At 47.0% G+C, this 57671-nt stretch carries 52 protein-coding genes and 1 pseudogene (2 of these 53 cut by a window edge); 17 read left to right on the plus strand and 36 right to left on the minus strand.

Annotated features, from left to right (window positions below):
- On the minus strand, positions 1-571 hold the 5' portion of the coding sequence (locus AC3RCI_RS17325; RefSeq protein WP_336781924.1) for a 3-ketoacyl-ACP reductase. Its footprint begins 146 nt before the window's first position; only the first 571 of its 717 coding nucleotides appear in the window; it begins with the start codon at positions 569-571; its stop codon lies off the left edge, out of view.
- A 164-nt stretch (positions 572-735) separates the two neighbouring features.
- Positions 736-1107 (minus strand): winged helix-turn-helix transcriptional regulator, encoded by a 372-nt coding sequence (locus AC3RCI_RS17330; protein ID WP_127536781.1) that lies wholly within the window; start codon positions 1105-1107, stop codon positions 736-738.
- Between the two features lie 255 nt (positions 1108-1362).
- On the opposite strand from AC3RCI_RS17330, the pseudogene AC3RCI_RS17335 reads away from it, so the two are divergent.
- Positions 1363-2937: pseudogene (locus tag AC3RCI_RS17335) on the plus strand (glycosyl hydrolase); the annotation flags it as partial.
- A 304-nt stretch (positions 2938-3241) separates the two neighbouring features.
- Positions 3242-3769 (plus strand): DinB family protein, encoded by a 528-nt coding sequence (locus AC3RCI_RS17340; RefSeq protein ID WP_154893873.1) that lies wholly within the window; start codon positions 3242-3244, stop codon positions 3767-3769.
- A 131-nt stretch (positions 3770-3900) separates the two neighbouring features.
- Here AC3RCI_RS17340 and AC3RCI_RS17345 read toward each other — a convergent pair whose 3' ends face one another.
- The 5 genes from AC3RCI_RS17345 to AC3RCI_RS17365 all read right to left on the minus strand — a co-directional run bounded on the left by AC3RCI_RS17345 (position 3901) and on the right by AC3RCI_RS17365 (position 10203).
- Positions 3901-4875 carry a family 43 glycosylhydrolase gene (locus AC3RCI_RS17345; RefSeq protein ID WP_186811992.1) on the minus strand — a complete coding sequence of 325 codons (975 nt, stop codon included), beginning with the start codon at positions 4873-4875 and terminating at the stop codon, positions 3901-3903.
- Positions 4876-4888: 13 nt separating this feature from the next.
- Positions 4889-6604: a discoidin domain-containing protein gene (locus AC3RCI_RS17350; protein WP_492525763.1), complete on the minus strand. Its 1716-nt coding sequence runs from the start codon at positions 6602-6604 to the stop codon at positions 4889-4891.
- A gap of 71 nt (positions 6605-6675) precedes the next feature.
- Positions 6676-8361 carry a type 2 periplasmic-binding domain-containing protein gene (locus tag AC3RCI_RS17355; RefSeq protein WP_492472503.1) on the minus strand — a complete coding sequence of 562 codons (1686 nt, stop codon included), beginning with the start codon at positions 8359-8361 and terminating at the stop codon, positions 6676-6678.
- 69 nt (positions 8362-8430) lie between these two features.
- On the minus strand, positions 8431-9300 hold the full coding sequence (locus AC3RCI_RS17360; RefSeq protein WP_336781929.1) for a carbohydrate ABC transporter permease: 870 nt from the start codon (positions 9298-9300) through the stop codon (positions 8431-8433).
- An 18-nt stretch (positions 9301-9318) separates the two neighbouring features.
- Entirely contained in the window at positions 9319-10203 is an 885-nt protein-coding gene (locus AC3RCI_RS17365; protein ID WP_154894365.1) for an ABC transporter permease subunit, read from the minus strand.
- Positions 10204-10519: 316 nt separating this feature from the next.
- Here AC3RCI_RS17365 and AC3RCI_RS17370 point away from each other — a divergent pair, with 316 nt between their 5' ends.
- Both AC3RCI_RS17370 and AC3RCI_RS17375 read left to right on the plus strand, forming a co-directional pair.
- On the plus strand, positions 10520-12109 hold the full coding sequence (locus tag AC3RCI_RS17370; protein WP_492525765.1) for a sensor histidine kinase: 1590 nt from the start codon (positions 10520-10522) through the stop codon (positions 12107-12109).
- 118 nt (positions 12110-12227) lie between these two features.
- Positions 12228-13577 (plus strand): response regulator, encoded by a 1350-nt coding sequence (locus AC3RCI_RS17375; protein ID WP_492472501.1) that lies wholly within the window; start codon positions 12228-12230, stop codon positions 13575-13577.
- Between the two features lie 174 nt (positions 13578-13751).
- Here AC3RCI_RS17375 and AC3RCI_RS17380 read toward each other — a convergent pair whose 3' ends face one another.
- Positions 13752-14666, minus strand: a complete 915-nt coding sequence (locus AC3RCI_RS17380) for a LysR family transcriptional regulator (RefSeq protein ID WP_492472500.1) — start codon at positions 14664-14666, stop codon at positions 13752-13754.
- 140 nt (positions 14667-14806) lie between these two features.
- Here AC3RCI_RS17380 and AC3RCI_RS17385 point away from each other — a divergent pair, with 140 nt between their 5' ends.
- The 5 genes from AC3RCI_RS17385 (at position 14807) to AC3RCI_RS17405 (ending at position 18873) form a co-directional block, all read left to right on the plus strand.
- Positions 14807-15826: an alpha/beta fold hydrolase gene (locus tag AC3RCI_RS17385; protein ID WP_492472499.1), complete on the plus strand. Its 1020-nt coding sequence runs from the start codon at positions 14807-14809 to the stop codon at positions 15824-15826.
- A 297-nt stretch (positions 15827-16123) separates the two neighbouring features.
- Positions 16124-16453, plus strand: coding sequence for a PadR family transcriptional regulator (locus tag AC3RCI_RS17390; protein ID WP_095286527.1), 330 nt, complete (start codon positions 16124-16126; stop codon positions 16451-16453).
- A gap of 14 nt (positions 16454-16467) precedes the next feature.
- Complete coding sequence (locus AC3RCI_RS17395) at positions 16468-17331, plus strand: pentapeptide repeat-containing protein (RefSeq protein WP_336781936.1); 864 nt, start codon at positions 16468-16470, stop codon at positions 17329-17331.
- 12 nt (positions 17332-17343) lie between these two features.
- A complete protein-coding gene (locus AC3RCI_RS17400; protein WP_336781937.1) occupies positions 17344-18105 on the plus strand; it encodes an ABC transporter ATP-binding protein in 762 nt (253 codons plus the stop codon).
- On the plus strand, positions 18106-18873 hold the full coding sequence (locus tag AC3RCI_RS17405; protein WP_492525767.1) for an ABC transporter permease: 768 nt from the start codon (positions 18106-18108) through the stop codon (positions 18871-18873). It abuts the gene before it with no gap.
- A 371-nt stretch (positions 18874-19244) separates the two neighbouring features.
- Here AC3RCI_RS17405 and AC3RCI_RS17410 read toward each other — a convergent pair whose 3' ends face one another.
- Positions 19245-19778 (minus strand): AAA family ATPase, encoded by a 534-nt coding sequence (locus AC3RCI_RS17410; RefSeq protein ID WP_473828645.1) that lies wholly within the window; start codon positions 19776-19778, stop codon positions 19245-19247.
- Positions 19779-20102: 324 nt separating this feature from the next.
- On the opposite strand from AC3RCI_RS17410, the gene AC3RCI_RS17415 reads away from it, so the two are divergent.
- Both AC3RCI_RS17415 and AC3RCI_RS17420 read left to right on the plus strand, forming a co-directional pair.
- Positions 20103-20618 (plus strand): DUF2243 domain-containing protein, encoded by a 516-nt coding sequence (locus tag AC3RCI_RS17415; RefSeq protein ID WP_419720029.1) that lies wholly within the window; start codon positions 20103-20105, stop codon positions 20616-20618.
- On the plus strand, positions 20608-21417 hold the full coding sequence (locus AC3RCI_RS17420; RefSeq protein WP_492525769.1) for a cytochrome c oxidase assembly protein: 810 nt from the start codon (positions 20608-20610) through the stop codon (positions 21415-21417). Before AC3RCI_RS17415 ends, AC3RCI_RS17420 begins: the two co-directional genes overlap by 11 nt.
- A 564-nt stretch (positions 21418-21981) precedes the next feature.
- On the opposite strand, the gene AC3RCI_RS17425 is transcribed toward AC3RCI_RS17420, so the two are convergent.
- The 3 genes from AC3RCI_RS17425 to AC3RCI_RS17435 all read right to left on the minus strand — a co-directional run bounded on the left by AC3RCI_RS17425 (position 21982) and on the right by AC3RCI_RS17435 (position 23970).
- Positions 21982-22623: a DUF8580 domain-containing lipoprotein gene (locus AC3RCI_RS17425; protein ID WP_492525771.1), complete on the minus strand. Its 642-nt coding sequence runs from the start codon at positions 22621-22623 to the stop codon at positions 21982-21984.
- Positions 22624-22984: 361 nt separating this feature from the next.
- Positions 22985-23113 carry a DUF6254 family protein gene (locus tag AC3RCI_RS17430; protein ID WP_222592015.1) on the minus strand — a complete coding sequence of 43 codons (129 nt, stop codon included), beginning with the start codon at positions 23111-23113 and terminating at the stop codon, positions 22985-22987.
- 119 nt (positions 23114-23232) lie between these two features.
- The gene (locus AC3RCI_RS17435) at positions 23233-23970 is read right to left on the minus strand and encodes an SDR family NAD(P)-dependent oxidoreductase (protein ID WP_492525773.1); all 738 of its coding nucleotides are present in this window, start codon (positions 23968-23970) and stop codon (positions 23233-23235) included.
- A gap of 176 nt (positions 23971-24146) precedes the next feature.
- On the opposite strand from AC3RCI_RS17435, the gene AC3RCI_RS17440 reads away from it, so the two are divergent.
- Complete coding sequence (locus AC3RCI_RS17440; RefSeq protein WP_492525775.1) at positions 24147-24758, plus strand: TetR/AcrR family transcriptional regulator; 612 nt, start codon at positions 24147-24149, stop codon at positions 24756-24758.
- 343 nt (positions 24759-25101) lie between these two features.
- On the opposite strand, the gene AC3RCI_RS17445 is transcribed toward AC3RCI_RS17440, so the two are convergent.
- The 7 genes from AC3RCI_RS17445 to AC3RCI_RS17475 form a co-directional block, all read right to left on the minus strand.
- Positions 25102-26580 carry a M20 family metallopeptidase gene (locus tag AC3RCI_RS17445; RefSeq protein WP_492525777.1) on the minus strand — a complete coding sequence of 493 codons (1479 nt, stop codon included), beginning with the start codon at positions 26578-26580 and terminating at the stop codon, positions 25102-25104.
- Positions 26581-26660: 80 nt separating this feature from the next.
- Positions 26661-27644, minus strand: coding sequence for an ABC transporter ATP-binding protein (locus AC3RCI_RS17450; RefSeq protein WP_492525779.1), 984 nt, complete (start codon positions 27642-27644; stop codon positions 26661-26663).
- 38 nt (positions 27645-27682) lie between these two features.
- Complete coding sequence (locus AC3RCI_RS17455; RefSeq protein ID WP_492525781.1) at positions 27683-29332, minus strand: ABC transporter substrate-binding protein; 1650 nt, start codon at positions 29330-29332, stop codon at positions 27683-27685.
- A gap of 59 nt (positions 29333-29391) precedes the next feature.
- On the minus strand, positions 29392-30291 hold the full coding sequence (opp4C, locus tag AC3RCI_RS17460) for an oligopeptide ABC transporter permease (RefSeq protein ID WP_153978980.1): 900 nt from the start codon (positions 30289-30291) through the stop codon (positions 29392-29394).
- Positions 30292-30343: 52 nt separating this feature from the next.
- Positions 30344-31294, minus strand: a complete 951-nt coding sequence (locus tag AC3RCI_RS17465; RefSeq protein ID WP_492525783.1) for an ABC transporter permease — start codon at positions 31292-31294, stop codon at positions 30344-30346.
- 22 nt (positions 31295-31316) lie between these two features.
- Complete coding sequence (locus AC3RCI_RS17470) at positions 31317-32315, minus strand: ABC transporter ATP-binding protein (protein WP_492525785.1); 999 nt, start codon at positions 32313-32315, stop codon at positions 31317-31319.
- Complete coding sequence (locus AC3RCI_RS17475) at positions 32312-33319, minus strand: ABC transporter ATP-binding protein (RefSeq protein ID WP_492525787.1); 1008 nt, start codon at positions 33317-33319, stop codon at positions 32312-32314. Before AC3RCI_RS17475 ends, AC3RCI_RS17470 begins: the two co-directional genes overlap by 4 nt.
- 373 nt (positions 33320-33692) lie before the next feature.
- Here AC3RCI_RS17475 and AC3RCI_RS17480 point away from each other — a divergent pair, with 373 nt between their 5' ends.
- Both AC3RCI_RS17480 and AC3RCI_RS17485 read left to right on the plus strand, forming a co-directional pair.
- The gene (locus tag AC3RCI_RS17480; protein WP_492525789.1) at positions 33693-34433 is read left to right on the plus strand and encodes a response regulator transcription factor; all 741 of its coding nucleotides are present in this window, start codon (positions 33693-33695) and stop codon (positions 34431-34433) included.
- 3 nt (positions 34434-34436) lie between these two features.
- Positions 34437-36209, plus strand: coding sequence for a sensor histidine kinase (locus AC3RCI_RS17485; RefSeq protein WP_492525791.1), 1773 nt, complete (start codon positions 34437-34439; stop codon positions 36207-36209).
- 100 nt (positions 36210-36309) lie between these two features.
- Here AC3RCI_RS17485 and AC3RCI_RS17490 read toward each other — a convergent pair whose 3' ends face one another.
- Positions 36310-38319: a helix-turn-helix domain-containing protein gene (locus AC3RCI_RS17490; protein WP_492525793.1), complete on the minus strand. Its 2010-nt coding sequence runs from the start codon at positions 38317-38319 to the stop codon at positions 36310-36312.
- A gap of 196 nt (positions 38320-38515) precedes the next feature.
- Here AC3RCI_RS17490 and AC3RCI_RS17495 point away from each other — a divergent pair, with 196 nt between their 5' ends.
- Entirely contained in the window at positions 38516-39931 is a 1416-nt protein-coding gene (locus AC3RCI_RS17495; RefSeq protein WP_492525795.1) for an amidohydrolase, read from the plus strand.
- Between the two features lie 234 nt (positions 39932-40165).
- Here AC3RCI_RS17495 and AC3RCI_RS17500 read toward each other — a convergent pair whose 3' ends face one another.
- From AC3RCI_RS17500 to AC3RCI_RS17555, 12 genes are all read right to left on the minus strand, one after another.
- On the minus strand, positions 40166-40453 hold the full coding sequence (locus tag AC3RCI_RS17500) for an LbetaH domain-containing protein (RefSeq protein WP_492525797.1): 288 nt from the start codon (positions 40451-40453) through the stop codon (positions 40166-40168).
- A 91-nt stretch (positions 40454-40544) separates the two neighbouring features.
- Positions 40545-40730 carry a hypothetical protein gene (locus tag AC3RCI_RS17505; RefSeq protein WP_492525799.1) on the minus strand — a complete coding sequence of 62 codons (186 nt, stop codon included), beginning with the start codon at positions 40728-40730 and terminating at the stop codon, positions 40545-40547.
- A 266-nt stretch (positions 40731-40996) separates the two neighbouring features.
- Positions 40997-41929, minus strand: a complete 933-nt coding sequence (gene rbsB, locus AC3RCI_RS17510; RefSeq protein ID WP_095357431.1) for a ribose ABC transporter substrate-binding protein RbsB — start codon at positions 41927-41929, stop codon at positions 40997-40999.
- A 14-nt stretch (positions 41930-41943) separates the two neighbouring features.
- A complete protein-coding gene (gene rbsC, locus AC3RCI_RS17515; protein ID WP_371859932.1) occupies positions 41944-42906 on the minus strand; it encodes a ribose ABC transporter permease RbsC in 963 nt (320 codons plus the stop codon).
- Between the two features lie 10 nt (positions 42907-42916).
- A complete protein-coding gene (locus AC3RCI_RS17520; protein ID WP_492529935.1) occupies positions 42917-44398 on the minus strand; it encodes a sugar ABC transporter ATP-binding protein in 1482 nt (493 codons plus the stop codon).
- A 14-nt stretch (positions 44399-44412) separates the two neighbouring features.
- Positions 44413-44814: a D-ribose pyranase gene (gene rbsD / locus AC3RCI_RS17525; protein ID WP_492472491.1), complete on the minus strand. Its 402-nt coding sequence runs from the start codon at positions 44812-44814 to the stop codon at positions 44413-44415.
- Positions 44811-45692, minus strand: a complete 882-nt coding sequence (rbsK, locus tag AC3RCI_RS17530) for a ribokinase (RefSeq protein ID WP_336781947.1) — start codon at positions 45690-45692, stop codon at positions 44811-44813. The genes rbsD and rbsK overlap by 4 nt, the downstream gene beginning before the upstream one ends.
- Complete coding sequence (locus tag AC3RCI_RS17535) at positions 45685-46674, minus strand: LacI family DNA-binding transcriptional regulator (protein WP_492472490.1); 990 nt, start codon at positions 46672-46674, stop codon at positions 45685-45687. The genes rbsK and AC3RCI_RS17535 overlap by 8 nt, the downstream gene beginning before the upstream one ends.
- A 186-nt stretch (positions 46675-46860) precedes the next feature.
- Positions 46861-48966 carry a serine hydrolase domain-containing protein gene (locus tag AC3RCI_RS17540; protein ID WP_492529937.1) on the minus strand — a complete coding sequence of 702 codons (2106 nt, stop codon included), beginning with the start codon at positions 48964-48966 and terminating at the stop codon, positions 46861-46863.
- 428 nt (positions 48967-49394) lie between these two features.
- Positions 49395-50639, minus strand: a complete 1245-nt coding sequence (locus AC3RCI_RS17545; protein ID WP_492525801.1) for an MDR family MFS transporter — start codon at positions 50637-50639, stop codon at positions 49395-49397.
- 385 nt (positions 50640-51024) lie between these two features.
- Entirely contained in the window at positions 51025-51921 is an 897-nt protein-coding gene (locus tag AC3RCI_RS17550) for an aldo/keto reductase (protein ID WP_336781950.1), read from the minus strand.
- 245 nt (positions 51922-52166) lie between these two features.
- The gene (locus AC3RCI_RS17555) at positions 52167-52655 is read right to left on the minus strand and encodes a GNAT family N-acetyltransferase (RefSeq protein ID WP_336781951.1); all 489 of its coding nucleotides are present in this window, start codon (positions 52653-52655) and stop codon (positions 52167-52169) included.
- 171 nt (positions 52656-52826) lie between these two features.
- On the opposite strand from AC3RCI_RS17555, the gene xerS reads away from it, so the two are divergent.
- The gene (gene xerS / locus AC3RCI_RS17560) at positions 52827-53921 is read left to right on the plus strand and encodes a tyrosine recombinase XerS (RefSeq protein WP_095357422.1); all 1095 of its coding nucleotides are present in this window, start codon (positions 52827-52829) and stop codon (positions 53919-53921) included.
- A gap of 165 nt (positions 53922-54086) precedes the next feature.
- On the opposite strand, the gene mobB is transcribed toward xerS, so the two are convergent.
- Both mobB and AC3RCI_RS17570 read right to left on the minus strand, forming a co-directional pair.
- Positions 54087-54626, minus strand: coding sequence for a molybdopterin-guanine dinucleotide biosynthesis protein B (gene mobB / locus AC3RCI_RS17565; protein WP_336781952.1), 540 nt, complete (start codon positions 54624-54626; stop codon positions 54087-54089).
- 5 nt (positions 54627-54631) lie between these two features.
- On the minus strand, positions 54632-55900 hold the full coding sequence (locus AC3RCI_RS17570; RefSeq protein WP_336782077.1) for a molybdopterin molybdotransferase MoeA: 1269 nt from the start codon (positions 55898-55900) through the stop codon (positions 54632-54634).
- A gap of 167 nt (positions 55901-56067) precedes the next feature.
- On the opposite strand from AC3RCI_RS17570, the gene hlpB reads away from it, so the two are divergent.
- Complete coding sequence (hlpB, locus tag AC3RCI_RS17575) at positions 56068-56358, plus strand: HNH nuclease-like protein HlpB (protein WP_154893837.1); 291 nt, start codon at positions 56068-56070, stop codon at positions 56356-56358.
- Between the two features lie 127 nt (positions 56359-56485).
- Here the strand turns inward: hlpB and AC3RCI_RS17580 are convergent, their stop codons facing one another.
- Together AC3RCI_RS17580 and AC3RCI_RS17585 are read right to left on the minus strand one after the other, a co-directional pair.
- A complete protein-coding gene (locus AC3RCI_RS17580; protein WP_336781953.1) occupies positions 56486-57220 on the minus strand; it encodes a DUF4247 domain-containing protein in 735 nt (244 codons plus the stop codon).
- 11 nt (positions 57221-57231) lie between these two features.
- Positions 57232-57671, minus strand: the 3' portion of a protein-coding gene (locus AC3RCI_RS17585) for a DUF4178 domain-containing protein (RefSeq protein WP_095357418.1). It continues 67 nt past the right edge of the window; the window shows 440 of its 507 coding nt (coding positions 68-507); its start codon lies off the right edge, out of view — the gene reads right to left on this strand; it ends in the stop codon at positions 57232-57234.

Here is a 57671-nt window from a genome sequence, read left to right on the forward strand (position 1 = left end):
CCGTAGCAACGGTACTAGGAGTCAGAGCCGTGACACGAATGTTTTTCTTGCGTACTTCAAGCATCAAGGACTCGGTGAGTCCATTTACAGCCGCTTTAGATGCAGTATACGCGCTCGTAAGCGGCGCCCCTTTTTGTCCAGCCGTAGATGAGATGTTAATGATATCACCTGCGTTGCGCTCCATCATCTCTGGCAATACCGCACGGGTCGTGTAATATACACCCTTCACATTGACATCAATGATATTGGTCCATTCTTCCGGTGTTAACTCCATGAATCCGCCGAATTTGCCAATGCCCGCATTGTTGATCAGAATATCGATCGCTCCGAGCTCTCCCCGTACAGACTCTACTGCTGCTGTAATGGAATCCAGATCGGTCACATCAGCTGCAGCAATCGCTACGTTCACATTGTACGGTTTAAGTTCTTCCTTGACCTTTTGCAAATTCTCAAGCGTACGGCCTACAAGACCTACGTGAATGCCCTCTTGTGCAAATGCAATGGCAATCGCGCGACCAATCCCGCGACCCGCTCCTGTAATTAATGCTACTTTTCCTGCTATGGACTGCATATTATTGTTCGCTCCTTTGAATCTTAGATAAGTTAAATTGAATTAAAACCTAGCGTTAAGAACAATCGTTCTCAACTTCTATTCCATTCTAACTGCCCTTACTTTAAATGAAAAGCATGCACTTTTTGGTGCGGTGGTTACCAAACGGTAACTGCCACATCCATTTACTTAATTTCTTCCTTAAGCTGACTTAGCCGATTCAGACCCCAAGTATACATCATTTCAACGATGGGCAGTATGCTCATTCCTACTTCTGTCATCGAATATTCAACCTTGGGAGGGACATCCGGATAGACTTCTCTATGAACTATGCCATCCTCAATTAGCTCACGCAGCTGGCTTGTCAACATTTTATGTGAAATTTTAGGAAAGAGCTTTTGCAAATCGCTAAACCGATGAGGTCCTTCGACTCCCAAATGCCATAAAATAACTACTTTCCATTTGCCGCTAAGGATCGATAACGTATACTCTTTCTCGCAATGGTAATCCTTTTGGGCTAATCGATCCCGGATGTCCTGTCTCAGCGAATCTGTCATGTAATCATCATTCCTTTATTGAATTAAAAACTGCAACCTTTGTATTATACCACCACAAGTTGGAATGGACGAAGATCACGTGTCACTGATGTGCACAAGGACCAACTAATAAACGCAAAAACAAGTCAAACTCCAACTTTATATTCCATATATTTACAAAAATTGTTTCCTATGTTATGTTTTTTATGAAAGCGCATCCATTACTGGTTTTATTGAGAATTCTTGATCTTATTTCACATGAAAAGGGAGATGGGAATGAAAAATCAGCTCACAAAGGCAAGCGCAATGCTGTTGGCATTTACCCTCTTGTTCGGATGGATGAACATGCCTGTTCATGCAGACCCTCCACTCTTCACCATGGAAAGTGAAAACGCTCAGCTGACGTCCGATCTGCATGTCGTTACTGAAATTTACGGACAACCCAAACCAGGCTTCTCCGGAAGCGGATTTGTCTGGATGCAGAATTCCGGCACGATCACATTTAATGTGACTGTTCCAGAAACCGGCATGTACGCTATCTCCACTCAGTACATGCAAGAACTGAGTCCTGATGGCAGGCTGCAATACCTAACTGTTAATGGCGTTACCAAGGGCTCGTATATGCTCCCCTACTCGACAACATGGTCCAAATACGATTTTGGATTTCATAAGCTGAACCAGGGAACCAACACCATACAAGTTAAAGCAGGCTGGGGCTTCACTTATTTTGACACCTTCACTGTGGATCATGCCGATCTAGATCCTCTAGATGTGCAGCCTGTCCTCACCGATCCTCAAGCTACACCGGAAACCCAGCTTCTAATGAATTATTTGACCGATGTTTACGGCAACCACATTATTTCGGGACAGCAAGAGATTTACGGAGGCGGAAATAATGGAGATACCGAATTGGAGTTCGAATGGATTCATGATCTATCCGGTAAATATCCGGCCATCCGCGGCTTCGATTTCATGAACTATAATCCTCTGTACGGCTGGGAGGACGGGACAACTGATCGCATGATCGACTGGGTTAACAACCGTGGCGGGATTGCAACAGCTGCATGGCATATCAATGTCCCGCGCCAATTCGACACTTATGAAATTGGAGATTCCGTCGATTGGAAAGAAGCAACCTACAAACCGACCGAAACCAATTTCAACACAGCGAATGCAGTCATCCCCGGGACGAAAGAATATCAATACGTGATGATGACCATTGAGGATTTGGCGGAGCAGCTGCAGATTTTACAGGATAATGATGTACCTGTCATTTTCCGGCCCTACCATGAGGCTGAGGGCAATGGCGGGTTGAATGGCGAAGGAGCTTGGTTCTGGTGGGCTTCAGCTGGCGCAGATGTGTATAAGCAGCTGTGGGACCTTTTGTATACCGAGCTCACGGAGACATATGATCTGCACAACTTAATCTGGACCTATAACAGCTACGTGTACAGCACATCTCCTGCATGGTATCCTGGCGACGATCAGGTGGACCTTGTCGGTTATGACAAATACAATACGATTTACAATCGCTATGACGGTTTGTCCGGCGTTCCCAATGAAGATGCCATTACATCCATTTTCTATCAGCTTGTTGATTTGACAGGCGGCCAAAAAATGGTGGCCATGACGGAGAATGACACGGTCCCTAGCGTGCAGAATCTGGTGGAGGAGAAATCGGGATGGCTCTACTTCTGTCCCTGGTATGGCGAACATCTTATGAGTTCTGCATTCAACAATCCGACCACGCTAAAAACACTCTATCAAAGTGATTATGTCATTACGCTGGATGAGCTGCCGAATTTGAAGGTAGACAATGGAACCTTAGGCGCTTCCATTACACCTGCAAACGATAAATGAATGAACCTGTACGAAGAAGAAATGAACATCTGGAATATGTGAAAAGGCTCTTACAACGAGATCGGACACGTTGCAAATGAGATGCCAGAACCCAAAATATGCCCTTCCGCCCACTAAGCGGAGGGGCATATTTCAAGCATGATTATAATCTCGTCGTAATTCTACTTGACCCTTTATCACCCTATTAAATATTAACCTCATTAAATAGCAGAATCCTGCCAATGAAAGGTTGAGAATTGGTTCAAGCCTATACTACAATAAAACCCAGAGCTAGGAATCCAAAGGAGGCGCCAACATGCTTGAAAGACCAGTGAAAGAGGAGTATGCAGCATATTATGAAGGGTACATAAACCTTGTTCCGGAAGGGAGCATCCTCGAACAGTTGGAGCAGCAGTCCAATATCGTACAAGCTCTTCTGTCTTCATTGACCGAGGAGCAAGCCAACTACCGTTATTCCGAAGGCAAGTGGAGTGTGAAAGAAGTTATCGGCCACCTCACAGACAACGAACGCATCATGAGCAGCCGGCTCCTGCGCATCGCCAGAGGTGATCAAGCGAATCATCCCGGCTATGACCAGGACGTCCTGATGCAAAGTCACCCATTCGATACGTACACCGTGGCTGATCTGAGAGAAGAATATGCGGTTGCACGCCGATCTACTATTCTTATGCTTCGTCACATCGCGCCGGAAGCATGGCTTCGCAAAGGAATTGTTAGTGATAACCCAGCTTCGGCTCGATCCATCGCTTATGTTTTGGTTGGACATGAACTGCACCATCTGTCGATTCTTCGTGATCGGTATGCGGTAGATGTAAAATTATAATTAACCCGATCTGCTGAAGTGTATTTCCATTTGTGTGAACGGACAGACGCTGAACCTTCGTTATCCGAAAGTCAGCTTCTGTCCGGCAACCTTTCATCCGTCCATCCACTCTTGCGTTGATTCCTTAAAATTTACTTTTCAAAAGTAATCGAATTTGCATCCTTACTCAAAGTTAAGGCGGAGTAATTATTCAGTATCGGCATATCGCCTTCAAATTCAATGGGTAGTGCCACATAGCTGGATTGAAAATAATCTGCTGCATTCCAGCGATCCGCAAAGTAAAGATATTCCTGCTCCGATCGCTTCAATACAAAAGAAGGCTGTGTTCGGTATGTCGTATCGTCCCCGAAATCACGAAGCATCCCCCATGGACCATCCATAGTATCCGCCATAGCTACCTTGCCTTGATTCGGCTCCCAACCTGTACAAAAAGAGGTCAGCATATAGTATTTTCCGTTCCGCTTGAAGACCGCTGGCGCCTCCCGGTATTCTCCCTGCCACAGCTTTCCGATTAGACTTTCGACATTAAGATAATCTTCCTGCAGACGATAGATATGAAGATCCGCATTGTCCCTGGCAGCTGAAATAAAGTAGGCCGTCCCGTCATCATCCTGAAAGAGCGTGCAATCACGCGACATATAGCCATATGGGTTGAAGCTGCCATGATAGGTAAAATGGCTATCCGGAGAATCGGATGTGGCAATGGCGCATGCAGCGTCATTGTAATTTGTCCCGTTCTCATAGTGGACCCAAAGAACAAATTTTTTAGTTTTTTGATTAAATAGTACTTTGGGTCGTTCAAGGTTCACCTTTCCACCGCTGTCATTCATCAATTTCGTATTGCTCCTTACTCTGATCGGGGCAACCGGAGTTGAAGTGGTAAGGATATGGTTTCGAAACTCCCAATGGAACAGATCTCTGGAACGGTAACAACTCACATAAATATCGTCTCTACGATCTTCCCCGTACCAGTAATAATACTTGTCGTGGAATATAATATGTCCGCCATGGGCATGGATCGGCTGGCCCCTTGTATCCTTCCATAGAGTACCATTGATTAGTCGATGATTCACAACGCTACCCCACTCTCTTCTTTTATTATTCACGTTGGACACCTCGTTACTCTGCACCTGCTCCAAATACCTTCACTTCCCACAAACGTGGTGTATACCAGTTGTTAGGGTTATTGTGAAGCGTGGCATTCAGCATATTGATTCTTACATACCTGGCTGTACCTGATAACGTATCCGAGGTGAAGCCGTAAGAGGTATTATTGGTTCGGTCCAATGCTTCGGTCCAATTAACATTGTCCGTACTCGTCTCAACTTTATATTTATAAAATCCTTCGGAGCCCTTCTGCATCCACCAGGAGATTTGCACGTTATGGATGTCCTGGACAGAACCAAGATCAACCTTCCACCAATGTGGCCAGGAACCGCCTGTACCGATCCATTCCGTTTGATAGCTGCCATCGTTCGCATAACCCGCCGGGTTAGTTCCGGCACTTGTTTGCGCTGTTGCAGGTTTGCCTTGAGACAGCAGCCTTCCGTTCTGGACAGGGATTACGACATCATCGCTCGCATTGTACAGGATTTGGTCAAAATAATCATAGAATGCGTAACCATTCGAGAACCAAACGGGAAGCAGCCGCTCCTCTGTTGTCCCGTTTTCCGTGCCAGCCCAACCGAACATCCATCGATAAGCTATCATTACCACATGGTTGCCCGTATTGGGTTTTACTCGCATGACCGAACCCGATTGCGCCGAGAAGGTTGACGTGTTGCCTATTGTCCGCAGTTCGGACCACTCCCCATCCATGCTGGTTGCTGAAGAATACATCGGTATGCTCGGGTACCAACCTGCCGCTTGGGAAGAGAACAGATAATAAATGCCATCTTTCTTGATCACCTTGGGCAGTTCCCGATGCTGATTTTCATATATCACCGAAACTTGGGATGCCACATCCAGCCAATCAGAGGTCAACTTGTACAGAATGGTGTCAGAATTATTATTGGCTGTCGAAATCAAATAAGCCGAATCGTCGTCATCCTTGAAAATGGAAATATCCCGTGACTCATTCCCTTCCGGACGGAAGCTTTTGTGAAAAGTAAAGTGCTCTCCAGGCGTGGCCGATGCCACCGACACTCTGGCCAGTGTATAATCGGAGCTGTTCTCATAATGGGCCCAAAACACAAATTTGTTGGTAGGCGCATGATACAGGATATTAATTCCTTCAAATTTGGAATCAGCCAGATCCGGATGATCCGTGTAGGAAAGTACCACCTTGTCATTCCCATAAGTGATATCGTCGGTCGACGTCTGTTGTATCATTTGGCCAAAACCGCCTGATGACTTTTGAACAAAATTAAATTTGTAGTAGGTATCTCCGACTTTAAGTTCATTCGGGAGATTCAAGGTAGACTGCACTGTGTTGTCAAATGTGGTGAGGTTACCCGGGAGAGTGTAAGGTGCATATTCGGGTGAGACAGCAGAGGTTAACAAGGAGGTTCCCTCATATGCTTTCACTTGATACCTGTATGTGCTGCCTATGGCAAGGTCATAATCATCTGCCGTTGTTCCGGTCAAGTTCTGCAATAACGTAAAGGGCCCATTGTTCTCCGATCTGTACAACTCATATTCGTCAGCTCCCCCGACAGGCGGCCAGTGTATTTTGGCATTGGATACCTCAGAATCATTCTTAAGCATGAAAAGTGTTGCTGCAATCTGGGTCTCCTCGCTATCCGCAGCGTGAACGTTTTGAGTAGAGAACAGTAGATGGCAAGTCAGCAATATCAGTGCAGCGACGACAACCATTCCTTGTTTACCTTTAACCATGTCTCATCATCTCCTTTTTTAGTAGACCAACCTTCCTTATTCGGAAGGCTGATCTTGGTGGAATATGACTTTTATTTCAGCTTCATCAATGCCATGACATCCGTCTCGCTGGTTTGGGTGTACCACTCGTTCACTTCTTCAATGACTTGGTCTCCGCCTTTTTCGTGCCACTGCTTCACAAAGGTATCGAAAGCCTCAATCGGCTCATTGCCGTATATAATTTTGGTAAACGTTTCTTGCTCCATGGTAGTCAATTGCTCCCACACATTCTGCATCGTTGGGGTAGGCGGACCGTTAAACTCGTTTGGAAGCAGTGCCTCACGGTTTTCATAAGAGATACGATATCCGTCTTTGGTCGTTTGATCCTTGGAATCGCTTTGGATGAGAACACCTGTATCGGGCTTGGCGCCATTCGCCAGATCGTAGTACGATTTGCCGGGGCCATCAACACTCGGCGTATTTTTGGTAAATGCCATTTTCCCAACACTTTGTATTGCTTCCAATGGCTTATTGAACTTTTGCGGATCGAACGTCACCTCGTCATTGACGATATCGTAATCGTATCCCTGAGCGTAGCCATATTTGAATTCACCGGTGCTGAACGCAGCATCGTACATCTTATCGTAGTACAGGAAGAATGCCTCCATGTTTTGAAAATCCTTGTTGAACATGAACACGCCATCGTTGAGCTGAGCGGACTGATACGTCTTATCCCCGTTTACGCCTTGAATCGTAGGATAAGCATTGATTTTAGCGCCCTCAATATTTTTCTCCACATCCTTCACGCTGTCATACAGCCAAGGGCGGCCGATGATGATGCCTGCCTTTCCTTCCGTAAAATCGGAGAGTGCGTCCCATGCCCCCTGAGTGGCCAATTCCTTGTTCAGATACCCTTCGGCATACCAATCCCGCAGCTTGGCAAGTGCCTCCCTGTTTCCTTCAGCCACGGATCCATAGGTTAACTTACCATTGTCGTTAACCCACTGCCGCGGAAGGTGCTTACCTGTGTATGCGCTGAAAATCATGACCGGATCACTGACCCAGCCCGTATTGTAAGAATCCTTACCCGAGAAAGTAAACCCGTAGGTGTCCTGCTTGCCATTCCCATCCGGGTCCTCCGTGGTAAATGCCGCGATGACGTTCTCAAACTCCTCTATGGTTGTTGGCGCTTTCAATTTCAGGTTATCCAGCCAGTCCTGGCGGATCAGCATGACTTCGCCCTCCGTCAGATTCGGTGCGATTGCCATTCCGTAAACTTTGCCGTCCCTGACCACAGGATTAAACGTCGTTGGATATTGTTTATAGATCTCTCTCATCCGTTCTGGCATGTAGGTCGCTATATCTTCCGTTATCTCCTTGACCCGCCCCGATTCGATCAAATCATTGACCAGCATGGTGTCATACACCGGCAGAACATCAGGCAGCTTCTCGGAACCGGTTAACGCCAGCCGGAGCTTGGTATTATATTGGGAAGCATCGCCACCCAGCAGCGTAGTTTCGATCTTGATGCCGAGATTTTCTTCTCCCCAGCGGGTTAGTACATTGTCATTCAAACTTTCACCATTAATATATTTACCGGCATTTTCATCCTGCTGCTTCGCGATCGTCATTTTAAAGGGCGGATCATATTTTCCATCCTTGAGCACGGATGCCGGTGCGGTCTCAGATACACTCTCCTTGCTGCTGCAACCAGCTACAACCATCGCCGACAGGATAACCACACTAACCATTTTCCATAGATTTCTTCCTTCTTTCATAAAAACATGCCCCCTCGCTCATATCGTACAGTTTTCTATTCATTCATTTGTTCATGATCATGATGAGAATTACTCTTTGACAGCCCCTAACACAATCCCCTTCACGAAATATCGCTGCAAAAAAGGATAGACCAAAATAATAGGCAGCGTACTGACAAAAATTTGGGCGGCCTTGATGCTTTGTTCCGACATCGCTGCGACCTCAGACTGGCTCATGGCCATATTCTGCATGTTGCTTTGCACTACGACCGTCTGCAGGAAGGAAGCCAGCGGATACCTGCTCGCATCCGACATATACAAAATTCCGTCAAACCAAGAATTCCAGTGTCCAACCATGATGAATAAGGATACGGTAGCGATTCCTGGCAGAGATAGCGGCAGGTAGATTTTGCTGAGGATCACGAAGAAAGATGCTCCGTCAATGAACGCCGCTTCTTCCAAAGCTTTTGGAATCGTTTTGAAGAAATTGACGAGAAGAATGAGATTATAAGCTCCGAAAGCTCCCGGGAGGACAAGGGCCCAGATGGTATCTTTCAACCCAAGACTGGTCACCAATATGTAAGAAGGTATCAGTCCTCCGGAGAACAGCATGGTGAAGATAAAAAACCACATGAGCGCGTTGCGGCCCCTAAATTCTTTGGAAAGGGCATAACCTGCGCAGGTCAGGACAAACATGCTGATGGTCGTCCCCAATACGGTTCGGGTAATCGATGTCAGCATCGAACCGATGAAATTGGAATTGCTGAACGTTTTTACATAGGCATCCACATTGAACCCGACTGGCCAGAACGACACCAGGTTACCACTAATGGCTGCTTTGCTGCTGAGCGATTGCGCCAATAAATGAAGCAGTGGAAGAAAACACGCCAGTCCCGCCAGTATCATGAAAGTATAATTAAATATGGAGAATACTCGATAGCCTGTCGTTTTATGGTACATGATCGCTCTCCCTCCTTGTTAGAATATTTTATAATTGGCATACTTGTAGGCCAGCCTGTAGGATACAACGATCAGGATCAGGCTGATCCCTGATTTGAACAGTCCTACTGCTGTCCCGAATCCGTATTGCCCGTTTAACAAGGAAGAACGATATACATACGTATCGATGATATCTCCCGTACTGTAGACAAGCGGGTTGTACAGATTGAAAACCTGGTCAAAACCGGCATCCAGAATGTTACCCAGGCTGAGTGTGGATATGACGATAATCATCGGCAGCATGCTGGGCAAGGTGACGTATCGAATCTGCTGCCGGCGTGTCGCTCCGTCAATCTCGGCCGCTTCGTAATAGGAAGGGTTGATTCCCGCTATGGTAGCCAAATAGACAATCATACCGAAGCCAAAGCTCTTCCAAACGTCACTCACAACGACGGTGTACCGAAAGAGATCCGGATCACCCAAAAAGTAAATCGGATCGTTCCCGAACATCCAGGTCAATATTTGATTGACGCCTCCGTCCAATCCCAGAATGTCAATCATCAGTCCCGCGACAGTAACCCAGGACAAAAAGTGCGGCAGATACACCAAGGTCTGTACACTCTTCTTAATCCCGATATTTCGTATCTCGCTCAGCAAAATCGCCATGATGATCGGAACGATAATACCGACGATAATTTTGGAAACCGCGATAATCAGCGTATTGACGATCGCTTGAGTCGCTTCATCATACTGAAAGATCCTTTCGAAATTGGCTAGTCCGATCCACCGGGAACCTGAGATGCCAAGCCATGGTTTGTAGTCCTGAAATGCCATGAGCAAACCAACCATGGGTCCATACGAAAAAATACAGACAAATACGAAAGCGGGAATACACAGTACGTACAAAGGCCAGCTTTTCTTGATTTCCGTTTTCCATGAACTGCGATGGGAAGCCTTGGATTTAACTTTTTTTGCGGATGTAACAGAACCAATCTCGTTAATGCTGCATACCTCCTCTACGACATTCCTTGTAATCAACCCTCGCAATTAAGCTTAACAAAAGCGCTTTCACTCCAAAATGCCAAAATTTCAAGATCATCACCCCATCCTGAACTACTTTAAACCGCTTTCATTTTAGTGCTCATGCTGGTCTTCCGCTTTTTGGTCGTTTGGCTTATATTAAAGTAAATCTAAATGGACTTTTAACTCCCAAGCTTCTCGTTAGGAAAGGGAAACAAACATGCTAAGAAAAATGTACATGAAGCGATTTATCTATTTTTTTGTTTTCTTTCTGCTGCTGACGTTGAGTTTATTCTTCGTAATGAACCGCTTAAGCTCCAAGACGCTGGAGGATAATCTGATCCAAGCCTCCAAGAACCAGCTCGATTATGTGAAAGGCATTCTTGACGGAATTATGTATGAGGCTAATATGTACGGGGTCCAGTTTGCTGCCGACAGTGACGTCCGGTTTTATCAGAGCCACGTGATCGAGCTGAGCAACTACGATTCCCAAATGAAAAAGAATGAAATTGTCGATCGCTTGCGTCAGATTCTGCTTTCCAGCCGTTCTATTGAATCCATCGGCATCTACTGGAAGTCTGAAGGATCGTTCCTGTCCACCAACAATACGCTGGAGGCAAGACTTCCGTTTAAGGAGGTTGTGGATCGTGGATGGCGTATTGTCGAAGGCAGCTTGTATTATTTTGCCGTCTACCCTTATATCCAAAAATCGGGAATGGCTGAACCTGCCCAGTATGTGGTTGGCGTGAAACTGAAAACCGATTATTTGAAAAGCCTGCTCAAGAAGGCAGTCAACAATGACAGTTCAAATGCTTTTTTCCTGTTTAACCAACGGCAATTATGGACCGAGAAAGAAGTCGACCATGATCTATTGAAAGCGGTTACCAACATGCTTACGCCTCAAGTGGAGTCCACTGTAAAGTATGATTATCATACCAAATCGGATGATTACTACGTTCTTTCAAGGTACATTGAACCAATCGACGCCTATCTGATTACATACACACGAACGAATGATTTTCTGCAGCCGCTGGACCGCAGCCGTAAAGTTTTTCTTGGGAGCATTTTAGCGGTTTTGACACTCGGCCTGTTTGTTATTTTCACGTTTTACCGGAATTACTACCGTAACATCCGTTTACTGGAGAAAAAGTTCCTGCAGGTGGAGCAAGGCAATCACAACACACGTATCACCCAGAACACAGATAAGGAATTTTACAGCCTGTTCCGCAGCTTCAATCATATGGTTGCTGAGATTCAGGATCTGTTCGTATCCTTGAAAACCGAGACAAATCTGAGAAGAAGTGCAGAATTAAAACAACTACAAGCGCAAATAAATCCTCATTTTTTGTACAACAGTCTGTTTTATATCATGTCGGTCGCCCAGTTTTCGCCGGATGCCGTCATGCGAATGAGCAAGCATCTGGCAGAATATTATCGGTATTTAACCAAATTGGACCGACACGAGGTCACGCTGGAGAGCGAACTCCAGTTTGCTGAACATTTCCTGGTTATTATGACGCTCAGCAAAAAAATGGAGTACAAGATTGACCTGCCGCCCGAACTTGCCTCCCTTCCCCTGACGCCGCTGATCATTCAGCCCGTAGTCGAGAATGCCATTCAACACGGAATTGAAGGAAGACAGGGAGCCCATCGGGTAACTATCGATGTAAACCGGACGGAAGCTGCAGTCACGATCAGGATCTCGGATGATGGAAAGGGGCTCGGACCGGAGGAAATCAGCAGGCTGAAGCTCAGATGGAGAGCGACACACCACCTGAGGGAACAAAAGGCGTCGGGCTCTGGAATGTAAACCGGCGTCTCAAAAATACGTACGGCGAGCTGAGCGGTCTTCAATTTTTCACCAATGACTGGGGCGGCTTGTCTGTCCAGCTGCTAATCGATATTTCTGCGGAGAAAGGAGAAAACGTATGCGACTATTAATCGTTGATGACGGTCACTACGTACTGGAGTACATGAAGCACTTGCTTGATTGGAGATCCTTCGGAATCGATCAGATCGAGACAACAACCAATTCTATTGAAGCCAGAGAATGGTTGAATCAGCACCATATCGATATATTAATTACCGATATCCGAATGCCGGAGGTGTCGGGCATCGATCTACTTCAACATATCCACCAGAAAAACTTGCTAACCAAAGTTATTATTCTTTCAGGCTACTCCCAGTTCGAATATGCACAGCAAGGAATTCGTTTGGGCGCACTAGATTATTTGCTTAAACCAGTAGACAAGGATGATGTCGAGAAAGCCATGTCCAAAGCCATCAAGAATATTAAGAAATCCAACCCAAGTCCACCCATCAGTTGGGAAAAATTCGATGGTATGGGGTATCTGCTTTCCCTGCTTGGAGGAAACGAGACTTTAAGGAAGGAGTTTGAGGTTTATAGAGATTTTTTAGGAAAACACCAGTTTTGCTGCTTGAGACTGGAACATTACACACCAGCTGAGGTAGCCGAAGTAAAATGTATGGTTGGAAGCAATGGGGACCGTTTCATCTGGTCTACAGGAACGCAACTGGTCGCTTTAGTGCCGCAAGAAGCTGCTGAGATACTAACCAGCAAACTGCACCACTTGATCTTGTCCCGACCGTTTTCGCTGAGTGACCGAAACGAAACCCGCCACCTGTTTTACGAATTCTTCCTGAATGAACATGTGCAGCCCGGAGACTTCGACCGAACATTTAACCTACCTCCATCATGCGGGGAATGGGAGTTGGCAGGCAACATTATGAAAAGCTATGATCCAATCAGTCTGCGAAAGGAAAAAATCCTCTTCCTGATGGAAACCATCGTTTATGTATATCTGGTGGATAAGGAACGGAGTACTTCTGAAACGGCGGATTGGATATTCCATCGGCTGCGGAATCCAGACGAGTTATGGCCGACGCTCATGGAGACCGTCAGCGAGATCAGGAACAACAAAGAGATGTCCATTCAAACAATCGTGGGTAAAGTGCAAAAGTACATCGAAGATCATATTGCACATGGCCTCAGCCTGGATGAACTGGGAAAAGTCGCACATCTTCACCCTGTCTACCTTTCCAAACTGTTCAAACAGGAGACCGGAGAAAATGTGTCCAACTACATTTCGCGGAAACGGTTGGATAAAGCCGCCCGGCTGCTGCTGGATTCTGAACTCCGCATAGCCGATATATCCCAAATGGTCGGGTACAAAAAAAATCAGTATTTTATCCAGTTGTTCAAGGAAGAGTTCGGAGTTACCCCTTATCAATACCGTAGGAATATGATACACCAATAAAAGGATCAAACAAGTGACCAGACCACTTTGGAGAACCGAATCCCTTCCCGGTATAAGCACCACGCTTCTGATGAATTTTATATTCATTTCGATGAGCTGTTCAGAGCTGATTTCAGCTCTAAGTTACAGCTCATTTTGTGTTGGCTTTTACCAATTTTCTAGGTATCAGGGACATTAGTTATAAAAGGTCTCAACCCCTTCCTCTATCGCAATAACCTCCCTTGCCGCTTCCAGGAAAGATAACAGAATTGGTGACAGCCACTTGTCCTTATGCCATAACATTTGAGTATATACGTGCAAATCAGCAATTCCCCATGGAAGAGCAACAAGTTCCGCCCGATGTACTTCAGCTTCTGTAGTCAATTCCGGCAGGAATGCAATACCTATTCCGGCCATGGCACATTGCTTAATCGCTTCGGCATTCTGAAATTCCAAATGTGTAATGGTGTCTATCCCCTTTTTCTCAAATGCCCGGTCAAACATCGTTCGATATGTACAGCCCTTCTCATTGGTCAGGAACACTTGACCGTGAAAATCTTCAAGCTTTAATACCGTATGCTGCGCAAGTGGGTGATCCGGCGCAGCGTAGAAACGGAATGTCTCTTCCATCAACGGTTCCACTGCAAGTCCTGTAGAGCGGATGGGTTCATCCAACATAAATACCACATCTGCGGTCCCCTCAAAAAGCGTTTGCTTCAGTTGTTGGTTGGGAACAGAGCGGAAGATCAGGCGAACTCCCGGATGCCGTGAGCGGAAAAGACGAAAGACCACCGGAAGCCGGTAGGCACATAGAACCTCATTGGCACTAATCGTTAAGGTTCCACTTAATTGTTCATCGTCATGAACGGCGCTTCGAGCTTCATCCAGTTTATCGAGAGCACTCTGAATATGATTTAAGAAGCGTTCTCCCGCTCCCGTGAGAACAAGCTGCTTGCCCAAGCGGTCAAAAAGCCGAACACCGAGCTCATCTTCCAAAGCCTTGATCTGCATTGTGACATTCGAAGGTACATAACCCATAGCTTCAGCTGCCCGGCTGAAATTAAGGGTCGATGCGACAGTCCGGAACATATTTAATTGGCGTAATTCCATCCGTTTATCCTCCTCTTACTATCAATAATATTGAACACTATATTAATTTTTAATCACTTTTATTGAGAGTACCACGGTCCTATACTGAGTACAAGAAACACACTTAAGGATTGGTTATATTTGAAGGGAGAGATTAAATCATGGACTACGACATTTTTAATTTGGGTGATGTAACCTTGCAATCGGGCGTGACGTTACCAAATGCTTTTCTTGCTTACAAGACTTACGGTAAATTGAATGAGGAGAAAGATAATGTTGTCGTTTATCCAACGGCTTTTGGCGACCAGCATGTACAAAATGAATGGTTAATCGGAAATGGCATGGCACTCGATCCGGAAAAATATTTTATCATCGTTCCGAATCTGTTAGGTAACGGATTGTCCTCGTCTCCCAGTAACACGCCTCCTCCATTTGACCGGACGAATTTCCCCAGAGTAACCATCTATGACAATGTTGTTATGCAGCATCGGCTGGTTACCGAACTATTCGGCATTCAAAAGATTGCACTCGTCGTAGGGTGGTCCATGGGAGGGATTCAAGCATTCCAGTGGGGGGCAAGTTATCCCGATATGGTGGAGCGAATCGCGCCTTTTGCCGGCGTGGCCAAAACATGGCCTCACACGTTTGCGGTCATGGAAGGAGTATGTGCCCCCCTCCTGTCAGCCGTGCAATTTGATTCGAATCAACTCAATCATTTGACCACTGCAGACATGCGCGGGGCTGGCCGGGTTTACGCGGGATGGGGATTTTCACAGGCTTTCTATAGAAGGAAACTCTACCGTGAGCTTGGTTTCGACTCATTAACAGATTTTATGGCAGGCTTCTGGGAAGAGGTCTTCATGACTATGGATCCGCACAATGTTCTCGCCATGTCATGGACAGGCCAACATGCCGATATTAGTGATAATCCCCTCTATAACGGAAATTTCGAGCATGCGCTAAGCAGTATTAAAGCGCTCGCCTGCATTATGCCAGGTAGCACGGATCTCTTCTGCACGGCGGAAGACAACGAGTACGAGGCTGGCCTTATTCCTAATGCTGACTACAAGCCGATTCATTCGATTTGGGGACATTTCGCCGGTCGTGGGATTAACCCTTCCGATAACAAATTTATTGATGACAATCTGAAACGGTTGCTGACGTTAAGTCCAGTCGGCTAAACCGACTCATCTTTTAATTCATCTCTTATCATTTCATTACTCAATAACAAGTGAAAAACCAACCTCTCCTATCGTCATGATTACATGAACGTCAAGAGAGGTTTTTTCATGTTTATCACTCCCTCTCTACTCTCAGCCCATGCACCAATCCATGTCGGGATAATTTCTATAACGAAAAGGAACGATTGAATAACATGATGGGATAAACGTACAATTTTCCACTCAAGGTAATTTGATTATAATACTACCTTGACAGTCACAGTAGTATGACGTATTATACAATTGCGAGGTGATTACATGAGCCAAAACAAAATTACATCCGACCTACTACGCGGCCATACCGATACAATGATTCTAAGGCTCTTATCCGAAGCTGACAGATATGGGTACGAGATTGTCAAAATGATTGCCGAGCGCTCAGGCGGTGAGTACGAATTAAAAGAAGCCACCATGTATTCCAGCGTTCGGCGACTTGAAGCGGAGGGTGATATCGAGTGGTATTGGGGCGATGAATCTCAAGGTGGACGCCGTAAGTATTTCAGGATTACCGAAAAGGGCAAGGCAACACATGCCAGCAACAAAGAAAACTGGGAGTACGCGAAGCGCGTGCTTGAAAACTTATTATAAGGAGTGTTGAGGTTATGAATGAAAAGCTCACTCACTATTTGAACGGAGTCTTTGCACCGTACGATGAGGTAAAAAGTGTCACCGAATTAAAAGCAGACCTGCACTCCGATTTGCAAGAAAGGTTCCGTGACCTCAAGGCTGAGGGCAAAGATGATGAAACTGCTTTTGAGATGACCATTGAAAGCATCGGCGATATTGAACAGACCGTGCAGGAGGTTGCCAACCTCTCCCGTTCACTGGAACGGCAGGTAGTGACAAACTTTAACGCAAGTAACCTGTCAACAAGCGATTTTGCTGGTGTTACCGCGCATAAAGGACAATTCAAGTCCAGTGCGCTGCGAGGCTCCAATTTCAGGGATGCAGATTTGACTGGTAGTTCTTTTATTAGCAGCGATGTCCGGGATGCCAATTTCGACCGCGCCAATCTGACGGACTGCACCCTCTCTACACTGGACCTAGCAAATGCAAGCTTCAGTCAATCCGTTCTTGTACGCACGAACTTCAGCAAGTCGGGTATGGACGGGGCCAAATTCACAAATGTCAGACTGACTGACGTTGTGTTCTCCTTAACTGATCTGAGAAAGGCCATTTTCCGTAACTGTATCTTTGACGGTGTGGAGTTCAAGTCCTCCGATCTGAGCGGGCAGCGTTTTGATGGGCAAACCTTTACCGGGGTCAAGTTTGACAAGGTGGCATTGAACGAAGTTTCATTTCAAAACGCTACACTCAAAAACGTATCCTTTCCAACGTCTTCATGGTCCAACAAGTATTATCGGGTGATCAAGACCGTCTGCTTTGACGGTGCAATGATGGATAAACTCACTTATGCTGCTCTCAAAGGTATGGAAGCCAATGTGTCCAAAGTTACGGTTATCTAAGGAGGAGATCCTGTGCAAAACAAGTCCATTCAAGTGATTGGCCTGCAAAAATCCTACAAACAGCTGCACGTCCTTAAGGGCGTGGATTTCGAAGTGGAAAAGGGCAGCATCTTCGCCCTTCTCGGTTCCAATGGTGCTGGCAAAACAACCGTTGTCAAAATTCTCGCCACACTGCTTCAAAAAGACAGTGGAACTGCGACCGTGAACGGATTCGATGTTGCAACCAATCCCGACCATGTACGGCAGGCGATCAGCCTGACCGGTCAATTTGCCTCGGTGGACGAAATTTTAACCGGACGGGAAAATCTGATCATGATTGCCAAGCTGCGATACCTTCAAAATCCGCGTCAGGTTGCGGAGGATTTGCTGACACGCTTCGGCCTGACAGACGCTGCCGACCGCAGGGTGTCTACTTACTCGGGTGGCATGCGTCGGAGGCTGGACATTGCTTTGAGCCTTGTAGGAAAACCACAGATTATCTTCCTCGACGAGCCAACCACCGGACTTGACCCCGAGGCACGCATTGAGGTCTGGAAGATCGTAAAAGAGTTGTCGGATGGCGGTACAACAGTGTTCCTGACCACGCAGTATTTAGAGGAAGCGGAACAGCTTGCCGACCGTATTGCCATTCTGCATGAAGGAAGGATTATCGCCAGCGGCACACTCTCGGATCTTAAAAAGTTGATCCCCTCCGCAAAAGTGGAGTATGTCGAAAAGCAGCCGACACTCGAAGATATATTCCTCTCCATCATCGGCAAAAAGGAGGCTAACTAAATGGAAACGGTGAAAAAACATTTTTTAAGCGATATGAGTGTTATGCTTGGACGTTCCATGCGGCATATCTTCCGCAGTATGGACACCATTATTACGGTTACCATTATGCCCATTGCGTTTATGCTGCTGTTTGTCTATGTGTTTGGCGGTGCTATTCAAACCGGAACGGATAACTATGTCAATTATCTGCTGCCTGGTATCCTGTTGATTGCTATTGCCAGCGGTATATCCTACACATCTTACCGTCTGTTCATTGATGTGCAGCGAGGCATATTCGAACGGTTTAACTCCATGCCGATCTCCCGTTCCACCTTACTTTGGGGACATGTGTTGACCTCGCTGGTATCCAACTTTATATCGGTTGTTGTCATCCTTCTCGTCGCGCTTGTCATGGGCTTTCGTTCGCCGACTGGAATACTGGCATGGCTTGGCGTGGCGGGTATACTCGCTCTGTTTACGCTTGCATTAACCTGGGTCGCAGTGATTGCGGGGCTGTCCGCCAAATCGGTGGATGGAGCAAGTGCATTCTCCTACCCCATTATCTTCCTTCCTTTTATCAGCTCTGCATTTGTGCCAACAGAATCGATGCCTTCGGTCGTTCGCGTTTTTGCCGAAAACCAACCGGTAACCTCCATCGTTGAAGCGATCCGTGCACTGCTGCTGGGCCAGCCGGCAGGCAATGAGATATGGATTGCTCTCGCGTGGTGTGCTGGAGTCCTTGTGGTTGCCTATATCCTTGCAATGAGAGTTTATAAAAAGCGGGTATGAGAACTTATCAGCTCAGCTTCTAAGTATGACTCAAGGTCACACCCCTAAATAATCTAAAAACCTGGATTGTACCTTCCTTCGATAACATTATTAATTTAATTATCTTTAGCAGATTAATCTCTTTACAATTAGCTTCCCAGGTTCAATTTCTGCTGCTGCGTTTTTTCCATCCTTTGCTCAGGTATAAATAGCCCCTTGATTTACTTCCCTTCTAAATGCTTTGTTGAATGCCAATGAACAACCTTTATTGCTTCATGCAAGCATGCAGCAATACAACCAAAAGGCCCACGTATGCTCTTATTAAGCAGCATATGTGGGCCTTAAACTTACACATAACCTTGAGTTGAAAACGAGTCACATGTCGATGATATTTAAATGGATTCATTTTCGCCGAAGTGCAGTAAAATATCCTTCACCGATTGCTCTGGTGACTGCTCCGAACTGTCCAGCCAAAATCCGATTTTCGGTGTTTCCTTCAAAAAATCCGAATACAAGTTTTCTACCGTAAATCCGGTGTACCCGACTTTTCCCCTTCCTTTTTCACGCTCTTTTACCACCTCAACATTTGGACACAGCACAACCACCTGAAGCGGGTAATCTTTTAGCTGCTCCATCATATAGGATAGTGCCCCTCCATAGTAATTATCTTGCAAAATAACAGAAAATCCATAGTCATAATAGGTCTTTGCGGCATTCGCAGCTAACCGGTAACGTAAATATAATTGACGGACTGCTTCTTCGGAAGGCTCAGCGGACATTTCTTCGCGTCCTGAACTAATCATGCGACGGAATACATCCCCACGTAGATGAACACCTTTTCCCAGCTTGGAAGCCAGCAGCTCCGATACCGTTGACTTGCCAGAGGCCATTACTCCTGTAATTAAATAAATGGCTTCTTTCATCATATACCGCCTCCGCCCATATTTTAAAAGATCACCTTTGTTAGACACCTAATTTCGACATCAATACATACCTGCTTACTACCTTGATTATACAACTTATGGAACTATCCTTGCCCTAAGTTTAAAGTCCTTTTAAAAGAAAGCCTTCGCATGCAAGTTCGCCCGAGACAAGGACAGTGACTTGGTCCTTAATAACAAAAAGCCGCTGTATTAGCGGTCTAAATGTTTATTCCAGAATTTTCATATGGTTTGTTTTAAAACTGAGTACAATCCATTCATATGGGTATATTGGATAATAAAGTATTTTATTGGTGGAGGTGAATGATCATGCCGAGCAAAACTCAAAACGAAAATTCGGACCCGAAGATAATGAATCGCTTCGTTTATTCCAATCGTAACCTATGGTCTGGGATTCTCTTCGGCATTGGTTTGGTTGCCTTTATCGATGAGACCGTTTTCCATCAGCTGCTGCATTGGCATCATTTTTATGACAAGGCGACCACAGAGGTTGGTCTAATATCAGATGGTCTTTTTCACGCTTTTAGTTGGTTCGCTACTATCGGAGGATTGTTTATGTATGCAGATCTTCGAAGACGAAACGCATTTTGGCTTACGAGATGGTGGGGAGGCCTTCTTCTTGGAGCGGGTAGCTTCCAATTGTATGATGGACTCATTCAACACAAACTCATGGAAATCCATCAGATTCGTTATGTGGAAAATGTTATTCTCTACGACCTGGTATGGAACGTCCTTGCTGCTCTTATGGTCTTGACGGGGCTCAGTCTTATGTACCGCACAAGAAGCAGACCATTCTCAGGGAAGGCTCACTCCTATGAACATTAATACTCACAATCATTATCACCATGGAACTGAGCTGGATCATTTGGCCGGGATCGTACCTCAGCTGATTCTGGCACTACCTTTTGCACTTGCGTTTGGGATGTATATTTATGCTGCAGTACGTTCCATTCGTAAGAGATCCTGGCCAATATACCGGACTGTTCTCTGGTCCATCGGCACTCTTTTGGCAGTTATGGCCGTTGCGGGACCTCTTGCAGATCTGGCCCATACTGATTTCGTGGCCCACATGATCAGTCATTTACTTTTGGGTATGCTTGCACCACTGCTTATGGTGTTATCCGCACCGATGACTCTGCTGCTGAAATCGCTAAGCACACCATTAGCCAGGCGTCTTACACGTCTTCTGCGAAGTTGGCCGTCCCGGATATTGACTCACCCTATGATCACTTCGCTCCTTAATATTGGAGGACTCTGGATACTATACACTACAAACGTATACTCATTCATGCATGAGAATACGCTTCTGTATCTCGTTGTTCATTTCCACATATTCGCAGCAGGTTATCTGTTTACCATGTCCATTACTTACATAGACCCCATGCCCCACCGGCTCTCCTTTTTGTACCGCTCCATCATACTAGTGATTTCTTTAGCGGGTCATGGCATGTTGTCCAAGCTGATCTATGCATACCCACCTACCGGTGTACCTTTGGATCAAGCCAGGGTTGGAGGCATGCTTATGTACTATGGTGGAGATGCTGTTGATATAGTCATTATCTTCATATTATGTTTGCATTGGTTTAGAGCAACTCGCCCTAGAACTGGCTTGATCATGAGCTAGAGATATCCTCCAGCTTACTTTCCATCAATAGTACCTCCCTTACGTCGCCCATTTCAGACAAATATCATGAAGAAGAGCTTATAAATCAAGCACAGCCTGCATGCGAAGTGCAGACTGTGTTTTTAATTTTGGAATTAAGATGTGCGATAACGGCTTCTGTAAGTCCAGAGTTAGGAGGCAATTACCGGAAAGCTCCCCCACCTCTGCTTCGAGCAGCCTGCGTAATGGTGAACGTAAAATTCAGAAACATCTGTGAGTTGGATCTGAAGCTTGAAATGATCAATCTATTTCCTATGTTATAATGAAGCAAAGTAATTCTTGGATAATATTGGAGGGGTATCATGTTTAGTAGTATTGGTTTTCCTGGAATCATCATTCTGCTCTTAGTCATTCTTTTATTCATATGGTTTGTCCGCAAACTGATAAAATCCTTACGGTAATAGGCACACATTTCTGCACTCAACCCGGGAAAAGAACTTCGTTATAACTCAACAAAGAAAGCCACTATATTAGTGACTTTCTATGAGAATCAACAGAATTTGGGCATATAAAAGAAGTTCAAAATTACTTATCACTTTGTACGGTTGCCAGGGAAACAAGAACGGGTCCGGCAAAATCGGGGGCTTCTTCCCCTTTTGGATTATGAAGCCGGAACAGAAAAACATCTCCCGCTTCAGACTTCCATACCATATAATCACTTATTCCTTCCTCTCCGGAAGCTTGAAGATAGAGTTCCGCGAAACCTAGAGGATGTTCAACTAGTTCACCACTGTAATCAGATACCTCACCAACTGTGCTGAGCTCCTCCTTGCCTTCGGCTTCAAGCTGAGTCACATCGTAATCGGAGGGCAGCGGTTCAATGTCCACATAATAATCGGGATTACTTCTTAACGACAAGCGACCTGCTGTCTCATCGAAGGCAAACTTTTCAAAGACATACAAGGAAAATCCTTCACCCTGATGCAGGACCGCCCCCATGGATTGATTACCTTCAGCGGTCATTAGTTCAAAACTTTCCGTCTCCGGGCGATTCGCTTCAACGGATTCTTCCTGTCCCTGTTCTGATGTAGGTGGCGATACGGCTTCAGCCTCTGGAGCAGCCGTTTCCGGGGTGGCGACAGGTTCTGTCTCACCTGTACAAGCGGAAATCATGACGACCATGATAAAAATCGGAATGTTTAGCCGGAAGGGATAGCGATTTTTCATAACAACGCTCCTCTCAAACCTGACCTATTGGTCTGGATAGGATATGTGTTCAACATGCCAAAAACACCAAAACTTGCTTATGTTGCCTACAATAGACTATTACCCATAACAATATAGTGCACTCAACCATTTTTACCAATCCTCTAGATTTTATCTTCTGCTCCTCTACTTACTAATTTAATTTTCTCTGGTGAACTTGACATTGTTCCGTAAAAACAAAAAAAGCCGCTCGTTTGCGACTTTGAATAAATCCGTTTCTTGAATATGATAATGCTCGCTTGCTGCGCCAAGCATTTGTCATCTTCAGAGTTTGATATTCGAATTGAGAAGACTGCCAGCATTGTCGCCGGCAGTCTTACATTTATACTGTAGTATTCTTCTCGTCATATTCGCTCGATATTTCTTTAAGCGATCTGATTTTACCATGAGGATGCTGTTCTTGCTTTCGTGACTTCCAAGCAGCTTCCTGCCTTTTCTTCTGGCGAGCCATAAAAGATCTCCTCCTCAGGAAATTAGAGTGATACTACTTTTCTATGATGTGAATTATCACTGACTTTCATTCATGTACAGCTTCATCTCAATAATCCACTATTCAGAAGTCACCAGCTCTTATTGAGCAGTGTATCCACCATCCACGATCAGGCTGTTTCCTGTCATGTAAGACGAATCATCGCTGGCCAGGAACAGAACGGCTTTAGCCATCTCTTCCGCTTGACCAAGACGTTTCATCGGTGTTGATGCCGAAAGAGCCTGTTTGCTCTCTTCAGGAATAATCGGTGTATCGATAAAACCTGGGCATAGTGCGTTGACGCGAATGTTTTTCTCTGCATATTCCAGCGCCAGCGAACGAGTCAAATTCACAACGCCGCCTTTGGCTGCATTGTAAGCTGCAGAACCAGGTGAACCAACCCATCCATACATGGATGCCGTGTTAACGATTGTGCCTCCACCGATTTTGAGCATTTCACGAATGGATTCACGCGCAACCAGGAATACTCCATCCAGATCGACATTAACCGTATTACGCCACTCCGCATAGTCCAGCTCGTGCGACGGATGAACACGTCCGATTCCTGCGTTGTTGAATACGATGTCCACTTTGCCAAAAGCTTCAACGGTTTGTTTGAAAATCTCAGCAACCTCTTGTTCGCTTGTGATGTTGGCTTTGATAAATAGAGCCTCCGCGTTAAGCGCTTTCAGCTCCTGCTCAAACGCTTTGCCTTTTTCTTCATTCAAGTCAACCAGGACGACTTTGGCTCCTTCGGAAACGAATAGACGAGCTGTCGCTGCACCAATTCCGGATGCTCCTCCTGTGATAATTGCAACTTTGTCTTGTAGTTTGCTCATGACTATATCCTCCAGTATACTATTTTGAATAGCGCCTATATCAATAGTGCTATATGATGTTTACAAAACTAATTGTATGCTTAAAATTGTAACAATCCAATCATTAAGATAAAGCCAAGTGTCTACCTTCTAGACACTTCTCTACACAATGTCTAAATATATAGGAGATTTTTTGAATGAATGATGAACTTATTGTGACTTCTCAACATCGTAATCGTACCAAAGAGCATCTCAAAACGGCTTTGATTCAGCTTATTAAGAAAAAAGGCTTCCATGCAGTGTCTGTCAAAGACATCGTCGACCAAGCGGGCTACAATCGAAGCACGTTTTATTTGCATTATCAGGATAAGTATGTCCTTGCCGAAGAGTTGTTGATCATGAAGCTGGAAGGCTTAAAAGAAGCCACAGGCAAACCCTACTGGCACGGTCACAAGGTCTTTACAAACAAACTTAACGTGGAATCTTTCCAAATCGTGGATTATATTTATGAACACCGTGACTTCTTCGAATTAATCCAATACGATGATACATTACCTGGTCTGCATACAGGCTTTCCACAAACCATGCTCAAAATTTATGAGGAGCAATTTGTATTCGAAACGATCAATAACACCCCGGTTAACATGGAGTATTTCAAGTACTATACTGCATACGGTTTTTTTGGACTATTGAACAATTGGATTTTAAGCGGATTTCGTGAGTCACGGGACGCGTTTATCCATAACGTAATTGAACTCACCAAAACGCATATTCAATCTTTTTATTATGTGGGAGATAAACTGAATTAAATACGTTGTCTTGCGGTTCAACTAAACAAGACATTTTCGACAATAGGCTTCGGTTAATGAATTACATAAGACTTCAGATTTAGCGGATTCAACAAATATGTTCCAAACAAAAAAGCCGCAATTAACAGCGACTATAACAAGAAGTATTCTAGTTCAGCATCAGGGTAGTCCCCTTTGGTGGCTTGTTTGCTCTCTCCAGAGTTTGGCCGGATGACTACGTTACCCGAGAGTTCGACCAGCGGCTGGCTAGCCGCCGATCTTCTCCTTCAGTCCAGCGAAGCTTCATTGCGGTTTGGGAATCTCTCTTGGCCATTATCATTCACTACATCCAGTTGATTGGGAATTACACCTTCACCGGTGTTTGTTCAGATGCTGCTCCGGCCGTTTTTGAAGAGAAGGAAAGCTTCGGAGGCATCACATCATCAGGAAACGGGCTAACGTACGACTCTCCTTCCAGTCGTTCCGATAACTCTGCCTTCGCCTGCTCAATGAGGGCGGGATCAAGCAGCGCTGCAATGGCAGTACACGCCATCACTTTGCCTGCGAGCAGCATGCCTTTGTGTGCATAGCTGCTCTTGCCTTGCGCAACAGTCTGCCAGGCATGGATCGGTGTCCCATAAGCCCAGGTCGCAGTACCGCATTGTGCGGTCGGGACGTTCCAGCTGACGTCTCCTACGTCCGTTGACGCTGGCATAACCCTCATTGTGTCCATAATTGGAGCAACGAAGTCCGCAAGAGGACGGGCCGAGAGCATGTCATGGGCCTGCTTTCCAGTCTGTCGCGATGCACTTGTCTTATCCTCTTCAGGGATCATAGCAAAGATCTCTTGGGCAAAGGCCAATTCATCCTCGGTATAAACGGGAAGCTCAAGTTCACTCAGGAACTCGTGCATTTTGCCTTCCAGAGCCGCATTAGGGATGAGATTGGAAGCCCCGCCCTCATAGTGGTATGACATTTTCGTCCCCGTCATCAATGCAGCCCCGCAAGCCACATCGAGAACCCTTTCAAACAGTTCAGCAACCTGGGAAGACTTGGGCGCCCTAACCAGATAGTTCACTTCTGCTTCCGCCTGCACAACATTGGGTGCAAAGCCGCCTGTATTCGTCACGGCATAGTGGATTCGGGCATCCGAAATCATATGCTCACGCAAGTAGTTTACTCCCACGTTCATCAGCTCAACCGCATCCAGCGCGCTTCGCCCCAGATGGGGAGCGGCCGCAGCGTGGGCGCTTCTGCCCGCGAACTTGAAGTGCACATGCAGATTGGCAAGGGAGGACATATGCATAACCACGTTCATTGTTGCAGGATGCCAGCAGAATGCGACGTCGACATCCTGGAATAATCCCGCTCTAGCCATGTAGGCTTTGCCGGATCCACTCTCTTCAGCCGGACATCCATAGTAACGAACCGTGCCGGAGAGACCATGCTGCTGCAGATAATTCTTTACCGCAAAAGCAGCCGCAAGAGAGCCTGCTCCGAGCAAATTATGCCCGCAGCCGTGTCCGTTTGCACCCGGTACAACAGGATCGAAAACTGCCGTTCCCGCCTGCTGGCTGAGGCTGGCCAGAGCGTCAAACTCTCCAAGAACAGCAAGGACTGGCGAACCGTTCCCGAAACTGCCTACAAATCCGGTAGCAAGTCCGGCAACACCCTTCTCTACTGCAAATCCCTCCTGTTCCAAGGTCTTGCAGAGCAAATCCGCTGATTCGAACTCTTCGAATCGTGTCTCAGCGAAGTCCCAGATCGAGTCGCTTACATCAATAAATAATTCTCTCGTACCTTCGATATAGGCGGTAACCTCTTCAATAATGTCTTTTTTCATACCAAACACCTCTCTCCTTCGTTTTGGCCACTTATTATTGGGATGCAATTTTCGCTAGAAAGCAAAGTACAGACTAATCGTCAATTAAATGCAAAGCAGGCAACAGCATGCTCGTGACCTTTAAGCTCCGGTTCGAATTCGCGACAGATTGCTTTGGCGATTGGGCAGCGCGTGTGGAAACGACAGCCGCCTGGCGGGCTGACCGGATTGGGTACATCCCCTTGAATCATTATCCGTTTCCGTGAACGGAGCTTTGGATCGATTACCGGATTGGCACTTAACAAAGCGTTTGTATAGGGATGCTTCGGCACCCTGAACAGCTTCTCCCGGCTTGCGATCTCCACAATTTTGCCTAGATACATCACAGCGATTCGATCACTGATATAGCGGACTGCGCCGAGGCCATGTCCAATGAACAGGTAAGCGAGGCCTTTCTCTTTTTGAAGCTTCTTCAGGAGATTCAAAATCTGCGCCTGAATCGAGACGTCCAGAGCGGAAACGGGTTCGTCGCAAACGATTAGCCTTGGGTTTAGAGATAAAGCTCTCGCAATGCCAATACGTTGTCGCTGTCCTCCGGAAAACTCATAAGGATAACGGCCTTTTTCTTCTTTTGGTATTCCGACAGTTTCCATTAATTGATCTACCCGTTCCGCAACGGACGAACGACTTTCAATTCTGTGCGCCAGCAGAGGCTCTGCCAGAATATCACTGATTCTCATTCGAGGGTTTAGCGAGGAATAAGGGTCTTGAAAAATCATCCCCATGCTCGCCCGAGTTCGGCGAAGTTCCCTCTTGCCGAGTTCTGCCAGTTCCCGGCCCGCATAGAAGACCCTTCCGTCATAAGGAGTCTCAAGTTGAAGCAGGGTGCGACCGACACTCGACTTCCCACACCCCGATTCTCCAACAAGACCAAGCGTTTCTCCTTCGGGAATGGAGAAGCTGATACCATCGACCGCCTTGACATGGTCTGTGACTTGCGAGAAAATGCCCTGCCTGATGGGATAATATACCTTGAGACCTTCTACACTCAGCAGTGGTGGCCTTTTGCTACTCATATCCCGCATCTGCAGCCCTCCCTGGACCGAAGCTGGTCGTTAATCAATCAAGGGGTAAATTTCCACTTGGCGACGTTGTTCGTCAAGCCCACCGTGCTGGTATCGAGACTCTTGCCAATGTCCAGGTTTTTGGCCGCCGCATACATTTGCTTATCCGCATACAGGGCAATTGCCGGAACATCGTCGTGCAGCTTTTGCTGAACCTGCTGGTAAATCTCGAAACGCTTGGATGGCTCCAGCTCTTCTGCTCCTTGGGCCAGCAGCTCGTCGACTTCGGCGTTCGAATAATCTGCAAGATTAAAACTAACCCCCGTTTTAAACAGACCCAGCACGGAGTTCGGATCGAGAATGAAGCCAAGATTGAGTACCGTCAAGTCGTAATCGTGCTTAAGGGCTCTTTGATAGGTTGTCGGAAAATCGAGCTTTGTCACTTGCACTTTCAAACCGGCTGCTTTCAGATTCTCAGCGATGATGTCAGATGCTTGCTCGCGGATTTTGTTGCCTGTCGGGACGACGAATTCAATCGACTGGTTGAAGTCCCAGCCCGCTTCGTTCAGCAGTGCTTTCGCTTTCTCTGGATCGTAGCTGTAAAGGGGGATATCTTTATTGTAGTAAGGGTGTTTTTGGCCGAGCATGCCATCCACGAGTTCACCTTGTCCTTTGAGCAATTGATCTACAATGAGCTGGCGGTTCATGGCATAGGCCATGGCTTGACGCACTTTGGGATCCGGGAACTTCTTCGTATTGATGAACATGATGTTTGGATTATTGGCATCTCCATAACCTGTGGTCACATTCGCCATATTCGCTACCTTCTCAAAATCCTGTACCGGAATGAGACCTACACCGGGAGAAGTCAACTGTATGTCACCTGTCTGAAGCTGTGCTGCGAGATTCGTCGCCGGCATCATTTTGATATAAATGTCCTTAATATTCGGCGCACCTTCGTAATATTGCTCATTGGCGGTGAGTTGCACATACTGGTCCTTGGCGAATTTGACAAATTTGTAGGCTCCGTTGGTGACCGTAGGATTCATCATAAATTCGTTCTTGTCCAGATCCACCGGGGCCACATCCTTCAAAATGTGCTCTGGCAGATATCGGAAGTACGTGCCGAACTGACTCTTGAATTGGTTCGTTTCCATCGGGTTTTTCGTGGTAATGACAAAAGTATAATCATCCACCTTTTCGAAAAATCCCAGCTCCGTTTGCCCCTCCCCTCTCTTACCCGCTTCATTCAGTCCAGCGACGAACGTCATGTTGAGAAGGGTCTTCACGTTAACATCCGTGAACATGCGGAACGTGAACTCGATGTCGTCTGCTGTAAACGGTTCCCCGTCGCTCCACTTGGCGTTCTTGTTCAGCTTGATGGTGAAGTTCAGATTGTCTGTCGTTTCGATCGATTCGGCAAGCTTCGGATCGAATTCATAATCGCTGTTCATGGCAACAAGGGTATCGCTCATCAACGAGTTAACGAAGACACCTGCATTATCCAAATTAAAGATATCGAATGTCGTCACGGGATTTACAAGGCCGATATACAGAGGCTGACCGGCGCTTCCGGAAGCAGAAGTACTTTCGCCACCCGAGCCCGGAGACGATGATGTATTGCTGTCAGAATTCGTACCGCAGGCCGTGACCAGTACCATTAATAATGTCAATACTCCGCAAATCCAAGCTTTACGCACCCTTTTCATCGGATCTCCTCCACTTAATATCTCGTTTTGTATGTCATCATTGAGAGATGCAATGTAGCTTATTGTTTCGGGTCAAGTGCGTCACGTAAGCCGTCACCGACGAAGTTGATCGCGAGCACCGTCACCAGGATCATGATGCCGGGAGGCAGCCAAAGCCAGGGTTGGTCCGTCATGACGCTAATAGATTGAGCATCCGTCAGCATATTGCCCCAACTGGCCGTTGGTGGCTGTACGCCCATGCCCAAAAAGCTTAGCCCGGACTCTGCCATGATTGCCGCCGCAACACCAAATGTCGCGTTCACGATAATGGGAGCCAGCGCATTCGGCAGGATGTGACGGAAGACGATGCGCGGTGTGCTCAGCCCCAAAGCCACTCCGGCTTTGATGTAATCCATTTGCTTGAGCGTCAGTACGCTCCCCCGAACCAGTCGGGCAATGGATGGCCAGGAGAATAGAGCAAGAACAAGTACCAGCGTCCAAAGTGTTGGTCCAAGCACACTGACAACCACGAGAATAACCATCATATAGGGGAATGCCATGAACATATCCGTAATTCTCATGACCAACATATCAATCCAGCCGCCAACATAAGCAGACCAAAGACCGATGATCGTTCCAAACGCGACATACAAGGCGACTGTTCCAAATCCTACCGTTACAGCAACTCTCGTCGCGTATAGGAGACGGGACAGAACATCCCTTCCCACCTGGTCGGTTCCAAGCCAATGGGAAGAGGAAGGTGCAGCAGAAAATTCGGCGGTTACAGCATAAGGGCTATGCGGGGCTAGCCAAGGAGCGAAGATGGCTATAAGGATAAGCAGCAAGGTAACAACCAGCCCGGCAACGGCCAGCCGATGCTTCAGGAACCGTCGGGCCATTTGCCGGAAGACGCTCTCGGGCTCTGCTTGTTGAATCGGCAGGATAACGCCTCCGGCAACTGGGGTTTGTACAGCAGACATCGAATCCGCCTCCTCTCATTCGTGGTTTGTTTCGTGGAATATAAACCTTCATTCACTGATATTGGATACGAGGATCAGCAACTGAGTAAAAAATATCTGTAAGTAGATTGGCAGCCAGTACAATCATGGCAGCGACCAGATTTAGACCCATGATGGTCGAATAGTCTCTGGACATGATCGATTGAATGGTCAGCTGTCCGATGCCAGGCCACTGAAACAATTGCTCGACAATGACGGCTCCACCGAAAAGCATCGGAATTTCCATCCCGACAACAGTAATGATCGGAATCAGAGCATTGCGCAGGGCATGCTTGTTGGTAACATAGAACTCTTTGAGCCCCTTGGCTCGAGCGGTACGCAGGTAATCCTGCTTCAATACGTCCAGCATACTGGCCCGGATATAACGCACTTTGCGTCCGGCAATACCGACTGCCAGTGCTATGGAAGGTAGCACCAAATGTCTGATCCGGTCGACTAACCCTCCACCACCACCAAGATCCTCTGTTCCGCCGACGGGTAGCCAGCCCAGTTGAACAGCGAAAATATAAATGCATAAGAGACCAAGGAAAAACTGGGGAATGGACGTTCCGACGAATGAGAGTCCAGTCATCAGATAGTCGAATTTCGAGTTTTGCCGGACTGCACTCATGATACCGATTGGCAGCGCGATCAAAAGGCCAATAATCAGAGCACAGATGCCGAGCAGCACGGTCTGCCCCAGACGCTCACCGATGAGTGAGACAACCGATTCGCTGGTGCTGAAGGAATATCCCAAATTGCCGGCCAGCAGTTGACCGAGCCATTTGAAATATTGAACGATAATCGGATCGTTTAATCCAAGCTGCTCCTTACGTAACTCGAGCAGTTCCGGAGGTGTATCCGGGGTCATGTACATGTCAATGGGGTTACCAGGCGCAAGGTTGATGATGACAAAATTGATGATCGTAATGCCAAACAAAACGGGAATCGCAATCAGAATGCGGCGAATGACGTAAGTAAACATGCTCTTTCTCCTCTCTTGCGATTTAACCGGCAGTCAGTGGATAATGACAAGCCACCGCGTGTTCTTCTCCTTGCAGAAGGGGCTCCTGCTCCTTGCACAATGCTTGGGCGTACGCGCACCGGGTATGAAACCGGCAGCCTGACGGGGGACTAGCGGGACTGGGGACATCTCCCTGAAGAACGATCCGCTCTTGTCCACGCTTGCGGGGATCCGGAACCGGATAAGCATTGAGCAAAGCTTGCGTATACGGATGACGCGGGTTCGCAAAGATCTGCTCCTTCGTTCCGATCTCAACCACCTTGCCAAGATACATCACCGCGATACGAGTACTGATATACTTGACGGCCCCGAGACCATGAGCGATAAACAAATAGGTGAGTCCCAGCTCCCGCTGCAGCTCCTTTAGCAAGTTCAGAATCTGCGCCTGAATGGAAACGTCAAGCGCGGATACCGGCTCGTCGCACACGATGAGCTTCGGATTTAGGGAAAGTGCACGAGCGATCCCGATGCGCTGCCGCTGACCGCCTGAAAATTCATGAGGAAATCTCTGCTTATAGCTTCGGGGTATACCGACGGTATCCAGCAGGTGGTCTATCCTTGTCTCCAGCTCCGCTCCGGTGGCCAGACCATGCACCCGCATCGGCTCGGCAAGCAGCTCCTGAACCCGCATCCGGGGATTAAGTGAGGAGTATGGGTCCTGAAAAATCATTTGCATTTTGGTCCGTTCCCTGCGGAGGTCCATCATTGTGCTTTTCGTAATATCCTGCCCTTCAAACCAAATTCTTCCGTCCGTTGGATTCTCAAGACGGATGATGCTCCGGCCGATGGTCGACTTGCCGCAGCCCGACTCACCAACGAGTCCTAGCGTTTCTCCTGGGTACAGCTCCAGCGAAATATCGTCCACCGCTTTGACATTTCCAACTGTGCGAGACAGCAATCCTCGTTTAATAGGGTAGTACGTCTTCAAACCTTCGATTCGAAGTAGAGGTTCTTGGGCCACTCTGCGTTCCACAAGCGTCATATAGCTTCCTCCTCTCGCGCATTCCAGGCACCGGGTTCCTGTTGTGCCATCCAGCAGCGCACGTGGTGGCCTTCCTGAACCGGCAGCAGCGTCGGTGCTTCGGACAGACATTTCGCTTCGGCAAACTCACAGCGAGTATGGAATCGGCAGCCCTTCGGCATGTTCGTAAGTGGAGGCACCGCACCAGGGATGGAGGCCAACACCTCCTCGGCATCGGATTCAATGTGGGGAATGGATCTCATCAATCCTTGTGTGTAAGGATGAAGCGGCTTCTCAAACAGGGTAAACACGTCAGTCTCCTCGACCACCTGACCGGCGTACATGACGATGACCTTGTCCGCCATCTCTGCAACAACGCCGAGATCATGGGTGATAAGCATGATTGAAGTTCCCATCTCTTCTCGAAGGTCCTTCATCAGATTCAGGATCTGCGCCTGAATTGTCACGTCCAGTGCGGTCGTAGGCTCATCGGCAATGAGCAGTTTCGGCTTGCAGGAAAGTGCCATTGCGATCATCACGCGCTGTCTCATTCCCCCGGATAGAGAGTGCGGGTAGCTCTTCATGATTGCTTCAGGGCGGGGTATTCCGACCTTTTCAAGCATTTCGATTGCGTATCCCTCAGCTGCCTTGCCCCTCAAATCAGTATGCAGCCGGATGGCTTCCGTCAATTGATTTCCAATAGTGAACACCGGATTGAGAGAGGTCATCGGTTCCTGAAAGATCATCGCAATGTCTCCGCCGCGAATCAGACGCAGGTCAGCCTCTGACAGCTTCGCGAGATCCTTGTCCATGAACCGAATCTCCCCCTCCCTGATGCTGCCATTCTTGCCGAGCAGTCTCATGATTGAGAGGGAGGTAACACTCTTACCACAGCCCGATTCTCCGACGATGCCTATGGTTTCCCCCTTCTCCAGCTTAAGGCTAACCTGGTCCACCGAAGTGACTTCCCCTTTGTCCGTTTTAAAAACGGTCCTTACGTCCTTAAGCTCTAGCAGCATGCGCAACCCCTCCTTTGTCTCAATATTTGGTCTGCCACCAAGCTTTAATGTTATATTTACTTACATCGTTATTATCTTACGAAGCCCTCATAAGGAGGAGAATGTGAAGTCCCACACTTTAATCTCTTATTCATTGGGAGAATCAACATACAATTCACAAAAAACTTATGCTATATTTCAATTATCGTATTCTTCTTTTTGTAAACTCCCCCTGACATCTCAGTCATGTATCTCGCCTTGTAACTTTATTTAACGTTAATATGACGATTAATTAAAGACACTTTTCATTAGCATTTGGGATCATTTCTTGGCATCAAAGACTCCATAGGACCAAAAAGGTATCAAATTTTAAGAATACAAAAAGAACGGGGTGTGGGCCGTGTACAATCTTCTAATCACTGATGACGAAAGCGAAATTCGCAACGGTCTAAGTAACTATTTCCCATGGCATGAATTTGGGTATCAGGTTGTCGGTCAAGCTAGCGACGGAGAGGGAGCCCTCGCCTTTATCCAGGAGAAGCCTGTGGACGTGCTTCTCTGTGACATCCGCATGCCCTCCCTGTCGGGCATTGATGTAGCCGAACGGCTATATCGGCAAGGCTCAGAGGTCAAGGTCGTTCTTCTAAGCGGCTTCAAGGAATTTGAATATGCACAATTGGCTGTACAGTATGGAGTTAAGCGGTATTTGACAAAACCTACTAAATATACGGAAATTGCCGAAGTGTTCGGACATCTCCGAAGTGAAATGGACAATGAGAGATTGCCTGTCCCTTCCCCCTCTGCATCGTCCGCGGAGAACAGCCTGGCGGACCAGACCATCGAGAAGGTTAAAGCTTACTTGCAGGATAACTTGTCCGCCGCTACCCTGGAGAACGCTGCAAAGCATGTTTTTCTTAATCCCTTCTATTTAAGCAAATTCTTCAAAACCAAGACCGGCGAGAACTTCTCCGATTATGTAATGAAGCTTCGCATGCAGCGTGCGGCCGAGTTACTGAAGACCACCCACTGCAAGACGTACGAGATCAGTGAAATCGTCGGGTATAGTAATGCCAAGAATTTCACTAGGATGTTCCGGAGCTTCTTCGGGGTGACTCCCAGAGAATACAGGAACGAAGAATAATGTATGGTCACGACTACTGTTCGCTTTTTCATCAAGAACCTGCTGACCTTTCTTTTGCCCATGCTGATCCCGCTCGTTGTTCTCAGTGCTCTGTCCGCTTTCCTAACCCAGCAGTACGTCGTTCAAGGTATCAAAAGCAACAACATGAACATGCTGAAGCAAACCAAAGAGAACATTGAACTCCTATTCAATGAACAGAACGCTTTGAACCTGCATATTATCGCCAGCACGACCCAGTTCATGAACCTTAAGGATATGCTGAACAAGCCCCTGCCATCGGCAGAGGATTACCAACAACTGGCCGTCCTAAAAAACTTTATCGATTCACCCTCCATTGCCAGCTCCTATATTGATTCTATCTATATCTATCTAAATAACGACAACCAGCGCTACATTTCGTCCGTTACCGGAGGCTTTATCGAGCTTGGAGAGGACCCAGATCACTTATGGTACGACAGCTATCTACAGCATAAACATTACGAAGCGATCTGGACGGAAAGCCGGAAGATTCCGCGCTATAATTTGAACGAAGAAATCGATTATGCAGATGTCATTACCATGTACCGCAATTTTAAGGTGTCGGACGACACTACCGGCGTTATCGTCCTTAATATCAAACGTGAGTATATTGAACGCAGGCTGAACGATCTCGCTACCGCAAAAGGGCAGCTCCTCGCCGTTGTGGATCAACAGGGCTCTGTTATATTTCAGAATAATGCCAAGTACGAGCTAAGCCCCGAGGAACTGAAACAGGTCATTTCGAGTAAAAACAGCTCTATTACGACGCAAGCTCCGAATGAGGAAGCCTTGATCAACTTGATTAGCTCTGAGACTTACGACTGGACATTCATTTCCGTCACTCCGAAGCAATCTCTATACACCGCGCTCAATCGTCTGCTTCGCATTGGGGCTGTTTTGATGGTCATGGCGTTGGTCGCTGCGCTTCTGCTAGCCTTTCAGCTGACGAAGAAAAATTATTCAGACCTCCAAATCATCATGTCCATTCTGGACGCCGCAGAGAAAGGCCAGCCTCTCCCTTTACACCGTTCGAAGGGTAACAGTGTGTACAGCCAAATTATCCGCAGCCTGTTGCAGAATTTCATTGAGCACAACTACATGCGCGTTCAACTTTCGGAGAGCCAGTATAAAACGCAAGCTGCCCAGTTCGCTGCCCTACAGTCACAGCTTAATCCTCATTTTCTCTACAATACGCTGGAGACAATACATTGGAAGGCAGCCGGATACACCGACGGGCCGAACGAGCTAACGAGCATCGTAGAGCATTTATCCGATATTTTGCGGTATTCTCTGGACGGGCAAAACGGACTTGTGCCGCTTAACGTGGAGATCACTAATACGAAGAGCTACATCGCGATTCAGAAAACAAGATATGGGGAGCGATTTGACATTTGGTGGGAGTACGACGCGGAGCTGGAGAAATACCAAGTGCTCAAACTGATCTTTCAGCCGCTGATCGAGAACAGCTTGCAGCATGGCTTGAGCCGTTCGGATCAGAAACTGGCCGTAAAAATCAAGATTCAGCGCTGTGGTAACCTGCTGCGTTTGGCCGTCATTGACAATGGCGATGGGATATCGGAGGAACGGATGGTCGAGCTGCGTAAAAGGTTGTTTAGTGACACAGGGGATGCGAACCACATAGGTCTGATTAATACACAGAGAAGAATACAGCTCGCCTACGGTCACCGAAGCGAGCTGTGCATCAAGAGCAAGCCCGGCTGGGGAACGCTGATTGACATCAAGCTTCCAATCAGTTAATTCGCGGGCTGTCAGGTGGGACGCTACTACATTTTTTCGCATGCTTCCGTTTCCAGGAGTTTGAGACTTCTCGGAGAAAGTCCTGGCTAAAATTTTCCGTTTAAGTGTCGCTCAAATGGCAGGCCAGATAAATTTTCAGCCATTCGTCCGGCTCGTCCAGATTCAGTCCAAGAAGTTCTTCGATCTTGCGGAGCCGATGATACAGTGTGTTAGGATGTATATGAAGTTTCTCCGCTGTAAGGCCTGCAGCACGGTTTGCGGCCATGTAGGTTTTGAGCGTTCGCTCCAGCTCGCCCGATTGCCCGCGCTGTGAGCGAAGCGGTGCAAGCACGTCCCGCACGTACGTCTCGATTTCATCCGGATCTTGATTGATGAACAGACGGTTAATGCCGATGTCCCCGTAACGGATAATTCCCGGCCTCTCCCTCCGAATCAGGTAAGCGAGTGAACGGTTGGCTTCGTCATTACTCTTGGATACGTTCGCAAGCCCTATGTACAACCCTCCCACCCCACCGAACAACAGAGATGTCTGTAAGCTGGACCAATTATCCACCACCGACCTAAGTTTCTGCACGAATCGGTCTTGTATCTGCTCATCGGCGGCGGAAGCAAGAAGCGTAATCTTGTCTTGCGCGCTGAACAGCAGCAAGTTTGTTCGGCCAACCTCCTTCTCTATCCCTGAGATCAGCCTGCGGAACTCGCTGTCCTGCCGCTTTGAATCCGAGTTTTCTTCCGTCAGCTGTAAGATGCAGACAAACAGCGGTGCGTGATTGGAAAGTCCGAAACGTTTGAGCTTCATTTCTAGCTGCCTCGGCTCCTGGTGCAGCACGATCTCGTTGAACAATTCCTGATTTCCACGATAGTACATCTCGGTCAGGGAGTGCGTGTTTATCATCTCCAGGGCAACGACTGCGCTCCCCTGCTCCAGTACAACATAATCGAGCCTCTCCAGAGGGCGCCCGAGTTCGACGACAAAGCATCCGAGTAGCATGGAACGGTTCCAGATCGGATAGAGACAGTGCTTCCTTTCATCTTGACTCTCCAATGTTTGATATGTCGCTATGCTATTAAACAACTTGCGCAGCCTCTCCCCGGAGAAGTATTGGGATGACTCTGAACGGGGATACCATTCATCCTTGACCAGATCCACAAAGAGGACGGACAAGCCAATCATGCGGCTCATCGTTTGCGTGAACATTCCCAAATCGTTGCCTTCCACGGATAATTTTGTGAAAATATCGTGGATCTCGTTGCGCTTTGTCAGATAGCGATTCTTTTCCTCCAGCTCGTTGAACAGACGGGCATTAGCGATCGCAATCGCCGCTTGATCCGCGAAACCTTGGAGCCGATGAAGATCGCGCTCTTCCATTTGTTTATACTTCTTAGTTTGATGGACGAGCATGACCCCAATTTTGTCTGTGTTCATGGTTACAGGAACAGCCATGACCGCGTTCACCTTTTCTGGAGAGTCCTCAAACGCTTGGGACAAGCTCGCCATATTGTCCATAGCCACGTTATCCATTGCTTTTATGAAAGAGGGCGGCGACAAAAATATTTCTCCCTTTCCACTGTTAAAAATTTTCCCAGTAATACCTTCCCCCGGATGGACCCTAAACGCATAAATTGATTCTCCGACCCCCACGCTTGCCCTAGGAACTAGCTTGCCCGACTCCGAATTAAACATCATGAAAAAACCGCAATCCGCAGAAGGAATCACCTTCAGGGCACTGTGCATGATACGCAGAAGGAGCTCGTTTAAATCTAGGGAAGAAGTCAGCTCCCTGAGGCTGCGCAGCCATAACTCATCTTCTCTGCTTCGCTCAATGACAAGCTCTTCCAGCCACCATTCCCGGATAATCCAATGCAACCGGTCCTGCCAATCGACTTGAAGATCCAACTCTTTGGGATACAGAAGCAACGCCTCCCGGCACAGTGGCTCTTCATATTTGAACAGGATTCGCTTAGTTCCGTCGCCATGTTCGTCCTGCAGCTCCGGATCCATGCCAGGAGAAGTGATCCCAACCCCTTCAATAGACTCTCCTCGTCTCCAGCGGCGCCAAGGAGCTTCTGATCCAGAACGTGCCCATAGGCCATACTGTGAAGATTTCATCCAAGCCTCCAAATTCGATCTCAACTCTCGATCTTTCACATTCATCCCTCTTTTCATGTAATAATTCCTACCACACATTCTTATTTCATAGTGTATTCAAACAATAAAATCTTGTAAAGATCGTTGGATGAGACAATGTATTTGCCAATAAAGAGAGCTAAAATGTAACTATTCTTAACAAGGAGTTGAAGCCCTGATGAGCAAACAGGATATTCTCAGCTGGATTGATGATAACTCTGCAACCTTTACCGAAATGGCTAGGAAGATATGGGAGCATCCGGAGGTTGGATATACGGAACGTTTCGCCTCCTCGTTACAAGCGGACACGCTAACGAAGGAAGGCTTCAGCATTGCTTGGAATATCGGAGAAGTATCCACGGCATTTATCGCTGAATATGGGAATGGCAAGCCGATCATCGGCATTTTGGGTGAATTCGATGCTCTGCCGGGTCTGTCCCAGGAAGTCAGCTATACGGAAAGCCCTATCGTTGCAGGAGGTCCAGGGCATGGCTGCGGTCACAATCTGCTCGGAACCGCGGGTGTTGAGGCTGCGATTGCACTGAAGAAGCGTATGGAAGAGGAAGGTCTACCAGGAACGATCCGCTATTATGGCTGTCCGGCGGAGGAATTATTGTCGGGGAAAACATATATGGCACGAGAAGGGGCCTTCGACGACCTGGACAGCGTGCTGACCTGGCATCCCGGCAGCTCCAACATGACGGCCAATTTTAGCATGCAGGCGCTGACGGCGGTCGAATTTTTCTTTTCGGGTCGGACCGCACATGCGGCCGGAGCACCACATCTTGGGCGAAGTGCCCTGGACGCCGTCGAGCTGATGAATGTAGGTGCAAACTACATGCGTGAACATGTGCCGGACGGGTCGCGAATCCACTATCAGATCACTAACGGTGGTCTCGCGCCGAACATCGTTCCGGACAAGGCAAGCGTCTACTACTTTCTGCGTGGTAAAACCCGTCTGGCCGTTGACCAGTTACTGGAACGTTTGATCAAAACAGCACAGGGCGCCGCCATGATGACCGAAACAAGTGTGGATTGGGCTATTCGTGCCGGCTGCTATGATACACTCCCGAATGTGGCACTCAACGACCTCATGCACACCCAGGCTGAATTCGTCGGACCGATGTCCTTCACGGAAGAGGAAGAGCAGTTTGCCGTTCAACTTCGCGGAAGTATTCACCCCGAGGTGCTTGCCACCGGAAGCGCAATGACTCCGTCCAAGGAGAACCTACCTATCGGCTTCTTCAATCTCAAACAGACTTATGGAATGTCCTTAGGGGGCTCCAGTGACATCGGTGACGCTTCCTGGATCGTGCCAATGGGCCAGATCATGACTACGTGCGCTCCTGCCGGCGTCCAAGTGCACACATGGCAGGCAACCGCCGCCTTCGGCTCTTCCATCGGCATGAGAGGCATGCATTACGCAGCCAAGCTGATGGCGTTATCTGCGTATGACCTGCTCCTTAACGTTGATGGCATCATCGACAAGGCCAAAGCCGAGTTTGCATTAAGTACGAAAGGTGCCACATATAAGAGCTGCATTCCATTGGATGTGAAGCCGCCGTTCTTCAAGGAGACAGTCCCCGCCGGATAATAACCATCCAGACAACCAGCATGGGAGGTTGGCGATACAACTAGATCAAAGATTAGCTATTTGGGATTGTTGATAGAGTGAGCCCTATTAGCCAATAAGCCTAGACAAAGGATTCCTCCTATGTCTAGGCTTATTTTCATTAATCACTCCCCAAAAACGAACAACGCTGCTAATATAGTGCTACGAGGGGAGAGAATTTTGCTTTTAATTAAATAAAACTCACCTTCATATCGGTTATTCTTCTATGGTTTTTATTACTTTTGCCGGTATACCAGCCACAATGGTGTTGGCAGGCACATCTTTTGTTACTACCGCTCCTGCTGATACAATGGAATTTTCACCGACGGTTACTCCTGGCATAATGGTTGCTGCAATGGCAATCCAGGCTCTTTTTTTGATGACGATCGGAGTCGAAACGGTGGATCTTCTATGAGATGGCGAGATTGGATGATTGATGGTGACGAGATTGACCTTAGGGGCAATCAACACATAATCTTCTATGGTTATGCCACCTCGATCCATAAACGTGCAACCTTGGTTGATAAATACCTCTTTTCCCACCCGGATGTTTTGGCCGTAATCGGTGTAGAACGGTGGTAGTAATTCAAACGTTTTATCCACTTTTTCCGGTTAACTGGCTAAATAAGTCCCTTACTTTATTGGTGTCATGGTACCCCGAATTTAATTCTGCAATTAGCTTTTGTGCACGTTCAATAGCTTCGGGAATTTTATAAAACTCAGGGTCACTGATCGAAATGATTTCTCCTGAACGATCTCTCTCAAAAATATCTTTGCTCATTGGCGCTCTCCCTTCTTCCTATATAGCGTTGTAAGTATTTTTACCGTACCACTTCGATTTAACTCTAGGTCAACATCTATTTTAAGAAGGAGCAATTTCCTTTATTTAATCCTTCATTCGATCTACGGTACATCTACTTTTCATTTTCCTTCGAATGTCTCCAATCCAACTTACCAACAAGGTGAATTCGGCAATTCATACACCCGAACCGAGCAGAACAAAAAAATCCCGCCCTGGCGCTTAGCCAAAACGGGATGTCACGAGTACTAGTTGTTTGCATTTTCCTTGGTTACCAGCTTCAATTCTGCCGGGATGGACTTCTCCACCTGTTTGCCGTCCAGGACATCCAGAGCAGCTTGTACGGCCAGCTGGCCAATCAGTACCGGCTGCTGAGCGACGGTTGCTGTCAGTTTTCCGTCCTGAATGGATTTGATTGCATCGTCGTTGCCGTCAAACCCGATCACTGGAATGTCTTTGCCCGAGCTTTGGATCGCTTCGATCGCACCAAGTGCCATCTCATCGTTGTGGGCAAATACAGCCTGTACATCCGGATTTCCCTGCAGCAGGTTTTCCATCACATTCAAACCTTTGGAGCGGTCGAAATCGGCCGACTGTTTGGCAACCACGTCAAGCTTCTGGTCAGCTACCTCGTGGAACCCTTTACCCCGTTCACGTGTAGCGGAAGCCCCAGGCACTCCTTCTAGTTCAATGACTTTAGCACCTTCACCGAGCTGTTCAACGAAATATTCTGCTGCCATCTGTCCGCCTTTAACATTATCGGAGGCTACCAGAGCCGCTACCTCACCTTTGTCTGCGGAACGATCCAGTGTAATTACGGGAATGCCTACGCTGTTGGCAGATTGAACTGCTGTAGAGATAGCCGCGGAGTCCGCTGGGTTAATCAGGAGTGCATCAACACCCTGCTGAATAAGGTCATCCACATCGTTGGTCTGCTTGGCCGAATCATTTTGTGCATCCACCACGATAACCTCAATGCCTTGCTTTTGAGCTTCGGCAACGACTCCGTCTTTCAATGAAACGAAGAACGGATTGTTCAGTGTTGAAATCGAGAGACCTATTTTCTTCTGTCCTTTATTTCCGGCACCGTCCGGCTTTGCCCATTCAGGCGGTTCCAGAGAGCACCCGGCCAGAACAATAATCATGATCATGCTTACAAGTGTTAATGTCCATTTTTTCATAATTGTTTCTCCCCTTAAGCCGTTTTCTTGCGGTCCAGCAGGACAGCAATCGCAATGACGACACCTTTGACCACCATTTGATAGAAGGAGTTCACGCCGAGTAGGTTCAAACCATTGTTCAGCACGCCGATAATCAGAACACCAATTAATGTGCCGACAATCCGTCCGCGTCCGCCTGTCAGGCTTGTTCCGCCCAGAACAACGGCTGCGATCGCATCCAGTTCATAAGAAGTACCTGCTGTTGGCTGTGCGGAATTCAAACGAGATGTCAGAATTGCACCTGCTAGAGCTGCCAGCATACCTGCAAGGGAATAGATCATGATCTTCACACGTGTGACTTTGATACCCGAGATGATGGATGCTTTCTCATTACCACCAATAGCATACGTTTTGCGGCCAAAAGCCGTTTTATGCAGAATCGTCCATAGAATCACGAAGGTAATCAGCATCGTTATGGCAGGTACCGGAATACCCAACAGATAGCCGCGTCCAAACAGTTGGAACAGAAGACTGTCCCCGAGTCCTGTGATCGGATTACCATTCGTATATACAAGCGTTAATCCGCGGAATATGGTCATTGTCGCCAATGTTGCGATAAATGGAGCCATTTTACCCTTCGTAATCATGAGTCCGTTCACCATACCCATCACACCACCAAGTGCTACCCCGATGATGATGGACAAAATCGGATCCAGGCCAGATAACATCATGTTTGCGACAAATGCGCTGGATAAAGCCAGGATGGAGCCAACGGACAAGTCGATCCCGCCTGTCAGAATGACAAAGGTCATACCGAAGGCAATCAGTGCATTAATCGATACCTGACGCAGCAGGTTCAAGATATTAAGCGGCTCCAAGAAGCTTGGATTGAGTACGGATACGATAATAATGAGAATGATTAAACCAAGCAGCGGTCCTAATTTCTGTGTTACGCTCGATAAGCGGAATCCCGTTCCGGTTGTTTTGTTGTTCTGCATTGTTGTCATTTCACTGTCCCCCTGTGGCCAATGTCATAATGTTTTCCTGTGTTGCTTCTTCCCTGGCCAGCTCTCCGCTGATCTGCCCTTCATGCACAACCACAATTCGGTCACTCATACCCAGTACTTCAGGAAGCTCCGAAGATACCATGATGATGGCGACACCGCGTTCTGTTAGTTCATTCATCAACTGATAGATTTCACGCTTTGCTCCAACATCCACACCTCTCGTTGGTTCATCCAGAATGAGCACGCTTGGTCCGATACCTACCCATTTGGCAATAACAACCTTCTGCTGGTTGCCCCCTGATAGGTTACGCGCAGCTGTCTCCGAAGATTGCGTCTTGATCTGCAGACGCTTGATCAGGGTATCGACGAAGTCCTGTTCTTTTGGAGCTGAAATGAATCCTTTACTTGAGAAGCTGAACAGATTGGTCAGCGCCATGTTTTCCCGAATCGAGAAGTCCAGTACAAGCCCTTCATCCTTACGGTCTTCTGTGATGAACCCGATGCCGTGTTTCACTGCATCCGAGGGTTTACGAATGTTCGCTTTTTTGCCACGGACCAAGACTTCTCCACTGTCCAGGGTATCCAGACCAAAGATCGCTCTCATGATCTCTGTTCGCCCCGAACCCATAAGTCCGGAGAAACCAACAATCTCACCTGCTCTTACGTTGAAGCTGACATGTTGGAACAATCCCTTAATGCTTGCGTCCCGCACTTCCAGAACAACTTCGCCATAGGAAGGATTACGGGCCGGATAGCGCTCGGTTAACTCCCGTCCAACCATTTTCCGCACCACTTCATCGAAGCTTGTCTCAGGAATCGGCTGGGTATCTACCGTCCTGCCATCCCGCATGACCGTGATCCGGTCGCAGATGGTGAAGATCTCTTCCATACGGTGAGAAATATACACAATGGATACTCCGTTTTTCTTCAGTGCAGTAATCACATCAAACAACTTCTGAATTTCGCGTTCCGTTAACGCTGCAGTGGGTTCATCCATAATAATGACCTTCGCATCCGTCATCAGCGCCTTGGCGATTTCTATCATCTGCTGCTGTCCAACGGAGCATTCTCCTGCGGGCCGTTCGAGCGGGATTTGTACCGACAGCTTGGCGAATTGTTCTGAAGCGAGCGCTTTCATTTGTTTTGTATTGAGGAATCCTAAGGAAGATGTCATCTCCTTACCGATGAAAAGATTATCGAGCACCGTCATTTCGGGCCAAACGTGAAGCTCCTGATGAATAAATGCGATACCTAACTTCTCTGCTTCCTTCGGACTGCCGAAATAGGTTTCCTTTTCATCAATGGAGATCGTTCCCTGATCACGCTGGTGAAGTCCGATCAAAATGTTCATCAGCGTGGATTTGCCAGCTCCGTTCTCACCCATCAGGGCATGAACTTCACCTTCCCTCAGTTCGAAATCCACTCCGCTTAGCACCTGGTTGGTGCCAAATGCTTTATGAATGTTGTGCATCTGAATATGCATCATGCAACCTCCTTTTAACCAAAATGGACTCCTGCTTGTAAAATGCAATTGGCATAGGGTGTAGCTTCACCTGTACGAACAACCGCCTTAACCTGCCGGGTTAGTGCTTTGAATTGTTCGTGGTTGATGGAAGCATCAATGGCATCGTTGCCAAATTTATCTGTAACGAACTGCAGAGCTTCCGGATTGTCTTCCTTGATCTCTTCTGCCACAATTACTCTCTCAATGACCATGTCTTCTGCGATCAGTTCAACCACTTCCTGAAAACTTGGCGTTCCGAATTTCAAAGCCACATCAATCTTGAGCACCCCTTCCGGAACGGGGAGACCCGCATCCGCAATGGCAATCATGTCCGTATGACCCAAATCAGATAGTATTTTAGAAATGTGACTATTTAGTATGCCGTTTTTTTTCATGATAAACTCTCCTCCACTTCGTCTCTCGTCGGCATGCCGCCTTGTGCTCCAAACTTGGTCACGGACAACGATGCGGCACGATTGGCGAACCGGATGCTCTCCTGCAGCGGCTTGCCTTCCGCTAAGGCGACCGCAAATGCAGCATTAAATGTATCCCCTGCACCCGTGGTATCCACTGCCTCCACTTTATACGTTGGCACGAGGATTTCTTCCGCCCCGTCAAAGTAACGAACCCCTTTACTGCCTTCCGTTATGAACAGTTTGTTTGGGTATTTGCGCAATGCCTCAGCCGGACTCATGCCTTGAAAAAGGATTTCGGCTTCATGCTCGTTCGGCGTGATGTAGGCGGCATTGTCAATGACTTCCTGCGGCACCGTTCTCGCTGGAGCCGGATTAAGCAGCAGTGGCGTTCCGTATTCAGCACACAGGCTGCTCACACGGACAACGGTTTCTTCCGGAATTTCCTGCTGGATCAGTACGATATCGGCGTCGCGAAGCACCTCGGCCGCAAGATCTACATAAGAAGGAGTGACTTCGCGATTTGCCGCCTCGACGACTACGATACTATTATCACCTTCTGCCAATATGATATGAGCCGTTCCGCTTTCTGAATGTGTAACCGGTTTCACATTTTGCGTATTTACAGCATTTGCTTTGAAATTATTCAAAATGTCTTGACCAAAAGCATCGTCTCCTACCCGGCCAATCATCGTTACCTCACCACCCAGTCTTGCAGCAGCAACTGCCTGATTGGCTCCCTTACCGCCAGGTACTGTTTTGAAACTTTCCCCGAGGACGGTTTCACCCGCCCCAGGACGTCTTGAAGAAGTAACGACCAGATCCATGGAACTGCTTCCGATTACGCATATTTTAGCCATCTGAATTCACCTTTCTCGTTGTGCCTCGTTCGATAAAACTGACGGGCATCTGTATGTTTTTGTTCTCAATTGGAGCTTGTTCCACAAGCCCGATAAGTAATCCCGCCGCTTCCCTGCCCATCTCGTATGCAGGCTGGCGAATGGTGGACAATGCAGGTGATAACAGGCTGCTCATCGGAATGTCGTCGAATCCGATCACTTGCACATCTTCAGGAACCTTTCTCCCGATTCGCGAAGCCTCATGCAGTACCGCCATAGCTGCAATGTCATTGCTGGCAATGACTCCATCCGTGTCAGCAAATTTGCTGAACAGCTCTTCTGCCCATGATCCCGCTTCGTTAAAAGAGAACGAGGTCGTCTGGATCACATGGTAATCCAATCCGGCATCCTGGATAATTTCTATGGCTCCCTGGAAGCGATCCTGTGCTGGCTTGATATGTGACGGACCCTGCATAACCGTTATCCGGCGACTACCGCGCTTGATGATTTCTCTCGCTGCCAGTCGTCCGCCCTCTCTTCCGTCCGCATAGACAGAAGGACTATCCAGTGCAGTCCTGTCAAGAAACACAACAGGTATTTTTAATTTTTCATATATTGGAGAATGAGGGTAGTTCGTGGATGAAATCACACCTACTACGTTATTTTGGATAAACGTCTGGATGTAATCCTGCTCCTTCGATTCATCCTCATCACTATTTCCGAAAATGAGCCTGAAATCCTGCTCCTGCATTCGATCTTCTACACCCCTAGCTAACTGAGGAAAGTAAGGGTTTGCAATATCCGGCAGCAGCAGACCAATCAGTTTGGACTTACGTTTATATAATGAGCGAGCTACTTCATTAGGGGAGAAGTTAAGCGCCTTCACGGCATCTTCTACTTTTTTGCGTGTATCCGCATGTACATAACCCCTGTCATTGATGACCCTTGATACGGTGGCTACTGATACGCCAGCCAGATTCGCTACGTCTTTGATTGTTGTCATGATTATGTTCTCCTTATGTGTAACCGGTTACAGACATTAAATTATCATAGATCTTTTTATTTGACAATCATTTTCTTGCTGGAAATTTATCCAAGTTGTTCTGCGTTTACTGCTGCTATTGAATAGTTGAAGCCAAAAAACCACGGCAAGCGCGGCTTTTTGGCTGTTATATTATTTTTTTAACGTTTAATTTGTGTTGTCGGTGAGTGTAATTTCAAATGCTGAACCGATATCACCAGCAAAAACAATGATTCCATTCTCAGGAAGAACTACCTCGTTTTTACCGCTGACCACGGTGTGATTAATGGAAATACCTGCTTGGTTATACACGGTAAATGCACCTTTTGAAGGCATTTGGACCGTCATAACTTTACCTGCGGCTGTCGCAGGGATCGAGTACCAAGTGGCATAACCGTTCGCCTGGATCGTTGTCTTCGATTGATTTCCGGAATAGAGCGGCTTCACCGCGTCTTGGCTTGCGTATACCTTGCCCCCTGCTGTGACATATTCCACTCCGTTTTCCTTGAAGAATTCGTATTCCATCGTATCACGACCGGCCAAACCGGGAATTTGCAGCTGGTTCACAGCGAGGTTGGCATCTAGGATTGTATTGGTGTATACCAAGCCTGGCACCTCGTCAAACAGGTGAATCGGGATGATCGGTGTAGCACTGTCATATACCGTTGAAGTGTATTTCTCATTCACAAGAAAGTAACTTTTGCCATCACGTTTCTGCCAGGCCGCCGCAACATTCGGGGACAATTCACTCGTTTCCAGCTTCTCAGCCTTGTATTCGGAAGAAGCAATCTGTCCAAGTCCAGGCATGGATTGATACGAGCGTGACCATAAATAGATTTTTCCGTTATCCTCTTCAACGAATGCTAATTTTTCCGTACCTTCGTTGTTGGCGAAAGTTCCATCCGACGTATACATGTACTTTTGTTCAGGACTATTCGGTGTTAAAGGCGAGGACAAAATTAGTTGTCCATCAGCCTGCACATCAATATTCAGTAGCGAGCTGGCTCCCCCTCCATAGATACCCGAATACGCTGATAACCCGTTAGGCATCGTTGCGCTTACAGGTGTCCCAAATGACTTATCCGGCTTTCGTTCCGTAATGATATCCTTCTCCTCAAGTGCACCAAGCAGCAGTTCGGTTGCAATCAATTGATCCGTCGTACTTGTTCCTCCCGAAGAAGTAACGGCTGCAGCCATGTTGTATTTGGGAAGTACAATCAGAGAGGAATGGTACGAAATCGTATTTCCGCCTTTGGCAACGGCCTGGATGCCGTATTCATTGAAAGGAAAAAGGTTTACACTATCCCAGCCCAAGCCATAAGAAATAGATGAATCTGCGTCTTCCGGCCACAAGCCATTCTTGTATTCTTCTTCTGCCATCGCTTCTGCTGATTCATGCGAGAGAATCCCTTCGACCTCACCCGTAAAAATTTGCGCAAACTGAACCAAGTCTTCGGCTGTGGAATAAATGCCTCCCGAAGCAATCATGTTTGTGTTTTCCTGTGGAAGTTGTCCATTATGCAGGGCTGAATACGTCATGGCCATTTTGTTGTCACTAATCAGATCCTGTGGCGTTTTGGTGTTGTTCATACCCAGAGGCTCGGTAATATAGCGGTGCATAAATGCAGTAAAACTCATTCCACTAATTTGCTCAACCAGAATCTCGGCTAACGAAAAGCCGTCGTTACTGTAAACCGAATATGCTCCGGGATCTGCCTTTAGCTTTTGCGTTGCGAGTTGATCCAACAATGTATCATGTGCATACGTATCGTTATCCCCGAACAGGATGGCGCTGCTGCTTGAAGTTCCAGGGAGTCCGGAGGAATGATTCAACAGCATTCGCGTTGTGATTTCTTTGTAACGTTCATCCTCCATTTTGAAATCAGGGATATAATGTATGACTGGTACATCCAGATCGATTTCCCCTTCATCTACCAACTTCATCACAGCAGTAGTAACTACCATTTTGCTGGTTGAACCTATGCCATAGATCGTATCTGCGGTAAGAGGTACGGTGTTATTCTGGTCATTCTTGCCGGCTTGCCCGGAAATTACGATTTCACCATCATCTATGAGTGCATACTGTACGCTTGTTGTGCCATAGGTTTCGGTAAGAATTTGGGCTTTCTCAATCACTGCTTTTTTAGTCATCTCGTACGTAACATCATTGACGTTACTTACCGGAGCAGCCATAGCAGACATTGGACTAAGTATGGCAAACACCAGCGTTACGGCTGTAATTGAAGTTCGTTTCTTGATGGACAATCTTATCATCTCCTGTTTTTCTGTGTTGGCTACCATCAGGTGGCTTCAAAATTAGTGTACTTAAGGAAAATGTACTGCCCGTGTCATCCATATGAACTGAATATGAACTGCAAAAAGCCGCGAATGCGGCATGATCAAGACACCCATCAACGACGTTATTAAAGTTCCAAAATATTGGTACAATTTACTTTCATTCTACTTTCGTTAGACTCTCGAATATTTTTCTTGACTTTTACTCATGGATAATGATGTTCGTTTTAACTTTTCGGGAGCGCAAGTGCAGCTTAATTGTAGGTCGCAACAAGGTACGGAAAATGGTTTTATTATTGTGAATTTTTCATATGTTGAAATATTATAGTTATATAGCAAAAAAAGAACCTTCGGACTCACATTAAAGTGATTTGAAGGTTTTTGAATTTTTACAAATACGCATCCTACTAGTTTTCCATTGCGTTTTCCTTCGTTCGTTGCTGTTCCCTTATCTGCATGCGTTGATATGCAATCCATAAAAATGGAACACCACATATGGCACTTATCGCAATAGGTGCAAAGACTAGCATTGGTTGGTTAGCACCGAAGCTGTCCAGCAAAAAGCCGCCCAGGATTGGAGCACTGACGTTGCCCAGATTGTTGAATCCGATCATGCCGAAATATGTCCCTTTCAGTTCCGGCTTCGCAATCCGATCCACCAGAACATCCATCAGCGTAAACATGAGTACTTCTCCTACCGTAAAAATAACAACTGCCGCTACCAGCATCCATGGGCTTTGCGCCAATCCAAACAGCAGCAGACTGACAGATACCATAATATTGCCTGTAATAAGCGGCACTACAGGTGGAAAGCGACTCGCGATACGAACCACCGGAAATTGAACGGCAAGAACAACCACTGCGTTTAAGGAAAGCATGTATCCAAACCATTTCGCACCATCAGTCATATTCGGGTTAATCGCCATGAACTGAGGTAGCGTCGAGCTAAAGTGTCCGTACCCGAGCACACAAAAGATGGTACCAATCAAAACAAACATAAAAACAGGATCCCCACTTGTTATGCGGAATGCTTGTTTCAAACGGATCGGCTCCGCCGTCCCCGTACTCTGCTCGTTCTGCTTCAGAGGATGAAGAATAAACTGAACAATTAATAGAATACCGTAAGCTATGTATACTCCTCCAGCGACCAGAAAGGACAAATTGGAATCCGATAATCCCAAATACAGTCCCAGCAGCGGTCCAAACACAACACCCAGATTTATCGCTGCATACCTCAGATTAAATACTAGCAGTTTGCTTGACGGTGGTGTGATATCCGATAACAACGCCCTGGATGTCGGTTCAAATAACGCCCGGCAGATGCCGTTGAGTGCATTCATGATAAAGAACAGCCATATCTGATCCGATAGGGCAAACCCAATAAATACGAGCGCCCAGCCAAATACTGACATGAACAACACTTTTTTACGACCAATTCGGTCAGAGATGTATCCACCATAGAAGCTGGCAAAAACACCAACGAGCGCGCTCACGGCCACGATTATACCTGTCTGGGTTGGAGACGCCCCCATCTGCTGTATCAAATAGATGGACAGAAATGGAATGCTCATGGAAGTCGCCATACGTCCAAAAATGGTACCTACGATAATCGTCCATGCCAATGGATGAATTTGTTTTAACTGTGAAGCCATGCTGTTCCCCCTTGTTGACCACTCCTGATTTTACATGTTCTTATCAACATATGTATGAATTCTATTATACGGCCCGTCGACTTACTAGAGGGACATTTTATTTGAAAAACGGACTTGACTTTTTACGTTTAGGTTTAATCCTCACCCTTTTTCTCGTAACTGGCTTTCACAGTATCTATATCTAGTGCGGATACACAGAGAGCGTTTATTATTGTGAATTTTTCATATGTTGTAATATTATAATCATTATATTTTCAAATTTTTCTTCTATTGTTTTGCCTGTCTCCTTTAGCTTGGATGCCTGGATTCCACTAAAAAAAGCCGCTCAAGGGCGGCTTTTCTAAAATGGACGGTTCTCTGTCGAACCGTTTGCTCTATTCTTCCATTACGTACGTCCGGTCCAATCCGCTCCGGCGACTTCTTTCCATCGTGCCCTGATTTCATCGTACAGCTCCTGCGGAAGTGATCCTTTTGCGACCAGATCAGCATTTTGCTGCCACCGGTTTGGCTTCGTTGTTCCAACAATCGCTGTATCGACGCCCTCCGTACTTAACGTGAAACGAAGGGCCGTTTCAACTGCCGCTTGCACATCATTACCTGTCAGAAAACCGTAGCCCAGCTCCTGCAACCGTCTCCAATATACGAATGGATAGGCATCTTCGGGGAGCGTGTCAAACGTCCATGCTGCATTGGCAATCGGTCGTTTGGCAATGACACCCATGTTTCTTTTTCTCGCCTTCGGCAGTGTCAAATCAATCGCTTCCTGGTCTGCAATATTTAGCGAAGTTTCCAAACTGTCGAACACCCCGGTTTCAATCGCGTACAACGCGTCCGTTGTGTCCCCGCTGTACCCGATAAACCTGGTCTTTCCGGCTTCCTTGGCTCGCTGCAGCACTTCAATTACCGCCCCTTGCCGGAGAACTTCCTCAGAGCAGCTATGCAAATGAATGACATCCACATATTCCGTTTTGAGTCTTCTCAGACTGCGGTCAATCGTTTGCTCCAGCACCTTGGGATCCCAATCAGGTCCATCTACCCCGGCAGCATGTCCGCATTTGGTAAACAAATAATAGTCATCACGCCGATGCGAAAGTACATCCCCAATCAATTCCTCACTGTTCCCATAACATTCGGCGGTATCAATGACATTTAAACCGGCATCCAAAGCGGTATTCAAAAGTGTTTCCACGTCTTGTTTGGATACGTTGCTTCCGATTTCGGATCCACCAAATCCGAGCGTGCTTACTTTCATGCCTGTGTTTCCATATTCGCGCAGTTCCATGATTGATTCCTCCGAGCCTCGTTAATATAGGTACAACTTATGAAAGCTTGACAACTCTATGGGTTATTACCCGTTAGACGAACATCGCACCCACTTTAGATCTAATTTCTCGAACAAACATTTAAAATCCGTATAAGAAGAGTGCCCTCTTTTCTTGCAAATGACAGATAGGATCTAATCGTGTCACACGCTCCTAATTCAATCCAATATGTATGAATGACAGTCGATTAGTTCATCACCTGCGGTTACGTTACAAAAAACTGGCTCGGATTACCGAGCTCCGGATGAAATTTCTCACGAAATCTTCCTCCTGTGTAGGCTCCGATCACTTTCCTCCAGAACGCCTGAGCGATCACATTGTTGCGCACCTGCGTTACTTTCCATCTTCCCGGAAAACGATGAAACAGCTCGTGTGCCGCTTGAGTCCCTATTCCGCTCCGCCGATATTTTTGCATGACAAAGAACTCAGTTAAATAATAATCGTTATCCTTGCTGCCAGGCTCGAAGCGCTCCACCAGTGCAAAACCGGCCGGGGCTCCATCACACGTGATGAGAAATGCAAATTTACGGTCTTTCTCCTCCCAAAATGCTTCCAAACCGGGATACTCCGGAAAAATGCCATTGCTGTCCACATCGATATTCAGATATTTTGTAAAATCATATAGATAAAACTGCATTAAATGCCGAATTACCTGACTCCGTTCCCGAGGAACCAGCTCGATTTGCATATTCATCCGGTTCACCTCCTCTGCTTAACTTATACTAGTTACTTTAAAGGTTTGTAAAGCGAAGGGCAAGAATACAGCCCTCTTCTGTACTATTCCGTGAACAGGCTGTGACCAAGCAAATTATGGTACACTAGGACATAGAAGATTCGAAGAAGAATTAACCAGGAGGTGCCGAACTTGACCAATGTGCAAAAAGAGATTGATCGACGCAAGCTGGATGACAAACTGCCTTCCATGCCTTGGTTCGTTCAGCAATTCATTGATTATAAGCTGCCCGATTTATCACCCTCTACCCTGCTGGAGTACTTAAGGGACTATGATACTTTTTTCAGTTGGCTGCGTGCTGAAGGATTATCCCAGGCAGAATCTAACCGGGAAGTGACGTTAACTGAACTTGAAGTGTTACGGATGGATTCGGTAACCTCGTTCCGATTGTTCCTCGCTACTAAACGCGAAGGAGCCAATTCGAGAATTACGGTATCCCGCAAACTGTCCTCTCTGCGATCCCTCTTTCATTATTTGAGCCAAATTGCCGAAGATGAAGATTTCTATCCGCTGCTGAAACGAAATATTATGGCCAAGATTGAGATCAAACGCACACACAAGCCAAAGGACACTGCGGCGAAGCTCAAAGGGAAACTATTAGAGGATGAGGAGCTGCTTGAGTTCATCGGATATATCCTCGAAGGATATGCAGTCGACATGCAAAAAAACAAACAAGCTCTATACTCCCATGAACTCAACAAAGAACGGGATGCTTGCATCGCCAGTCTTATTCTCAATTCCGGACTGCGGGTATCCGAAGTGGTTAACCTAAATGTCGATGATCTGGATTTGAATAATAAACTGTTATATGTTTACCGCAAAGGTAACAACGATGAAACGTTCAAAACACCCGTATATTTCAGGGAGCAGGCCAAGGATGAACTGGCCAACTACATGCAGCTCCGGCAATCAAGGTATCGCACACCCAAACGGGAAAAAGGATTATTCATTGCGCTTCGTAACGGTGAGTCTGAAGGCAGTCGAATGACCAAACGTGCGATTCAGGCCATGATTATGAAATATGCCAAATGTTTTGGCAAACCGTATCTGACGGTGCATAAGCTGCGGCATTCCTTTGCGACAGACTATTACCTGCAAAATGATATTTATAAAACAAAGGAACAGCTTGGGCACGCCTCGACAGAAACGACCGAAATTTATGCACATCTTACGGACAAAACGATGTCTGAAGCCATTGAGCGTCGTTCAGAAGGTACGGGTTCATAAGATGCTCCCATACCAAAAAACAGCGGATACTTTTTACTGATAACCAGTAAGAATATCCGCTGTTTTTTCGTTTATTCAAAATTATTTTTGATAACGAACTGTAGAGTTTGCTGAAATGAACCTGGATTACTCTTTCGATCACACCAAGTTCTTCCACGTCCTTGACTACTCTTTATTCACATGTTCCAGCAACCATCGAGCAATAAATTCTGGCTCCTGCACAGAATGCCAAACCACATCGCTGAGCGGATCAGGTTCACTGCATGAGGATTGCAAGGATTCTCTCGGAAACCAGGAAACAACTGCCATCACTCCCTTTAGCTTCTGAAGTATAGCTAGATGTTGTTCTTCACGAATCATCACCAGTTTGGGGTAAGGTGCCGCTTTGTATCCTTCAATCAGAATCCAGTCGTAATCCGATAGACGAGTCAGCATCGTCTCCAGACTGGTTGGCTGCTGCTCGATGATAGCCGTTCGCTTTTCCGACATTACTACCACGGCGGAAGCTCCCGCCTGATTGAAACGAAATGAATCTGTTCCTTCATGATCCATCTGGAAATGATCGTGTCCGTCATGCTTAATGACGGCAACCCGTAACCCTTCCGAAGAAAGATATCTTGTGAGTTCTGCAGTTAAGGTGCTTTTCCCCGTATTTTTGTATCCCACGATCTGCACAATATGTGGAAGTGTCCTTTTGTTGACCATGTGCCCTACCTCACCTGTCCACTTGGCAGCTTGAGTATGCGTACCTGTTCTCCTGCAGCAATCCCTTTCTTGTCAGGCGGAATGATGATCAGACAATCACTGTCCTTGATCGTAATCATGACGCTGGACTCATCCACTCGTGACGCAGCGGGCTTCGCATACACCCTGCCATCCCGAATCTCTGTGCGCCCCCGTACGAATCGCGTAAAATTGTTCACTTTCGTATATTCTTGATCCAGGGTCGCTGTCCACTCTTCCAAATAAGGCCGGGCATCGTTTTGCATCATACGAATGGTTGGCCGCACGAACAGTCCGAATCCTACAAAACAAGCTCCCGGGTTACCGGATAGGGCAAATAGTAACTTCCCACTCACAACCGCTGCTGTCGTAACACTTCCTGGTCGCATCGTCACTTTATTAAACAGCATCTCCATGCTGCCTTCCCGTACCAGATCCCCCATAATGTCATAATCCCCAACCGATACGCCCCCAGTGGTCACAACGATATCGTTATGCTCGACTGCTTCTGTCAGTTTAGCACGAGCCGTATCCACATCATCGGCTATAGATCCATACATCACAGGTTCGCCACCTGCCTCCACGACCAAGGATCGGAGCATATGACTGTTGCTGTTACGAATGCGTCCAGGCTGCAAAGGCTCATCCACCTCCAGCAATTCCGTTCCCGTTGCAAATATGGCGACTTTCGGACGTCGAAACACCGGTACATCGGCCACGCCAAAAGTAGCCAATACGGATTGTTCTCCTGCCTGGATGATCGTTCCGGCTTCAAGCAGCAGTTGTCCTTCCTGAACTTCCAATCCAATTGGCGTTATATTGGCATTGGGCTGGATATGGCGCTTTAATGCAATCCATTGTTCTCCATCCTGTTCCCTGCTTTCGGTCATCTCCAGCATAACAACGGCATCTGCTCCTTCAGGTACTTGAGCACCCGTCATGATCCGCGCGGTGGTACCTGGAGTGATGAGTAAATCCGAAGTATATCCACATGGAATTTCATCAACGACTCGCAGCCAGATCTGTTGATCGCTGGACGCGTGAGCTGTATCGCTGCTGACAATCGCATAACCATCCATACCTGATCTTCTGAAGAAAGGGTATGGATGCGGCGCATGAATCGTTTCTGCCAGCGTTCGTCCATGCGCAGATTCCAAGGTTACTTTTTCAACTAAAGCTGTAGTAACATGAGGTGATATTCTGGCCTGAGCAGCTTCGACCTGCACGGCTGTACGGTTAAATTTGGGACTTGTCATATCATCTGAATGTGTATTGATTCTCAAAATGGAAAGAACCTCCTTTGGGACAGAACTTGTTTAAGAAAGTGTAGCGTGAAAGCTGGGGTGTGACAAGTACTCGCCTCGCGGGTAACATGAAACTGTGAGCTTATGCCCATAATAGGGGTAAGAACGGAGGAGCAGATATGAGCAGCCGATGCGAATTATGCGGTAGAGAGCCTGTGGAAACAACAGTTCATCATCTCACGCCCAAGGAACTGGGCGGTACTTTCATGCCTACAGCTGATCTATGTATCCCGTGTCATAAACAAATCCATTCGCTATTTACCAACCAGGATCTCATAAGGCTCCATTTAACAGAACTTCAGGCACTACGAGAGAATGAACGAATGGCCCCTTTTGTTCGCTGGATTCGCAAACAGCCACCTTCCACCATTCCCCGGACACGCAAATCCAATCATGTTCGCAGATCCTAATTAAAACGATACCTCCTACTATAAAACAAAAAGAACAGCCACAAGGTGAGCTTGCGCATGGCAGGGTTCATTCTGCCTTACCTTGTGGCTGTTCTCTATATACTCTTCAGGCTGGCAAATCTCATCTTTACCTTCGCCTCATGATTCGTCCGCCGCCTACCCTTGTTTTGGGCTTCTTATAAGAGCTCTTTGGTGAATTGAACAATCCACCGCTCTTGTTACGTTCGACGGTACCGGTGCTCGGTTCCTTTTTACGGCTAAATAATCCTCCGCCTGAACCTACACTAGTATCGGTGTCTCCTCCCCGCCGGGTAATGGATCCTTTTCGGTCAACCGTGATGGGTGGAGCTGCTTTTTTGTCATTGCTTGTTGGTGCACGATAAGTACCTTGATTCGGTTTGTACGTATCACGATCGGTGTACCCTCTGTACTTTCCGTATCCGCTGCCGCCAAAGGAATCAAACAAATTGCCAATGAGCGTTGCGGTCAAATACCCCTGTAAAAAGGAAGAATCATAATTCTGACGTACATATTCCTTGGAATCCACCTCAATTAAGGTATCTTCCTTCTTGTTCGGGTCCTGCTGCAAATGATAATACTGGTCCTGATACACCAGGAACATCCGCTCTTCATTTTCCGCCGAGATCTGATCAGGTTTACGCTGTTCGGATAACTCCTGAGCAACTTCCGGAACAGTACGGTCGGCAGCCCGATACACGTAGGATGTCGTATTGCCACTGCCACTTACAGACTCAAGCGGATAAGTGTCCTGAACGGAAGGCATCCCGCACGCGGACAACAGGGACATGACAAGGCTGAGGACCAGCATTAATTTTAATCCAAGTGCCATGCGCTTTTTCATTGGAACCTCTCCTAGCTCGAACGAATCACTTTGATATCCGCAGGAAGAATGGACTCACCTTCATACAGAGTAAATCTTCTGTCTTGCCATTCCACACGCAGAAGCATGTTATCATCAGACTGATACTGCCAAACCAATTGCTCTCCAGCCTGACCATAAGGTGTCCTGCCAGCAGTGGTAACCATTCCTCCATATTCTTCCTCCAGATGATACGCGCGTCCGTCCAGATCAAGTAAGGTTGGTACTTCGTCTGGTGCGTCAAGACGCCCATCAATTGGCGTATAGAGGGAATAACGTGTCAATTCTCTTTCTTCTACATGCAGATGTCTAAACGTTGTACCGTCCTGCAGTGTTAGTACCACCGCTCTTCGGGCACGATGCTGCACCCGCCCCACGACTTCATACGTAACGAGCGAGACCTCACAGATATCTCCAGGCTCAAGGTCCAGCA

It is taken from the genome of Paenibacillus sp. MT124 (assembly GCF_058792755.1).

Excerpts from the sequence above, each read along its gene's own strand:
- AC3RCI_RS17330 (WP_127536781.1), bottom strand. The coding sequence starts at position 1,107 with ATGACAGATTCGCTGAGACAGGACATCCGGGATCGATTAGCCCAAAAG.
- AC3RCI_RS17340 (WP_154893873.1), top strand. The coding sequence starts at position 3,242 with ATGCTTGAAAGACCAGTGAAAGAGGAGTATGCAGCATATTATGAAGGG.
- AC3RCI_RS17350 (WP_492525763.1), bottom strand. The coding sequence starts at position 6,604 with ATGGTTAAAGGTAAACAAGGAATGGTTGTCGTCGCTGCACTGATATTG.
- AC3RCI_RS17355 (WP_492472503.1), bottom strand. The coding sequence starts at position 8,361 with ATGAAAGAAGGAAGAAATCTATGGAAAATGGTTAGTGTGGTTATCCTG.
- AC3RCI_RS17360 (WP_336781929.1), bottom strand. The coding sequence starts at position 9,300 with ATGTACCATAAAACGACAGGCTATCGAGTATTCTCCATATTTAATTAT.
- AC3RCI_RS17370 (WP_492525765.1), top strand. The coding sequence starts at position 10,520 with ATGCTAAGAAAAATGTACATGAAGCGATTTATCTATTTTTTTGTTTTC.
- AC3RCI_RS17375 (WP_492472501.1), top strand. The coding sequence starts at position 12,228 with ATGCGACTATTAATCGTTGATGACGGTCACTACGTACTGGAGTACATG.
- AC3RCI_RS17380 (WP_492472500.1), bottom strand. The coding sequence starts at position 14,666 with ATGGAATTACGCCAATTAAATATGTTCCGGACTGTCGCATCGACCCTT.
- AC3RCI_RS17385 (WP_492472499.1), top strand. The coding sequence starts at position 14,807 with ATGGACTACGACATTTTTAATTTGGGTGATGTAACCTTGCAATCGGGC.
- AC3RCI_RS17390 (WP_095286527.1), top strand. The coding sequence starts at position 16,124 with ATGAGCCAAAACAAAATTACATCCGACCTACTACGCGGCCATACCGAT.
- AC3RCI_RS17395 (WP_336781936.1), top strand. The coding sequence starts at position 16,468 with ATGAATGAAAAGCTCACTCACTATTTGAACGGAGTCTTTGCACCGTAC.
- AC3RCI_RS17405 (WP_492525767.1), top strand. The coding sequence starts at position 18,106 with ATGGAAACGGTGAAAAAACATTTTTTAAGCGATATGAGTGTTATGCTT.
- AC3RCI_RS17410 (WP_473828645.1), bottom strand. The coding sequence starts at position 19,778 with ATGATGAAAGAAGCCATTTATTTAATTACAGGAGTAATGGCCTCTGGC.
- AC3RCI_RS17415 (WP_419720029.1), top strand. The coding sequence starts at position 20,103 with ATGCCGAGCAAAACTCAAAACGAAAATTCGGACCCGAAGATAATGAAT.
- AC3RCI_RS17420 (WP_492525769.1), top strand. The coding sequence starts at position 20,608 with ATGAACATTAATACTCACAATCATTATCACCATGGAACTGAGCTGGAT.
- AC3RCI_RS17425 (WP_492525771.1), bottom strand. The coding sequence starts at position 22,623 with ATGAAAAATCGCTATCCCTTCCGGCTAAACATTCCGATTTTTATCATG.
- AC3RCI_RS17430 (WP_222592015.1), bottom strand. The coding sequence starts at position 23,113 with ATGGCTCGCCAGAAGAAAAGGCAGGAAGCTGCTTGGAAGTCACGAAAG.
- AC3RCI_RS17435 (WP_492525773.1), bottom strand. The coding sequence starts at position 23,970 with ATGAGCAAACTACAAGACAAAGTTGCAATTATCACAGGAGGAGCATCC.
- AC3RCI_RS17440 (WP_492525775.1), top strand. The coding sequence starts at position 24,147 with ATGAATGATGAACTTATTGTGACTTCTCAACATCGTAATCGTACCAAA.
- AC3RCI_RS17445 (WP_492525777.1), bottom strand. The coding sequence starts at position 26,580 with ATGAAAAAAGACATTATTGAAGAGGTTACCGCCTATATCGAAGGTACG.
- AC3RCI_RS17450 (WP_492525779.1), bottom strand. The coding sequence starts at position 27,644 with ATGCGGGATATGAGTAGCAAAAGGCCACCACTGCTGAGTGTAGAAGGT.
- AC3RCI_RS17455 (WP_492525781.1), bottom strand. The coding sequence starts at position 29,332 with ATGAAAAGGGTGCGTAAAGCTTGGATTTGCGGAGTATTGACATTATTA.
- opp4C (WP_153978980.1), bottom strand. The coding sequence starts at position 30,291 with ATGTCTGCTGTACAAACCCCAGTTGCCGGAGGCGTTATCCTGCCGATT.
- AC3RCI_RS17465 (WP_492525783.1), bottom strand. The coding sequence starts at position 31,294 with ATGTTTACTTACGTCATTCGCCGCATTCTGATTGCGATTCCCGTTTTG.
- AC3RCI_RS17470 (WP_492525785.1), bottom strand. The coding sequence starts at position 32,315 with ATGACGCTTGTGGAACGCAGAGTGGCCCAAGAACCTCTACTTCGAATC.
- AC3RCI_RS17485 (WP_492525791.1), top strand. The coding sequence starts at position 34,437 with ATGGTCACGACTACTGTTCGCTTTTTCATCAAGAACCTGCTGACCTTT.
- AC3RCI_RS17490 (WP_492525793.1), bottom strand. The coding sequence starts at position 38,319 with ATGAAATCTTCACAGTATGGCCTATGGGCACGTTCTGGATCAGAAGCT.
- AC3RCI_RS17495 (WP_492525795.1), top strand. The coding sequence starts at position 38,516 with ATGAGCAAACAGGATATTCTCAGCTGGATTGATGATAACTCTGCAACC.
- AC3RCI_RS17500 (WP_492525797.1), bottom strand. The coding sequence starts at position 40,453 with ATGGATCGAGGTGGCATAACCATAGAAGATTATGTGTTGATTGCCCCT.
- AC3RCI_RS17505 (WP_492525799.1), bottom strand. The coding sequence starts at position 40,730 with ATGAGCAAAGATATTTTTGAGAGAGATCGTTCAGGAGAAATCATTTCG.
- rbsB (WP_095357431.1), bottom strand. The coding sequence starts at position 41,929 with ATGAAAAAATGGACATTAACACTTGTAAGCATGATCATGATTATTGTT.
- rbsC (WP_371859932.1), bottom strand. The coding sequence starts at position 42,906 with ATGCAGAACAACAAAACAACCGGAACGGGATTCCGCTTATCGAGCGTA.
- AC3RCI_RS17520 (WP_492529935.1), bottom strand. The coding sequence starts at position 44,398 with ATGCATATTCAGATGCACAACATTCATAAAGCATTTGGCACCAACCAG.
- rbsD (WP_492472491.1), bottom strand. The coding sequence starts at position 44,814 with ATGAAAAAAAACGGCATACTAAATAGTCACATTTCTAAAATACTATCT.
- rbsK (WP_336781947.1), bottom strand. The coding sequence starts at position 45,692 with ATGGCTAAAATATGCGTAATCGGAAGCAGTTCCATGGATCTGGTCGTT.
- AC3RCI_RS17535 (WP_492472490.1), bottom strand. The coding sequence starts at position 46,674 with ATGACAACAATCAAAGACGTAGCGAATCTGGCTGGCGTATCAGTAGCC.
- AC3RCI_RS17540 (WP_492529937.1), bottom strand. The coding sequence starts at position 48,966 with ATGATAAGATTGTCCATCAAGAAACGAACTTCAATTACAGCCGTAACG.
- AC3RCI_RS17545 (WP_492525801.1), bottom strand. The coding sequence starts at position 50,639 with ATGGCTTCACAGTTAAAACAAATTCATCCATTGGCATGGACGATTATC.
- AC3RCI_RS17550 (WP_336781950.1), bottom strand. The coding sequence starts at position 51,921 with ATGGAACTGCGCGAATATGGAAACACAGGCATGAAAGTAAGCACGCTC.
- AC3RCI_RS17555 (WP_336781951.1), bottom strand. The coding sequence starts at position 52,655 with ATGAATATGCAAATCGAGCTGGTTCCTCGGGAACGGAGTCAGGTAATT.
- mobB (WP_336781952.1), bottom strand. The coding sequence starts at position 54,626 with ATGGTCAACAAAAGGACACTTCCACATATTGTGCAGATCGTGGGATAC.
- AC3RCI_RS17570 (WP_336782077.1), bottom strand. The coding sequence starts at position 55,900 with ATGACAAGTCCCAAATTTAACCGTACAGCCGTGCAGGTCGAAGCTGCT.
- hlpB (WP_154893837.1), top strand. The coding sequence starts at position 56,068 with ATGAGCAGCCGATGCGAATTATGCGGTAGAGAGCCTGTGGAAACAACA.
- AC3RCI_RS17580 (WP_336781953.1), bottom strand. The coding sequence starts at position 57,220 with ATGAAAAAGCGCATGGCACTTGGATTAAAATTAATGCTGGTCCTCAGC.